At 40.4% G+C, this 47642-nt stretch carries 42 protein-coding genes; 17 read left to right on the top strand and 25 right to left on the bottom strand.

Translation table 11 applies throughout. From position 1 onward, the window contains the following. The 6 genes from RI557_RS05710 to RI557_RS05735 all read right to left on the bottom strand — a co-directional run. Nucleotides 1–442: hypothetical protein (locus RI557_RS05710; protein ID WP_310682667.1), on the bottom strand; the 442-nt coding region annotated here is incomplete at its 3' end. A 14-nt stretch (nt 443–456) separates the two neighbouring features. Beyond that, nucleotides 457–2184, bottom strand: a complete 1728-nt coding sequence (locus tag RI557_RS05715; RefSeq protein ID WP_310667537.1) for a lamin tail domain-containing protein — start codon at nt 2182–2184, stop codon at nt 457–459. Nucleotides 2185–2320: 136 nt separating this feature from the next. Further along, nucleotides 2321–4876, bottom strand: coding sequence for a gliding motility-associated C-terminal domain-containing protein (locus RI557_RS05720; protein ID WP_310682669.1), 2556 nt, complete (start codon nt 4874–4876; stop codon nt 2321–2323). Between the two features lie 151 nt (nt 4877–5027). Next, a complete protein-coding gene (locus tag RI557_RS05725; RefSeq protein ID WP_310667535.1) occupies nt 5028–5795 on the bottom strand; it encodes a succinate dehydrogenase/fumarate reductase iron-sulfur subunit in 768 nt (255 codons plus the stop codon). 40 nt (nt 5796–5835) lie between these two features. Beyond that, complete coding sequence (locus tag RI557_RS05730) at nt 5836–7836, bottom strand: fumarate reductase/succinate dehydrogenase flavoprotein subunit (RefSeq protein WP_310682671.1); 2001 nt, start codon at nt 7834–7836, stop codon at nt 5836–5838. Nucleotides 7837–7854: 18 nt separating this feature from the next. Continuing rightward, entirely contained in the window at nt 7855–8622 is a 768-nt protein-coding gene (locus RI557_RS05735) for a succinate dehydrogenase cytochrome b subunit (protein WP_310667533.1), read from the bottom strand. Between the two features lie 168 nt (nt 8623–8790). Here RI557_RS05735 and RI557_RS05740 point away from each other — a divergent pair, with 168 nt between their 5' ends. Next, nucleotides 8791–10083 carry an aminopeptidase P N-terminal domain-containing protein gene (locus tag RI557_RS05740; RefSeq protein ID WP_310682673.1) on the top strand — a complete coding sequence of 431 codons (1293 nt, stop codon included), beginning with the start codon at nt 8791–8793 and terminating at the stop codon, nt 10081–10083. Next, a complete protein-coding gene (locus RI557_RS05745; protein WP_310682675.1) occupies nt 10083–10880 on the top strand; it encodes an alpha/beta hydrolase in 798 nt (265 codons plus the stop codon). The genes RI557_RS05740 and RI557_RS05745 overlap by 1 nt, the downstream gene beginning before the upstream one ends. On the opposite strand, the gene RI557_RS05750 is transcribed toward RI557_RS05745, so the two are convergent. After that, the gene (locus RI557_RS05750; RefSeq protein ID WP_310667530.1) at nt 10861–11067 is read right to left on the bottom strand and encodes a hypothetical protein; all 207 of its coding nucleotides are present in this window, start codon (nt 11065–11067) and stop codon (nt 10861–10863) included. The two genes, RI557_RS05745 and RI557_RS05750, sit on opposite strands and share 20 nt — an antisense overlap. A 94-nt stretch (nt 11068–11161) precedes the next feature. Between RI557_RS05750 and RI557_RS05755 the strand changes: the two genes are divergently transcribed. Continuing rightward, nucleotides 11162–13300 (top strand): tetratricopeptide repeat-containing sensor histidine kinase, encoded by a 2139-nt coding sequence (locus RI557_RS05755; RefSeq protein ID WP_310667529.1) that lies wholly within the window; start codon nt 11162–11164, stop codon nt 13298–13300. Here the strand turns inward: RI557_RS05755 and lysS are convergent. Further along, nucleotides 13297–15027 carry a lysine--tRNA ligase gene (gene lysS / locus RI557_RS05760; RefSeq protein ID WP_310667528.1) on the bottom strand — a complete coding sequence of 577 codons (1731 nt, stop codon included), beginning with the start codon at nt 15025–15027 and terminating at the stop codon, nt 13297–13299. The two genes, RI557_RS05755 and lysS, sit on opposite strands and share 4 nt — an antisense overlap. A 208-nt stretch (nt 15028–15235) precedes the next feature. On the opposite strand from lysS, the gene RI557_RS05765 reads away from it, so the two are divergent. The 4 genes from RI557_RS05765 (at nt 15236) to RI557_RS05780 (ending at nt 20317) form a co-directional block, all read left to right on the top strand. Continuing rightward, nucleotides 15236–17206, top strand: coding sequence for a TonB-dependent receptor domain-containing protein (locus RI557_RS05765; RefSeq protein ID WP_310682677.1), 1971 nt, complete (start codon nt 15236–15238; stop codon nt 17204–17206). 198 nt (nt 17207–17404) lie between these two features. Further along, entirely contained in the window at nt 17405–18388 is a 984-nt protein-coding gene (locus RI557_RS05770; RefSeq protein WP_310667526.1) for a bifunctional phosphoglucose/phosphomannose isomerase, read from the top strand. Next, nucleotides 18388–19095 (top strand): lipoyl(octanoyl) transferase LipB, encoded by a 708-nt coding sequence (lipB, locus tag RI557_RS05775; RefSeq protein WP_310682679.1) that lies wholly within the window; start codon nt 18388–18390, stop codon nt 19093–19095. Before RI557_RS05770 ends, lipB begins: the two co-directional genes overlap by 1 nt. Nucleotides 19096–19150: 55 nt before the next feature. Beyond that, entirely contained in the window at nt 19151–20317 is a 1167-nt protein-coding gene (locus RI557_RS05780) for a serine hydrolase (protein ID WP_310682681.1), read from the top strand. Here RI557_RS05780 and RI557_RS05785 read toward each other — a convergent pair. Next, complete coding sequence (locus tag RI557_RS05785; RefSeq protein ID WP_310667523.1) at nt 20305–21585, bottom strand: glycosyltransferase family 39 protein; 1281 nt, start codon at nt 21583–21585, stop codon at nt 20305–20307. The two genes, RI557_RS05780 and RI557_RS05785, sit on opposite strands and share 13 nt — an antisense overlap. A gap of 271 nt (nt 21586–21856) precedes the next feature. Here RI557_RS05785 and RI557_RS05790 point away from each other — a divergent pair, with 271 nt between their 5' ends. Genes RI557_RS05790 through RI557_RS05800 form a run of 3 tightly spaced genes read left to right on the top strand, consistent with a single transcriptional unit; the run spans nt 21857 to nt 24434 of the window. Next, a complete protein-coding gene (locus RI557_RS05790; RefSeq protein WP_310667522.1) occupies nt 21857–23302 on the top strand; it encodes a family 16 glycosylhydrolase in 1446 nt (481 codons plus the stop codon). 7 nt (nt 23303–23309) lie between these two features. After that, a complete protein-coding gene (locus tag RI557_RS05795) occupies nt 23310–23711 on the top strand; it encodes a hypothetical protein (protein ID WP_310682684.1) in 402 nt (133 codons plus the stop codon). A 6-nt stretch (nt 23712–23717) separates the two neighbouring features. After that, complete coding sequence (locus RI557_RS05800) at nt 23718–24434, top strand: 3'-5' exonuclease (RefSeq protein ID WP_310667520.1); 717 nt, start codon at nt 23718–23720, stop codon at nt 24432–24434. On the opposite strand, the gene RI557_RS05805 is transcribed toward RI557_RS05800, so the two are convergent. The 9 genes from RI557_RS05805 to RI557_RS05845 form a co-directional block, all read right to left on the bottom strand. Beyond that, nucleotides 24431–25810, bottom strand: a complete 1380-nt coding sequence (locus RI557_RS05805; protein WP_310667519.1) for a hypothetical protein — start codon at nt 25808–25810, stop codon at nt 24431–24433. The two genes, RI557_RS05800 and RI557_RS05805, sit on opposite strands and share 4 nt — an antisense overlap. Then, nucleotides 25782–26513, bottom strand: coding sequence for a glycosyltransferase family 2 protein (locus RI557_RS05810; RefSeq protein ID WP_310667518.1), 732 nt, complete (start codon nt 26511–26513; stop codon nt 25782–25784). Before RI557_RS05810 ends, RI557_RS05805 begins: the two co-directional genes overlap by 29 nt. 205 nt (nt 26514–26718) lie before the next feature. After that, nucleotides 26719–27375, bottom strand: a complete 657-nt coding sequence (locus RI557_RS05815; RefSeq protein WP_310667517.1) for a 3-oxoacid CoA-transferase subunit B — start codon at nt 27373–27375, stop codon at nt 26719–26721. 46 nt (nt 27376–27421) lie between these two features. Further along, nucleotides 27422–29245: a hypothetical protein gene (locus RI557_RS05820; protein WP_310682686.1), complete on the bottom strand. Its 1824-nt coding sequence runs from the start codon at nt 29243–29245 to the stop codon at nt 27422–27424. Nucleotides 29246–29254: 9 nt separating this feature from the next. Next, on the bottom strand, nt 29255–29953 hold the full coding sequence (locus RI557_RS05825; RefSeq protein WP_310667515.1) for a CoA transferase subunit A: 699 nt from the start codon (nt 29951–29953) through the stop codon (nt 29255–29257). 3 nt (nt 29954–29956) lie between these two features. Then, a complete protein-coding gene (locus tag RI557_RS05830; RefSeq protein ID WP_310667514.1) occupies nt 29957–32284 on the bottom strand; it encodes a transglycosylase domain-containing protein in 2328 nt (775 codons plus the stop codon). Next, the gene (locus tag RI557_RS05835; RefSeq protein WP_310667513.1) at nt 32281–32760 is read right to left on the bottom strand and encodes a gliding motility lipoprotein GldH; all 480 of its coding nucleotides are present in this window, start codon (nt 32758–32760) and stop codon (nt 32281–32283) included. Before RI557_RS05835 ends, RI557_RS05830 begins: the two co-directional genes overlap by 4 nt. Next, a complete protein-coding gene (locus tag RI557_RS05840; protein ID WP_310667512.1) occupies nt 32741–34051 on the bottom strand; it encodes a regulatory iron-sulfur-containing complex subunit RicT in 1311 nt (436 codons plus the stop codon). Before RI557_RS05840 ends, RI557_RS05835 begins: the two co-directional genes overlap by 20 nt. A 60-nt stretch (nt 34052–34111) precedes the next feature. Next, the gene (locus RI557_RS05845) at nt 34112–35230 is read right to left on the bottom strand and encodes a DNA polymerase III subunit delta' (RefSeq protein WP_310682697.1); all 1119 of its coding nucleotides are present in this window, start codon (nt 35228–35230) and stop codon (nt 34112–34114) included. Between the two features lie 294 nt (nt 35231–35524). Between RI557_RS05845 and RI557_RS05850 the strand changes: the two genes are divergently transcribed. Continuing rightward, nucleotides 35525–36709: a phosphoglycerate kinase gene (locus tag RI557_RS05850; protein WP_310667510.1), complete on the top strand. Its 1185-nt coding sequence runs from the start codon at nt 35525–35527 to the stop codon at nt 36707–36709. Here RI557_RS05850 and RI557_RS05855 read toward each other — a convergent pair. Continuing rightward, nucleotides 36699–37250, bottom strand: a complete 552-nt coding sequence (locus RI557_RS05855) for a CvpA family protein (RefSeq protein ID WP_310682699.1) — start codon at nt 37248–37250, stop codon at nt 36699–36701. The two genes, RI557_RS05850 and RI557_RS05855, sit on opposite strands and share 11 nt — an antisense overlap. 75 nt (nt 37251–37325) lie before the next feature. On the opposite strand from RI557_RS05855, the gene RI557_RS05860 reads away from it, so the two are divergent. Beyond that, entirely contained in the window at nt 37326–37685 is a 360-nt protein-coding gene (locus RI557_RS05860; RefSeq protein ID WP_310667508.1) for a hypothetical protein, read from the top strand. On the opposite strand, the gene RI557_RS05865 is transcribed toward RI557_RS05860, so the two are convergent. Beyond that, on the bottom strand, nt 37633–38076 hold the full coding sequence (locus tag RI557_RS05865; protein ID WP_310667507.1) for a hypothetical protein: 444 nt from the start codon (nt 38074–38076) through the stop codon (nt 37633–37635). The genes RI557_RS05860 and RI557_RS05865 overlap by 53 nt on opposite strands. Before the next feature lie 25 nt (nt 38077–38101). On the opposite strand from RI557_RS05865, the gene RI557_RS05870 reads away from it, so the two are divergent. From RI557_RS05870 to RI557_RS05880, 3 genes are all read left to right on the top strand, one after another. Then, nucleotides 38102–38923 (top strand): peptidylprolyl isomerase, encoded by an 822-nt coding sequence (locus RI557_RS05870; RefSeq protein ID WP_310682701.1) that lies wholly within the window; start codon nt 38102–38104, stop codon nt 38921–38923. A gap of 35 nt (nt 38924–38958) precedes the next feature. After that, nucleotides 38959–39984: a phenylalanine--tRNA ligase subunit alpha gene (gene pheS / locus RI557_RS05875; RefSeq protein ID WP_310667505.1), complete on the top strand. Its 1026-nt coding sequence runs from the start codon at nt 38959–38961 to the stop codon at nt 39982–39984. A gap of 180 nt (nt 39985–40164) precedes the next feature. Then, a complete protein-coding gene (locus RI557_RS05880; RefSeq protein ID WP_310667504.1) occupies nt 40165–40290 on the top strand; it encodes a hypothetical protein in 126 nt (41 codons plus the stop codon). Here the strand turns inward: RI557_RS05880 and RI557_RS05885 are convergent. Together RI557_RS05885 and RI557_RS05890 are read right to left on the bottom strand one after the other, a co-directional pair. Then, nucleotides 40287–41375: a redoxin domain-containing protein gene (locus RI557_RS05885; protein ID WP_310682703.1), complete on the bottom strand. Its 1089-nt coding sequence runs from the start codon at nt 41373–41375 to the stop codon at nt 40287–40289. The genes RI557_RS05880 and RI557_RS05885 overlap by 4 nt on opposite strands. A 60-nt stretch (nt 41376–41435) precedes the next feature. Beyond that, complete coding sequence (locus RI557_RS05890) at nt 41436–42293, bottom strand: UDP-2,3-diacylglucosamine diphosphatase (protein ID WP_310667502.1); 858 nt, start codon at nt 42291–42293, stop codon at nt 41436–41438. Between the two features lie 210 nt (nt 42294–42503). Between RI557_RS05890 and RI557_RS05895 the strand changes: the two genes are divergently transcribed. Continuing rightward, nucleotides 42504–43568 carry an XRE family transcriptional regulator gene (locus RI557_RS05895; RefSeq protein WP_310667501.1) on the top strand — a complete coding sequence of 355 codons (1065 nt, stop codon included), beginning with the start codon at nt 42504–42506 and terminating at the stop codon, nt 43566–43568. Beyond that, a complete protein-coding gene (locus tag RI557_RS05900) occupies nt 43565–44077 on the top strand; it encodes a hypothetical protein (RefSeq protein ID WP_310682705.1) in 513 nt (170 codons plus the stop codon). Before RI557_RS05895 ends, RI557_RS05900 begins: the two co-directional genes overlap by 4 nt. Here RI557_RS05900 and RI557_RS05905 read toward each other — a convergent pair. The 3 genes from RI557_RS05905 to RI557_RS05915 form a co-directional block, all read right to left on the bottom strand. After that, on the bottom strand, nt 44074–45510 hold the full coding sequence (locus tag RI557_RS05905; protein ID WP_310682707.1) for a TlpA disulfide reductase family protein: 1437 nt from the start codon (nt 45508–45510) through the stop codon (nt 44074–44076). The genes RI557_RS05900 and RI557_RS05905 overlap by 4 nt on opposite strands. A gap of 28 nt (nt 45511–45538) precedes the next feature. Continuing rightward, complete coding sequence (gene aspS, locus RI557_RS05910) at nt 45539–47296, bottom strand: aspartate--tRNA ligase (RefSeq protein WP_310682709.1); 1758 nt, start codon at nt 47294–47296, stop codon at nt 45539–45541. A gap of 75 nt (nt 47297–47371) precedes the next feature. Then, nucleotides 47372–47642, bottom strand: a 271-nt coding sequence (locus RI557_RS05915) for a hypothetical protein (protein ID WP_310682711.1), incomplete at its 5' end; no start/stop codon positions are given.

Genomic DNA, 47642 nt, shown 5'->3' on the forward strand with positions numbered 1-47642 from the left:
CTCCGGTAGCACCTGTTGTGCTGTAAGTGATGTTAGTGATCGCTGAGTTTTCACATACTGTTTGGTTGTCAGTTCCCGCTGCCGATGTAAGCGAGATTGTGTTTGCAGGTTGAATTTCAACATCGAGGAAAACGGAATCGCCCACACAGCTTCCTGCTGAGTCTTCGATTACAAATAGTTCGTAAGTGCCCACCGGTGTAGTAGCCCAGTCGAGGCTGATTTCACTCCCCGATGCATTCGTGGTGGTAATAGTTCCGGTAAAACCAGCAGTCGTAACACCCCAGGTATAGTTTGAACCTGTGGTACCTGTTGTATCAACACGGTAAGGCTCTACTGATCCTGCACAAATTTGATGAGGATTAGCATTGCTCGATTGCGCTTTAGCACTGATTGATGCTACTAACACGAAAAGGAAAAACGTAATTGTTGCGATTAATTTCATGATTCAGTTTAAATTTAGTTGTGAAGTATGTTTGTTGTTATTGGACCCGGTTGAACTTTTAGCTGAACAGCAACTGAGTAAACTTCGCAGCTGCCGTTTGTGATTTTACAGTAGAACTGGTAGTTATTTTGGCTGTATGGAATATTGGTAAGTGACAATGTGTTTGTTGAAGCTCCTGATGTGTTTACTCCATTTGAAACAGTGCTCCAGTTTGTTCCGCTGTTTGGATGAACATACCATTGGAATGCATTTCCGGACGTAGCTGTGCTAACCGAGAATGTTGCGGATTCTCCCTCGCAAATTGTTTCGTCTGTTGGTTGTTGTGTGATGCTAATAGATGGACCAAAAGAAGTGGTGTGACTACCGATGTCGGTATAGGTTTCCAGGCTAAAAGCCTGCCATTCTGAAAGTGTGAATGTTGTATTGGGGCCTGATACTGTTCCTTTTCTGCGATACGTATATCCGGCATTTCCTCCAACTACCCAGTTAGATCCTGAGCAATCCCCCCAAACATCAATAATAGAGCTGTTTTTAAGGAGCTTTATACAGTCGTTGGTGTTGACTCCTCCGCAAGTATTGAAATAAGCATCGGCTAACCCGCCATTTGAACCTATGCTGATAACATAAACATCATTATTGGCCAGAGTTCCGCTGAGTGTTATGTTACAGGTTGGCGAACTATTTCCGTTGTTGTATTGAGCGATAAAATAATTGCTGAGATTTACCGCAGACCCTGTTCCGTTAAAGATTTCAATATAAGAAAGGCTTCCGCTCGAAGCGTCAGTTACTTCACTGATAAAGAGTTCTGTAGGTGTTCCGCTTCCTGCTCCGCAACCTGTAGTTTCAGTAAGCGTGAAACTTGAATACGTCTCCGGGCAATTATCCGTTGTAATTTCAATTGTGTTTCCAGCTCCTGAGGGAACATAGGCTTCAATTTGCGTGTTTGAGAGCACATTGAACGAGTCTGCAGCTACGGAGCCAAAATCGACAGCTGATGTTCCGGTTCCGACTGTAAACCCACTCCCCTGAATCAATACACGAGTTCCAACGGGGCCGTTATTTGGCTGAATTGAGCTGATGGTTGGTGGAGTGCACGAACTTGTTGCGTAAATTTCAATATGGTCAATCGCGATGTCTTCATCTCCTGAGTTGAGGTTGAACTCTACCTGAATATCGAGTGAGCTGCCGGTTCCTGAAATGGGAGCTGTGAATTGTGTAAAGGCATCTGTGATAATTGCTCCATCACCGGTTCCATCAAAATCTGTGTCGATTTGTGGAGCTGTATTGTATGTGCTTCCGTCATTCTCAAGCCACAAAAGATTGTTGTATCCGGTATTATCAACTTGGTAGTTGAAGTGAACATAGTCAGAGTTATCCCAGTCTTCATTAGAGCCGTCATCATCTTCAGCGAGAAAAACTCTCAATTCGAGATTTGTATAACCCGAAATATTGATTCCGGTTATTGTTAGGGTTTGGTTTGAGGAGGCTCCTTCTCCATCGATGTCTTGCGCTCCAAAGTAGTAAGCTCCCTGGGTATTTGTGTAGTTTACTCCGGCAGAGATGTTTCCTCCATTTGTACGGATAAAGTAATCTCCAGAACTATCAGTGAATTCTGGGATTGAAGTTGAGTAACCTCCTGCTGACTCAAAGTCCTGGAGATAAACCTGCGTTTGACCAACTGCTGATGCAATAGCAAGAAAAAAAATGAATGTTACCTGTAAGGTAATAAGGTGTGGTTTCAATTTTTTTTTGACCTCACTAATATTCAGGCATAACTTCAAAACAAGAATTTGCATTGTTAGCAAACTTATTGTTTGGATGTTAACAGGAGCTTATGAGCTTGTTATTTGCTTATTGAATAAATATTAAGCAATGCCGTTATCTAGTAAATAACTGAACTGTTTCAATGAAAGACTGATTATTGTAAGAGACTTTTAGAACATAAACACCGTCAGCGCAAACCTTACCTCTATACTTACCATCCCAGCTATCCTGAATATCTGTCCAGCGAGCTATTTCTTCTCCCCAACGGTTAAATACAATTGCTTCAAAGAACTGTGGTGTTTCGCCTTCAATTTTCAATCTATCATTAATGCCGTCACCATTTGGTGTAAAGGCATTTGGAATGAAAACATTATCAATATTTTGTAATTCAATCAATACCGTATCTGAAGCCAGGCAACTGTTTCTGGTCTTAGTTTCTACTACTATCTCGTGTTCACCTGGGTCAGAAAAAAGATACCTAAAATCAGGATAAGTTTCAACGAGAACATCATCGATGAACCAGCTGTACTCATCATAATTTGAAGGAATAGCTTCAAAGTCGTATTCTTTTAGTTTTACTGAATTATGCTTAATTTTAACTTCTGGTGATTCAACTTGTAAGACGGTTTGTTTGCTCATTGATCCACACTCGTTTGTAACTGTTGCAGTGTACTTGCCAGGTTGATTAACGATTATTTGATTCCCGGTAACACCATTAGACCAATTTACATCATTGATATTTGAGCTTGCGTTGATAACTGCTTCTTCACCTTTACAGATTGTAATTAAATTTTCATCAAGTGAGAGCTGAGGGTCTTCATAAAAACTGAATGAAATTTCCTCTCTGTCAGAACCACAATAATTATTTCGCTCAGCCCAGTAAGTTCCGGATGTTGAAGCTGTGATTGAACCTGAATTAGATCCGTTGTTCCAGATAAGTCTGCCATTTCCTGCTGCTGTCAATTGAGCCGGGTTGCTGTTACAACGAATAGTGTCTCCTGAAAACTGAATGTTTACTGATGGATTATCCTCAATGTAAACGATTTGTGTGTCACTCGCAAAACAATTGGTTGAGGCCAAACTGTAGGCTAGGGTGTATGTGCTATCCACATTCAGGTTACTAACATCAATAGAGTCATCAGCAAGTTGACTACCATTTAGAAAATAATCACCACCTTGCGGAGTTGCTCCACCAATGAATGTCCGGTTCTGACCGTAGCAGATTGTATCAGGAAGTGTCCAGTTGATTTGAGGATTGTTGATCACAGAAATTGTTTGGTAAGTTGTGTCAGAACAGTTTCCGTTGCTCACTGCATAACCTATAGAGTGATTTCCGATTCCCGCTGCTGATGGATTAAAAGTATTGTTAGCTACTCCATTCCCGAAAAATGTTCCTCCGCCAGAGTTGTTCAGGTTAACGGGACTTGAATTTGCGCAAATGGTCGATGACTGGAGAGAAAACTGAGCGTTTGGGCTGTTTTGAACCGTTATTGATACCTGGTCAGATCCGCCACATGCACCGCTAACAGTATAGGTCAAATTGTGAGTACCTACACCGGCAGATTGCGGATCAAATGTATTGGAAGAAACACCATTTCCGCTCCAGGAGCCACCCGCAGGTGTGCCGCCCGGTAGCGCGAAAGGCTGTTGGTTTGTACAAACTGAGTTGAGAGATGGAGCTGTTACTGATCCTCCTCCCGTGATTGAGATTGGAATTGTTCTTTGAATAGAACATCCTGCTGGCGTTCCTATTGTTAACACAGCATTGTAGCTTCCTGTTGTGGTGTAAGTGTGACTGGTAGTTGAGCCATTTCCAGAGTTGTTATCACCAAAATCCCAGGAATATGTATAGCCTGGAATATTTGAGTTTGTTGTAAAGTTAACATTTAAAGGAGCACAGCCTTGTGTAGTGTCAGCATCTACGGTCAGAGCCATGCTGGCCAACCAGTTAGCATTAGCTGTATTGTTAGGGCTTCCCGGACTATCGTTTGAAGAAGCATTTCCTGAGGTCCAATTAGCTTGTAGGCTCCATTGATCATTTGTGGTATTAACAAAACTGAAGTTTGTCCCACTTCCTGATCCGTTGAAGTAAATAGCAGGGTTCGGTCCATTGATTCCACCATAGCCAACCGCATGATGTGCTGTTGAAGTATTAGACGGATCGATTACCTGAGCTGCATCAGCTCCATTTCCCAGAGCAATGATACTCCAGCTGCCGGGAGTTGAATAAGGACCGGTAAATGAATTACAACTCGAACTTGAAGGAGTACTGCTGTTTCCTTCGAGGTAAGTTCCAGTTGTTATGGGCAAAACATAAACGCCATCATTATTGCTGTCAGTAGGATCATTTGCGATAGAAATTGATGTGTTCACATCAGCTGGGTTGTAGAGCAGGATAATACTACCTGCCGGTACACATTGCCAGTTTTGATGATTGGCGAATTTGAGGTGTCCGCTAGCTATTCCGTTACCGCTGCCACAACCATAAAATCCACTGTGATCATCAACGATCCAGTTTCTTATATCCTGAAAAGAGCCAGGGCTTCCCTCAACAACTAATTCAAAAAACTCTTTAGAGCCTGATGTTCCGTTGCTGAACTCATTGATGATAAGTTGGGAGTAGCTGTTTAATGACAACAAAACTGAGCAGATAAAAACGATGATTCGCATGTGATGAAGTGATATCAAATTTTGGTGCAAAAATCGTTCTTCTAAGTTTCGTCTATATCCCTAAATAATTAAGGTTCTGTTATGAGAAAGTAAAAACCCCGCTATCTATTGACAGCAGGGTTCTGAAAGTTATTGTAATAATCTGAATATTTTACTCAGTTGTAAAGCTTGCTTTCATATATTCCTGGTTCATTCTCGCAATGTTCTTGAGAGAAATCCCTTTAGGACATTCAACTTCACAAGCTCCGGTATTGGTACAGTTACCAAACCCTTCTTCATCCATTTGATTTACCATGTTTTTCACGCGCCTTTTACGCTCAACATCACCTTGAGGCAGGAGCGAAAGCTGTGTTACCTTGGCTGATACAAATAACATGGCTGATGAGTTCTTACAAGAAGCTACACACGCTCCACAACCAATGCAGGTTGCAGCATCAAATGCCCAGTCTGCATTTTCTTTTGGAATTGGGATAGCATTACCATCCTGTGTGTTGCCTGAAGTGTTAACGCTTACGTAACCACCTGCCTGCATGATTCTATCAAATGAAGATCTGTCTGTAACGAGGTCTTTCACAATTGGGAAAGCTTTAGATCTCCATGGCTCAATATAAATTGTTTCACCATCGTTGAATTCACGCATGTGCAATTGGCAGGTTGTAACACCTCTACCCGGTCCGTGCGCTTCACCGTTGATGTACATCGAGCACATCCCGCAAATTCCTTCGCGGCAATCGTGATCAAATGCAACCGGACCATAATTTCCTTTATCATCAATGGAGCCACCAATGATTCCTTCATTGAGAACATCGATCATTTCGAGAAACGACATATCTTCACTGATGTCGCTCACTTGATAATCAACCATTTCACCCTTTTCTTCAGGGCCGTTTTGTCTCCAAATTTTAAGCGTTAGTTTCATATCGCTCTGTTTTTATTCACGTTCAGATTCAAATTGAATCTTACTTATAACTTCTTGTTTTAAGTTCAATATTATCGAATATGAGCTCTTCTTTATGAAGCTTAGCTTCAGAAGGCTCGCCTGTGTATTCCCATGCAGCTACATACCTGTAGTTGTCATCATCACGTTTAGCTTCACCCTCTTCAGTTTGATACTCTTCTCTAAAGTGACCTCCTGCAGATTCTTCTCTGTTTAGAGCATCTACACACATCAATTCACCGAGTTCTAAGAAATCAGCCACACGTCCTGCTTTGTCGAGTTCAGGATTGTACTGATCAGCTTTACCCGGAACTTTTACGTCTTTCCAGAATTCTTCGCGTAGTTCGCGTATTTCTTTGATCGCTTCTTTAAGCCCTTCAGCATTACGAGCCATTCCGCATTTGTTCCACATGATTTTGCCTAATCGCTTGTGGAATTGATCAACAGAAAACTTACCGTTATTGTTGATCAATTTGTCAATACGATCTTTTACTTCTTTCTCAGCTTCTTCAAACTCTTTCGTGTTTGTATCAATAGCACCGGTTCTAATATCATCAGCCAGGTAATCACCTATTGTATAAGGTAGAACGAAGTAACCATCAGCTAATCCTTGCATCAATGCAGATGCACCGAGTCTGTTAGCACCGTGATCTGAGAAGTTGGCTTCACCGGCAGCATACAGTCCGGGAACTGAAGTCATCAGGTTGTAATCAACCCAAATACCACCCATTGTGTAGTGAACAGCCGGATAAATTTTCATTGGAGTGTAGTATGGATTGTCCCCGGTAATCTTTTCATACATCTGGAAAAGGTTCCCATATTTAGACTCCACTACTTTTTCACCAAGATCTTTGATTTTGGCTTTGCTCGGGTTGTCGATACCCTTGACGTTTGCTTCTTCTTTACCGTAACGTTCAATTGCAGATGAGAAATCGAGGAAAACAGCTTCACCTGTTTTATTCACTCCAAATCCAGCATCGCAACGTTCTTTGGCTGCACGTGAAGCAACATCACGAGGAACCAGGTTTCCAAATGACGGATATCTTCTCTCTAAATAATAATCGCGATTTTCTTCAGCGATTTCTGTTGGTTTGAGCGATCCTTTGCGGACTGCTTCAGCGTCTTCTTTCTTTTTCGGAACCCAGATTCGGCCGTCATTACGTAGCGACTCAGACATGAGCGTCAACTTAGACTGGTAATCACCTGAAACCGGTATGCATGTCGGGTGGATCTGAGTGTAACATGGATTTGCAAAGTGTGCACCTTTACGGTGAGCTTTCCAGGCAGCAGATCCGTTAGATCCCATCGCATTAGTTGACAGGAAGAAAACATTTCCATAACCACCCGATGCGAGAACAACCGCGTGTGCTCCGTGACGTTCAATTTCTCCGGTAACTAAGTTTTTAGCTATGATTCCGCGAGCTTTTCCGTCAACTTTTACAACTTCCATCATTTCATGGCGGTTGTACAGCTTCACTTTTCCTTTGGAAATTTGACGCGAAAGTGCAGAGTAGGCACCTAACAACAACTGCTGACCAGTTTGTCCTTTAGCGTAAAAAGTACGGCTAACCTGAACACCACCAAATGAGCGGTTGTCGAGTAATCCACCGTAATCTCTCGCAAAAGGAACACCTTGTGCTACGCACTGGTCAATAATATTAGTAGAAACTTCTGCCAGGCGGTAAACATTCGCTTCTCTCGAGCGGTAGTCTCCACCCTTTACAGTATCGTAGAATAGGCGATAAACTGAATCGCCATCATTTTGATAGTTTTTAGCTGCGTTGATACCACCTTGAGCTGCAATTGAGTGCGCTCTACGAGGCGAATCCTGAAAACAAAATGATTTTACATTATATCCCATCTCAGCAAGGGAAGCTGCTGCCGAAGCACCTGCAAGCCCTGTACCCACTACAATAACATCAATATTGCGTTTGTTGGCCGGGTTTACCAGGTTGATGTTATTTTTATGATTTTGCCATTTTTTATCTAATGGACCTTCTGGAATTCTTGAATTTAAACTCATAACTCTTTCGTTTTCCAATTACTTCAAATAAATAATCACAGGAATGATGGCAAATAACAATGGAATCACAATTGCGAAGGCATATCCTGCTTTTTTAATGATTGGTGTGTACTTGTCATGATTGATTCCTATCGACTGGAATGCACTTGAGAATCCATGCCACAAGTGAAATGCTATTGCGATCATGCTGATCACATAAACAATTACAATCCATGGAATTTGAAATGCTTCCATAACTTCTTCGTGCAGATCTTTCATTGCAAGTCCTGCAACTTCTCCGTTTTTCATCACTTTGGCAGATTCAGAGTTGATAACACCATCAACAACTACATCACCTGACTTGGTTATTGGGTGACCTTGTTCAGACACCATGAAAGGAGTTTCGCCAAACTTGTACTCATACCAAAAATCCTGCATGTGGAATACGATGAACACAAGAATGATTGTTCCTAAAATTCCCATGTTGCGTGATGACCAAATGCTGTTGCGCTGAGGTTTATTGTAAACATATCCCTGAGGACGAGCTTTTTTGTTAGCTCTTGTCAACATAATGCCATCAATGACATGGAATAGAATTGAAAAGTAAGTGAGATAAGAAAGAATCTTAACAGCCGGGTTCGTAGTCATAAAAACAGCGTACTCGTTAAACTGCAGCTTTCCTTCATAACCGGGAATTAACAATTGTAAGTTACCAGTTACGTGGCCCACTAAAAATAAACACAAAAACAGCCCTGTTGCTGCCATCCAATACTTCTTGACTAGTGAACGATTTAAAAATCCACTCATTTTATTTTGGTTTTGAATTGTTTCGAATAACAAATGTAAAACACCCTACTAAACACGTACAACAATTACATTAATTAGATTAATTCTTAATAACATTTTACACGTGTTTTGATATGAGAACAAGTAATTTTTGTTTTAGTTTGAAAAAAATCAATTTGAATTGAAAATATGAGATACGAACAAATTCCAAACGAACTGTTCATCCACAATAGAAAACGTTTCATGGAAAAGATGGAAGCTAGATCTATTGCGGTTTTTAACTCCAATGATATTTTTCCATTGAGTGCAGATAGCACGATGCCTTTCAAGCAGCACACTGATATTTTTCACCTCAGCGGGGCTGATCAGGAAGAGTCGATTTTGCTTCTTTTTCCCGATGCTCCGGATCCAAAATATCGTGAAGTTTTATTCGTGATTGAAACAAATCCTGAAATTGCTGTTTGGGAAGGAGCTAAACTGACGAAGGAAAAAGCTACTGAAGTAAGTGGGATCAAAACTGTTTACTGGCTAAAAGATTTTCATAAGATTTTCAATCAGTTAATGGCAGATGCTAATAACGTGTACCTCAATACAAATGAGCACCTCAGAGCCAATACTGAAGTTGAAACTCGTGAAGATCGGTTTATTAAGTGGTGTAAGGAAAACTTCCCTGCTCATTCTTACAAACGTTCCTCTCCAATCATGCATGAGATAAGAGCTGTCAAGCACCCGGTAGAATTGGACCTGATGCAAAAAGCTTGCAAAATTACTGAGAAAGGATTCCGCAGGCTGCTCAACTTCATTAAGCCTGGAGTTTGGGAGCACGAAATTGAAGCAGAGCTTTGGCATGAATTTATTCGGAACCGTAGCTACGGATTTGCTTACACGCCAATTGTAGCCTCTGGCGGTAATGCTTGTGTGCTTCACTACACTGAAAATGATCAGGAAGTGAATGATGGAGACCTTATCTTAATGGACTTTGGAGCCGAGTACGCAAATTATTCAAGTGATATGACGCGTACGATTCCGGCTAACGGGAAATATACAGCTCGTCAAAAAGAAGTTTACAGTTCGGTTCTGAAAGTGAAAAAAATGGCCAATGATATTCTCAAGCCCGGTATCACTTTGAACGAGTATCACAAAGAAGTGGGTAAAATGATGGAGAGCGAGTTGATCGACCTCAAGCTTCTTGACAAAACTGATGTCAAGAATCAGAACCCAGATTGGCCGGCTTACAAGAAGTTCTTTATGCACGGAACTTCGCATTATATAGGACTAGACACACACGATTATGGTTCATGGTCTAAGCCGATTCCGGAAAATAGTGTGTTCACCATTGAACCCGGAATTTATATCCCTGATGAGAAGATCGGTATTCGTCTTGAAGATGACTACGTTCTTAAATCTGACGAGGAGAATTTCAATTTAATGGGAGACATCCCAATCGAAATTGATGAAATTGAGGATTTAATGAACAGCTAATGCCTTTTGCTGATTTCAAAAAAGGAAAAATCCATTACACTGATGATGGAAGTGGCCGTGCAGTAGTTTTACTGCACGGCTTTTTAGAATCGTCAAAAATGTGGGAGAATTACCTGCCGCATTTTGTCGGTAAAACGAGACGTGTTGTTTGTATCGACTTACCCGGTCATGGCGAGAGTGATACATTTGGTTATGTCCACGATATGGAATTGATGGCGGGAGCCATTAAAGCGGTTCTGAAAGAGTTGAATTTACGCAGGGTCATCCTTGTAGGACATTCCATGGGAGGTTACGCAGCGATGGCTTTCGCTGAAACATTTCCCGATAATGTGAAGGGTATTTGCCTGTTTTGTTCAACAGCTCGCAATGACTCAGATGTGAGGAAAATAGCTCGCGAAGAAGCTATCAAATTGGTTAAGCAGGATCACGAATCATTCATTCGAAAAAGTATTCCGCTTTTATTCAGACCCGAAAACCGCAAAATCTTTAAGCCGGAAATCGAAGCGATGAAAAAAGAGGCATTGAAAATGTCGCCTCGTGCAATTGTGGCAGCATTAAAAGGGATGAAGATGCGAAAAGATCGCGAAATAATCCTCAGGTTTAATCCTTACCCCGTTCATTTTATAATTGGAAAAGAGGATGGAGTCCTTTTATGGACAGATCTCATCGCTCAAACGAAGCACAGTGAAAACGTTACCTATTCATTATTTAAAGAAAGCGGGCATATGGGCTTTTTAGAAGATGAACGAGCCTGTAGAGAAGATTTAATCCGATTTTTCAATCTTGTGAGTCGATAACCTTAATTTCTGTTGCCATTTTATCGTTTGTGTATGCGATGTGAACAGGTTCAAACTCTACTGTATCGCTTGTTTTTATTGACTTGTTTGATGGTTCGTCAAGATCAAACCCATAGGTGAACCCGGCCTCATTTTCAATGTACCCAATACCTGAATTACGGTCTATTTTAATGCATTTTCCTATCATATTTACACGTATTTTGCGAATACTGCTACTTAAGGTTAATCTTCTTCAAAGAAATAGTTTATTTTGTGAGTACTCTTTGCGCACATTCAAATTTATGATCAAAAGAATATTCGCCCTATCGGTTCTTTGTGTTTTAATGCTTTCCGTCTTTGGTCAGGAGGGGGTGGATAGTTTGTATCAAAAACTTGAAAACTCAAAAACTGATTCAGGAAAAGTAAAAGCTCTAAGTGAAATAACGATTTACCTCTATCGCCACAATCAGTTTCAAAAAACGATTAATTATGCTGATAGTGCTATTGAAATTGGCAATAAATTGGGGAACACTAAATATACTGTAATCCCTTTATCTTTTAAGTCCTCAGCTTACTACGACCTTGGGCAACGCGAAAAGGCGGTTAAAGCTGCCAGGCAAGCCATGTCAGTTGCTGAAGAATGCGATTGCCCTGACGAAAAAGGGCGAAGTTTTATTACGTATGCCGATATATTGAATAAAGATACTCGCTTTGATTCATCAATCATCTACTACGAAAAAGCACTTGAAGCATTGGAGGAGGGTTCAACCGATAAGGCTCATGCCTACAATAACATTTCAATAGCCTATTCTGAGAAGGGGTTTTATTACAAATCACTGGATTACTTATTGAAAGCGCTCGAATTTTATCGTGAAAACGATATGGAGTATGCAGAGGCAACAGCTCTCAATAATCTCGGAGAAAAATACAGGCAAAATGATGATCACGCTAATGCTATCAAATACCTGAAAATGTCAATTGATATTTCCAGCAAGGTTGGAGATACTGTTCAAATAGGACGGGCGATGGGTAACCTTGGTCTGGCATATAATGAAATTCTCAAAACCGATAGTGCCAAAAAATATTTGATAAAAGCGCTTGATATCAACAATAGTGTGAATAGGATGTACGGCAAAACTGTGGCACATAGCAACCTGGCTTCCTTTTACTCTGATATTGACCAACCCGATAAAGCTTTTCAACATTTAGAAAAAGTTCTCGAGTACTCACAAAAATTAGGAATCAAAAGAGGTTTGTACTATGGGAATCTAGGTTTAGGAAGAGCTTTTTACATGAAAGAACAATATGATTCTGCTCTTAAGCATATTAAAGAAGCTCACATGTTGGTGAAAGATTTTGATGATGAAAGGCTTAAAGTGGGTGTATATGAAGGGTATCATGATGTTTATAAAGAGCTTGGGCTGTATGATAGTTCTCTGTTTTATTATGAAAAGTTTGTCGCTATTGATGATAGTTTAGAAGATGCTATTAGGAAAAGTCGTATTGATGAACTTTCGTTGAAATTTGAAGCTGAGCAAAAAGAAAAGGAGAATGCTGTTTTAAAGACTGAAAACCTCAAAGCTCAAAAAGAGTCTGATAAAAAGACAATGATAATTTGGGTATCAGTAGCAATAGTTTTTATACTCACGATTTTGGTGATTTTACAGTACCGCTTTAATAAGTCAAAAAGCGAGCTTAATGAAAGGCTGCTGAACACAAACAAAAAAATCGCTCAAAAGAATGAAGAGCTAAAGAAGCTGAACGAAGTAAAAAACAGAATGTTATCAATTGTTGGCCACGATGTTAAAGGGCCGCTAGGGTCAATATCGTCTCTGTTGAAACTCATTAACTCCGGAGAATTAACTACTGATCAGGAAAAAGAATTTTTGCAGGACCTGGAGTCTGAAACTTCAAAAACATCAATGCTTCTCGAAAATTTGCTACACTGGACCAAGTCGCAGTTTGATGGTTTAGAGGTTCACCTCGATGAAAGGGAGTTAAAAGTTGCGGTTGATCATATCGTTTCGCTTTACGAAAACCCAATAAGGAAAAAGAAGATTATAGTTGAAAATGCTGTTGACGCTAAAGACACGGCAATTGTGGACAAACAATTGCTCGACCTTATCTTGAGAAACCTGATTTCTAATGCTATCAAGTATGTATATGAAGGTGGTAAAATAAGATTTGAAAGCCACAGGAAAGAGGGGATGGTTCAGTTGAAGGTGATTGATAATGGAATGGGAATGGCACGTGAAAAAATTGATACGCTTTTCGCTAAAAGTTCGTCAACCCTGGGAGCCAACGATGAAAAAGGAACCGGGCTCGGATTGGTTCTGACCAAAGACGCTGTGGAAGAGTGCGGAGGTAGTCTTAAAGTTGAAAGTGAAAAAGGCAAAGGAAGCACGTTTATACTCGAACTTCCCCTGCCTTCAAATCATTAGTCTTTTCCTTCAAACCATTTCTTCACATCTTCTAACTGAAGAGCCGGGATGTCGAGTTTGTTTTTCTTTCTAAAGCCATTCAGTTTTTGATGAACCTGAGTTGACTTCATTTCCAGGAGTTCCTCAACTTTTTTGAATCCGGCACTCACAATTGTCTCAGCCCATTCTTTTGTAATATCCAGCTTTTCCTGAAACTCTTCAGGAGTGGCTTGTACGGGCTTTTTCTCAGGGCGCATTTGGGGGAAGAACAACACTTCCTGAATGCTTTCCTGATTGGTGAGAAGCATGATCAACCTGTCCATTCCAATTCCCATTCCTGATGTTGGCGGCATTCCGTATTCCAGTGCACGAAGGAAATCCTGATCGATGAACATCGCCTCATCATCACCTTTTTCGCTCAGGCGAAGTTGTTCTTCAAAACGCTCGCGTTGATCGATGGGGTCGTTGAGCTCTGAGTAGGCATTTGCTATTTCTTTTCCGTTTACAATAAGTTCAAATCTTTCGGTCAGATCAGGGTTTTCGCGGTGTTTTTTACAAAGTGGCGACATCTCTACCGGGTAATCTGTGATGAAAGTTGGCTGAACGTAATTGGCTTCGCATTTTTCGCCAAATATTTCATCGATGAGCTTTCCTTTTCCAAAAGACTCGTCAACTTCAATATCGAGTTTTTTGCACACTTCTCTCAATTCAGCAGCATCCATTCCGCGAACATCAATGCCTGTGTGCTCATGAATGGCCTCGAGAATAGGAACACGCTTAAACGGAGCTGTAAAGTCGATTTCTTTATCACCAACTTTTACTTTTGAAGAGCCCTTCACTTTGTTCACAACAAACTCCAGCATTTTTTCAGTGAAGTCCATCATCCAGATGTAGTCTTTGTAAGCTACATAGATTTCCATTACTGTAAATTCTGGGTTGTGTGTGCGATCCATCCCCTCGTTACGAAAGTCTTTGGCAAATTCATAAACACCGTCAAATCCACCAACGATAAGGCGCTTTAGGTAAAGCTCATTAGCTATTCTCAAGTATAGCGGAATATCGAGTGCATTGTGATGAGTGACAAATGGTCGTGCTGCAGCGCCACCCGGAATAGGTTGAAGAATAGGCGTTTCAACCTCCATGTATCCTTTGCCATTGAAGAATTCACGCATTGCAGCAAAAGTTTGCGTGCGTTTCACGAAAGTATCTTTTACCTCACGGTTCACTACCAGATCAACATAACGCTGGCGGTGGCGCAATTCAGGATCTACAAAAGCATCGTGAGTGTTTCCTTCAGCATCTGTCTTAACGATTGGTAGCGGACGAAGCGATTTTGATAGTATCGTTAGTTCATTGACGTGAACTGTTGTCTCGCCCATTTTTGTTTTGAACACTTTACCGCGAATGCCTATAAAGTCACCAATATCGAGCAGGCGCTTAAATACTTCGTTGTAAAAAGTTGTGTCTTCACCTTCGCAAATATCGTCACGAGTGATGTAGAGTTGTATGCGGCCACTGCTGTCCTGTAGCTCGGCAAAAGAAGCTTTTCCCATGATGCGCTTGCTCATGATTCGGCCTGCTATTACCACATCATCCAGTTCCTCTCCATCTTCAAACTTCTTCTTGATCTCGCTGGATGTGGTGTTTACATAAAACTGCTCAGCCGGATAGGGATCAATCCCTAACTCGCGCATTCTTTTTAAACCTTCTCTTCTTACCTGTTCCTGCTCAGATAGTTGTTGACTCATTATCTGTTTTTTTATCTGTGAAATTTCGAGCGGCAAAGGTAGTGAAAGCTATGATTTTACGTCTCTCATACATCGATTAGTGAACGATGAGTCATTAGGCTCTGATCATGATGCTAACAAGTTGAGCTATTTTCCTGATCTTTTAAAGAATTGAACTTTTTCATTACAACTTGCCAAAATAGCCTATAATTGCACGCAAAAATTTGCTATGAAAACCCCCGTTATAGCTTCTATTGGTTTGTTAATTAGTTCTTTTAGTCTTGGGCAAACTAATGATACCACTCAGCTAAAAGAGTTTACAATAACCGAAAAACGTTCAGCAAAACAGTTTGATCAATCTGCACGGGTTGTCACGACAATTGATAAAATGGAGATAGAGCAGGCACCTGTTCAAACGGTTGAGGAGTTGCTGGAATTTGCATTAAACGTAGATGTCAAGCAACGCGGGCCTTACAATGTTCAAAACGACATAAGTTTGAGGGGGGCAACATTTGAGCAGACGCTTATTTTGCTCAATGGAGTGAAATTGTCAGATCCGCAAACAGGGCATCACAACATGAATTTGCCGGTTCGGTTAGAGGATGTTTCGCGTATTGAAATCCTGCACGGTGGAGCGAGCCGAATTTACGGGACTTCAGCTTTTGCGGGGGCGATCAATATTATCACTGAAAATGCAGATCAAAATACCGTTTCAGGATCTGTAACTGGTGGGGAATACAACTTTTACCAGGCCGGGGTTACGGCAACAACAGCTTTTGAAAATCACTCTCACAGGATTTCGGCAAGTAAATCCGGATCTGACGGTTACATTGAGAATACGGATTTCGAGCGAACCAATCTTTTTTGGCAGAGTGAAGCTGATTTGAATCGACTCAGCTTAATGGTGAATGCGGGCTTTATGGATAAAGGATTTGGAGCTCAAAACTTTTATACATCAACTTTTCCTCGCCAGTTTGAGAAAACAAGGACTTATTTTTCTTCGCTCACAGCAGAATACGATTTTGATAAAACGCATATCCGTTTGAGATCTTACTACCGCCAACATCACGATCGTTTTGAGCTTTACCGTGAAGGACTTGATTATTACCAAAGAACTGGAAACGGAAGGTTTGTGATGGGAAACGACACTGTTCCCTCGTGGTACACGGGGCATAATTACCACCAAACTGTTGCTTATGGATCTGACCTAAACGTAGCACATACCTGGAAGCTGGGTGAAACAAGTGTAGGGGTTGAATACCGCAAAGAAGAAATTTACAGCAATGTGTTGGGGCATGATTTGGCTGAACCAAAAGCTGTCCCGCGCGAACCATCTTATGCCCAATTTACCCAATTTGACGAGCGTGAAAACTACAGTGCTTATATCGAGCACAATTTTAAGTGGAAACAGCTTTTCGTGTCGATGGGAACAATGTACAACATCAATTCACAGTTTGATGACGAGTGGTTTCCGGGCGTTGATGTGAGTTATAAGATCAACAAAAACTTTCAGCCTTATGCCTCATGGAGCCGGAGTTTGCGGTTTCCGTCATTTACTAACCTCTACTATGAAGGAGGAAACTCGGTAGGTAGTCTCACACTTGAGCCTGAGAAAAGTATGAATTATGAGCTTGGGACCAAGTTTGTGTCATCGTGGTTTCGCGGCCACGTTGCTGCATTCCGCAGAGAGGGGAAAAACCTGATCGATTGGATTCGCTACAACAATTCTGACACAGCGTATGCGGCAAACATAACCGAGGTTAATATCAACGGTGCAGAGCTCAATGGGTTTTTCAATATTCACAAGCTACTGGGAGAGAATTTCCCTGTTTTTTCGGTCAGAGCCGGTTACACATACCTCATGGCTGATACCACCAGTCGTGATTTTGAGTCGAGTTACGTGCTCGACTTCCTCCAACACAAAGCCGATATTGCTTTGACATCTAAAGAGTATGCCGGGTTTCAACTGACTGTTAATGGCAGCTATCAGGATCGAGTTGGCGGATACCGAAACGCTGAAGAAATGAGAGAAACGCCATTTGATCCTGTATTTTTAATGAACATGAGGTTGCGCTATCGCTATAAGCAAGTTTCGTTTTATGGAGAGGTTTCAAATCTTTTTGATCAGGATTATGTAGATATCGGTAACGTTCAGTTGCCCGGGAGATGGGTGAAAATAGGCTTCAGGTTTAGTATTTGATGATTGTTAAAATACAACTTTATAGCACATAGTTTAAATGAAGTTATTTCATACTTAATTTAAATGATTGCTTAAACCTCTTTAATAAAACATTAGAAATATGCTATCTATGAGTACAGATGCATGATTTTGTCGATATATTTTTCGGTTCTGACCGTAAAAACATTTTCTTTGCTTTAATCATAAAACAAAATCAAGATGGAATCCTTAATAGCCGGCTTCAACAATCAATTGAAAGAGGCTTTAACAATTGGACAAAAAGCGAACTTAAAACCTTCTCAAAAACCTATAGAAAACGTACTAATCACTGGTCTTGGCGGTTCGGGAATTGGCGGAACAATCATTAAAGACTGGTTGAGTGATGCCTGTCAGGCTCCAATAGTAGTGAATAAAGGCTATGGAGTTCCAGGCTTTGTGAATGAAAACACACTGGTTATTGCGTCCTCCTACTCAGGAAATACTGAAGAAACACTTTCGGCAACGGAAAAAGCAATTGCGAAAGGTGCTCAAATTGCTGCCATAACAAGTGGCGGCAAGCTCGAAGAAATTGTTGAAAATGTCGATGGAAATATTATAAAGGTACCTGGGGGAAATCCGCCACGTGCTATGCTGGCTTATTCACTGGTTCAGCAACTTTTCCTTTTCAATCATTACGGCCTTGCCAATGTTGATATCGAAAAAGAGATCAATACAACACGCGATATTCTTGAATTCAACGAAAAAGAAATTATGCGTGAAGCAAAAGATGTTGCTAACGGACTAAAGAATACCTTACCTTACATCTATTCACTCGATGGTTATGCCGGAATTGGTGTAAGAATGCGCCAACAACTCAACGAAAACAGCAAAATGTTGTGCAATAGCCAGGTTATTCCAGAGATGAACCACAACGAACTCGTAGGCTGGGCCGGAGCAAAAGGTGATATCTCAGTGGTTTTCCTTCGTAACGAAGATGAACTCGATCGCAACAGAACCAGGCTTGATATCAATGAAGGAATCATACAAAAATACACCTCAAATATTCATCACATTTGGAGTAAAGGTGATACGCGAATTCAGCGCTCACTTTATCACATCCATCTCGAAGACTGGTGTTCCCTTTATTTGTCTAAACTAAACGGTGTTGATCCTGTTGAAATTGAAGTGATCAACCATCTTAAAGGTGAACTCTCTAAGCTGTAATGACAAAAAAGGTCTTATTTAAAAACCTGGGTCAAATCGATTTTAAAGATGCCTGGGATTTTCAGGAAAGCCTTTTCAAAAAGGCAATCGATTTGAAAATGTATAACCGTAAACACGAAAGTGATTCTGCTGGTCAGTTACCTGAGAATCACTTTTTGTTTTGCGAACACCCTCATGTTTACACGCTCGGCAAAAGCGGTTCGGCAGATAATTTGCTTATTGATGATGAAGGCTTAAAACAAAAAAAGGCCACATATTATAAAATCAATAGAGGTGGAGATATCACGTATCACGGTCCGGGGCAAATTGTTGGCTACCCTATTCTAGATCTCGACCAGTTTTTCACAGATATTCATCGCTATTTACGCACTTTGGAAGAAGTGATCATCAAAACCATGGCAGACTACGGCCTCAAAGGAGATCGTTACCCCGGCTATACGGGTGTTTGGTTAGATCCCGAATCAGATAAAGCTCGTAAAATTTGCGCATTGGGTGTACGTACATCACGTTGGGTAACAATGCATGGTTTTGCGTTTAATGTGAATACAGATTTGAATTACTTCAACAATATTGTACCGTGCGGAATTGACGACAAAGACGTTACCTCAATGGAGCGCGAACTCGGTGAAAAACTCCCAGTTCAAGAAGTACAACACAAAATCAAAAAACACTTTTCAAATTTATTTGAGGTTGAGTTTGTAGAATAGTCAAAATCAACCAAATCCTTTTTTACCTTTACCCCAAACCAGTCGTTTTAAGAAAATGAAAAAGCTCATTATTATCGTTTTGGTGTTGGTTGCAGCACATTTCACGTTGGTGCTAACAAATAATACCTACATCTATACCGTTCTCAAAATGACGGTTTTTAAAGGACAAATGAGTCCGTCAATTGATGAATACCCTGAGTTTGTCAACGATACCGTTCGCAATACTACCGGTCAGATCCAAAAGTGGCCGCTGGCCCGCGACTACAATTCCCACGAATTAGGAGAAGAATATGTTGAAGCACACAAAAGACTTGGAAGCGTTGCCTATCTCGTTATCCGAAACGACTCAATTTGTCACGAACAGTATTGGGATAATTTTGGCCCCACATCTCATTCTAACTCTTTTAGTATGGCGAAGTCCATAGTGGGAGCTCTCACAGGAATAGCAATTGAAGAAGGCTATATAGAGGGAGTAGATCAAAAAGTGTGCGATTTTTTTCCGCAGTATTGTGAAGGGAAAGCTGCGGATCTGACCATTGAGCATTTATTGACAATGAGTGCCGGAATCAATTTTGATGAGAGCTATATCAACCCGTTTTCTTATCCGGGTAGAGCCAATTACGGTCAGGATCTTTGGGAGCTCAATAAAAAGTACGAAGTAACTCAAAACCCCGGAGAGGTATTTAGCTATCAAAGTGGTGTTTCGCAACTTTTGGCTTTTGTTGTAGAGGAAGCCGTAGGGAAAAGCCTCAGTGAATACGCTGAAGAAAAACTCTGGACACCGATGGGCGCCAAAAACTTTGCTTTGTGGAGTAAAGATCATGAAGGCGGACATGTAAAAGCTTTTTGTTGCTTTAACTCAAATGCACGCGACTTTGCCCGCTTTGGTAAACTTTATGAACACAATGGAGTTTGGAATGGTGACACTCTCATCCCGCCTCAATATGTTTCAAAATCAGTAAAGCCGGCAGATTGGCTCAACGAAACGAATGGCGAACCAAATTACCGGTACGGTTATCAGTGGTGGACCCACCTCAACTACAAAGAGAGCTTTGACTTCTTCTACATGCGCGGACTCAAAGGTCAATATGTTATCGTGATTCCGGACAAAGATTTAATGGTTGTCAGATTAGGAAGAAACCGTCAAAAGCGAGGCAAGTTTGAACTGCCAAAAGATGTAGAATACTGGTTAGACTTTGCTTTGGAGAACTACAGCTCTTGAGGTTCCAGCAAGTCGTAAACCTCAAAATGTTCTCCGTTATATGCCTTTTTGAAAGGATAATTCATTGTTGAAGTTTTTTTATCAATGATAAGTTTTTGGGCTCCAAGTGATTTTAGAGAGTCGATTTTAGTGGGATCTTCCAGAAATTTATTAGAAACAGACCACCCTTTTTTGTTTATAAAATAAATTAACTGTGGAGACTTACCACCATTTATGACAATCAGTTCTTTATCGTCAATTGTATTTTGACCAATTTTTTCCAATTTCAATTTGTATCTATTTTCATCTTTAATAAAAAAGTCATGCTGTTGATTGGCAATAGCTTCAACGAATATTAAAGTGCAAACTACAGCTGCCCATTTATTTGAGATTTTGCTAACTGAATAACCAGCAGTAAAAGCCATGAAAGGGACAAATGGAATAATATAGTAATTGTGAGTTGGAAAAACAGCACCGGTTTTAATAATGAACACACCAAAAATGATAAAAGCGGCTAACAATCCAGATAAAGCATAATACATTTTGTCTTTTACAAGGAAGATAGCGCCAATAATAAATGAAACAAATGCTATGTAAGATAGGAATGCACTAAAATAGAATCGTTTAAATAGATCGGGTATATGATTCTTTAATTCTAGAAAGCCATCAGCTAAAGTTTTTGGGAAGTATAATTCATATTGATATGTGCTTGTTAAATGTGGTACCCAATAAAAGTACCAAAGCGCGGTAATGAAAGCGACTATTAAAACAGCAAATGAAATAAAAGTTCTTTTTTTTCTGTTAATTGATGGAATGAAAAAAATAATAATTAAAGGTGAGAGTAAAGAAATTGCTGGAATTTTACTCAAGCAACCAAGACTCCCTAGAATAATAAAATAAACAAGATTAGATATAGAGCTTTCTCTAATGTACTGTATCAAAGAGGATAAGCTAATAATTACAAGTGAAACACTAAATGTGTCTGGCATTATTTTTCTTGAGAATGAGAACCAAATAGAACACAGTAGAATAATTGTTGAATAATATGCGATTCTTGAAGTGAATAACTCCTTCAGAACTTTGAAAAAGAAATAAATACCAATTGAAGAAATGATTAGATTAATTAGTCTGCCATACCAATGCTCGAAACCAAATATTTCAAAACATAAATAGATTAGAGCATTAAATAATGGAAATTCAGATCCGATAATACCAGAAAGTGCTCCAGCCATGTCTATCTTAGGGTAAAGTAAGGAAAACTCACCTTGATAAAAATTTCTGGCAATCATGTTTGTAAGCGCTTGTCTCCAGTTATGGCCGGTTTCAAGTGGAGGGTTTGTTATATTGAACAGCCTAAGAATGAAAAAGATCAATATTAGGCCCCTGATAGACATTAGTTTGTTTAACTTGTTTTTCAGCATCTTAAACTGGGTAAAATCCAGGCAGTTCTTTCTTTACATAAGGATAGCAAATGTAGTAATTCAGTTTTATGTTTAGATTAGTCATATTATTTACAATGAATTAAAATGTTTCTAAGACGAACTACAAGAAGTATAAAAGATGAAATATTTTAACTCATACATATTAGTATGTATTTGTTTCTTAACTATTAATCATTGCTTTTCACAGTTATGTAATGGTGATGTTGTTAGTTTGATCAATAATCCAGAATGCTCTAATAATGAATATCTTTTGGTATTTGAAGATAATTTTGACTCTACTATAGTTGACGAAAATACATGGCAATTTGAATATCCCTGGGGGAGGTCTTTAGTTGAGAACCCTGAACAGCAATATTATAAGAGTCAGAATGTTGAGGTTAATAATGGAGTTTTAAGCCTAATAGCTAAGAGGGAAAGAGTAGTCAGAAGAGCAATTCCTTATGACCCAGATAATAAAATAATAGATGACGGATATAGGAATAAAAGAACTTTTGACTTTACCTCTGGAATGATTTTTTCCAAATTTAACTTCGGTTATGGGAAATATGAAATTAGGTGTAAAATACCTAAAGCAAAAGGCATGTGGCCTGCTTTTTGGCTTTTTGAAGGACCAGGTAAAAATGAGATAGATATTTTTGAGTTTTGGAACGAACATGACCTTTTTGGGAATGTTGATTTTGACAAGTTAGCAAGGGTGCCAAACTTCAATTTACATCACGAGTATTCGAAAGGTAATGTATATAACTGTATTTCCGATTGGAATAGTGACATAGACTTTTCAAAAAAATTCCATACATTCACTTTGATATGGAAACCTACTTACATTGAGTGGTATATTGATGGTCAATTAAAGAGAAGAACGACAAAGTATACTTCTTTGTCTACTCAACCAATTTACTGTGATAATTTAAAAGATTTCGAACCCTATTTGTTAAATAAAGCTTTCCCAAAAAAGGAATACCTTCACGTAATAATGAATTTGGCTGTTCAATCTAATAGCAATGAGCCAAAGAGTAATTCACTTCCCAAAAGCTTTGATGTTGATTACTTTAAATTTTACAAGCAAGTTGATTGTCAATTTGTTAATAATGTGAATAAAGTAAACGAATTGCTAGAAAGTATAGAACCAAATGCTTTTAATGTAGCCTATACTGATAGTGTTGAGCTTTTTGAAAATTTAAAGATTGAAAATACTAAGCTTTTAGTTGTATCCAGCAAAAGACTTCCAGAAGGTTTTACGAATTCTGACACAGATATTAACTTTAAGCATTATCCTGAAATATGCAACACTAAACCAAAATTAAGCTTAGAAGATAGGGTTTCGGTTTTTCCTAATCCCTCAAATGGAAAGATCACAATTCAGGTTGATAGACAATTATGTAACTCAGGGAAAATTTATATAATTAATCCCAATGGTTATTCAATGAACACTATAGAAATTGATGAAAAATCTTGTGAAGTAAAACTAGACCTATCATATTTGAATCAGGGAGTATATAACGTGCTTTACATTCAGGAAAGTACAGGTATACCGATATCTAAACCATTAGTCATAATTAAGTAATTTAACCATGAAAAAAGACATTCATTTTCCCAAAGATGATGAAGTACACATGGCAATTGTCAGGGAAAAAGACGAAGGTGAAAATGTGTGGAATGCCTATATCATCAATACAAGAGAATCCAAAATTGACACATTACTTCTAACATCAAAAGGATATAGTACCCGCCAGGATGAAGATGTGAAAACCTCAGTGCTCCGCAGGCAGCTTTTAAACATGGAACCTCACACAGCCCAAAAAGCAGAGCAAATTCCTGAAGAACTCCACAAACTCACCAATGAATTTTGGTTGAGCTTTTATGACGGGAACACACTTTACGATAAAAAATTCACCTTTTCCAGCCATGCATTTGAAAGCGATGAGCACATAACAATTCCAGTTCTGGAAAAAGGAGGAATACTCATAAAATAACCATTTATGTTAGAACAAATCGATACAACAAACATTCTGTTTCTCGATATTGAAACAGTCCCACAAGAAAAAACATTCGATTCACTGTCAGATCCGGCAAAAGCACTGTGGACCAAAAAAGCAAACAGACTCAAAACCGATGAAGAAACACCTGATGAGCTTTACGATAGAGCCGGAATTTACGCAGAGTTCGGGAAAATCGTTTGCATCTCAGTTGGTTTTATGCGCAACACAACAAACGGAAAACGTTTGAGAATAACTTCATTCTCTGGCGATTCAGAGACAGATTTTCTCCAAAACTTTGCCGATTTATTAAACAGTCACTTCAACGAGCCACAACATTTACTCTGCGCCCACAACGGTAAAGAATTCGATTTTCCTTACATCGCCAGGAGGATGCTCGTCAATGGTATAAAACTTCCCAATCTACTCGATATTGCAGGGAAAAAGCCCTGGGAAGTTCGCCATCTCGATACTATGGAACTCTGGAAGTTTGGCGATTGGAAAAGCTATACTTCACTGGAATTGTTGGCACACATTTTCAACATCCCAACTCCAAAAGACGATATTGACGGAAGCGAAGTGAGAGGCGTTTACTACGAAGAAAATAACCTCGAAAGAATTGTAGAATACTGCCAAAAAGATGTGGTAACAACCGTTCAGTTGTTCCTTAAATTCAAAAGAGAAAACCTCATTGACGAAGAAAACATCGATTTTGTTTAGCGATCTCCGCGTTTTGCAGCGTCATAATCTGGCCGCTGAATGTATGAATCGTAATTTGGTGGGTAATTGTCGTGCCAAAAAACTGCCTTGTACGCCTCTTTTGTCATGCCATCCCAGTGAATAATTCCTTTCCTGTATTGATATGTTTGCCACTGGTTGAGGCCAATTCCAAGAGCAATTAGAGCGTAAAAGTTCACGGTCAGAACCGTTTTCCTCTGGCTCAATACCCAGTGGACACATGCTGCCAGCCCGAAAGCTAAAAACGGATACATATCAATCATTGCCCGCATTCCAAAAGAGCCGCCATACCACCAACACCACCAGCTGAAAATCACATACATGTAAATCGGTAAAATCACGATAGTTGGAACAGCTAACGCTTTGTGTCTTTTATAGAGCGGTATCAAACCGATTAAACCCAACATCATCAATGGAGTGTAAATGAGCCATCCTTTTCTAAAGCTGAATAGTCCTTTCCAAAATTCGGGATCTGAAAAGAAAAAACCTTCTTCATTGTACGAATAATAGATCCAATCTCCGGTCGCTACTTTCCAGTAAATGAGTTGTGGCAGTATGCCTAAAAATCCTCCAAAAAATGCGGGAAAAAGCACTTTTGAATCGAGGAGTGAGTCAATTCCGTCTTTTATGCTTCCGGATCTGACCAGGAAATAGATAATCGGGAAAAGCACCACGAGACCATTTATGGGTCTGACCAAAACTGCCAGGCCGCAAAGCAAGCCGGTGAAAAAGGTGCGTTTGATGTTTATAGAGTCGCCCCATTTTAGGGTTGAGTAGATGATAAGTGTAATGATGAAAACGCTGTAGTTGTGGCTCATTGCGCTTTCATTCATGATGTAATAAAAGAGGTTTGTTCCTGCATAGAGAATTGCTATGGTTGTTGCTGAGGTTGTGTCGCTAAAGAATCTCATCAAAATAGCCCGCATGACGAACATGCTTACGATTGCGTAAAAAACAGAGGATAAGGTTAGTGCGAGTTGGTAAGGAGGAGAATATCCATTTGGGTCGTAACCAAGTGACTCTGCGGTTGAATTTGCTATAAAAAAGAAAGGTGAGTACAGTAGCGCTAACCCGCTCGACATTTTTTGTACCGGCTCACCATCAGGTGTTTCGAGATACCAGAGGTTGTTTTTTACAACATCGGGTGTGTTTTCATCAAACTTGTATTGAAACGAGATGTCATCGTAAATAAAAATTGCCGGGAGGTAAGAGTAGTAAGATTGAATATCAGAAACTATGACACCGCCACGCTTCCAGTGCCCGATGTTGAGCACTGTGAACACAAGAAGAATACTCATGATCAGAACCACTGAAAATGAGCGGGGAGCTTTACTGATGTTTGAAAACTTTCTTGTCAAATATGTTGTATTTTAAGATGCAGTAGATTGCTCTAAAGCCGTCTTTCCAGCCTATTTTTTTTCCTTCCTCGTAAGTCCTGCCGTAATAGGAGATTCCCACTTCATAAATTCTGATTTTTGGGACTCTCGATATTTTAGCTGTCACTTCAGGTTCAAAGCCAAAACGCTTTTCTGTGAGGTTTAATTGCTTGATGGTTGAAGCTTTGAAAACCTTGTAACACGTTTCCATATCTGTGAGGTTGAGATTGGTAAACATGTTCGAGAGGAAAGTGAGAAATTGGTTTCCTAAAGAGTGCCAAAAGAATAAAATACGATGGGGTTGTCCGCCCATAAACCTGGACCCGTAAACCACATCAGCAAAGCCGCTGAGTATAGGCTTGAGTAAAATGTTGTATTCTTCAGGGTCGTATTCTAAATCAGCATCCTGAACCACAACATAGTCGCCCTGTGCTTCTTCGATGGCTCTGTGAATAGCAGCACCTTTTCCCATGTTGTAAGGCTGATTGTAGAGCTTGATGTCAAAATCTGTATGTTTTTCGATGTAAGCCTCTACAACATCAGATGTGTTGTCACTAGAGGCGTCATTGACAATAACGATTTCTTTTTCAACGTCTCCTTTCAGTTTCACTTCTCTAACCTTGTCGAGAATGACGTGAATCGTTGCAGCCTCGTTATATGCTGGGATTAAAACGCTTAATTTCACAGGGTAATTTTAAAGGTTAAACGGCAAAGAAAATAAAAGGGAATGTATCAAAACCGAAAAATCTCACATTTTTCGGTTTTAAAAAGCTTTTGATGAAGTTGAAATAGCTGAAAAGAGTATATTTATATCTTACAAACACCTACTTTTTTTATCTCATAGGCGCTTTTTGATACACCCCCTGTCAAATTCAATGTTTTGTGAGAATCTATATGTTCATTTCAGGGATATCGCCATCTACGATTAACTTGCCTTCAGTAGCTTCCTGAATTTCTTCAACAGAAACTCCCGGAGCTCTTTCTACAAGCTTAAAGCCACCCTCAACAATATCGATTACAGCTAAGTTGGTAACAATTCTGTTTACACAAGCAACACCTGTAATTGGTAGCGTACAGGCTTTGAGTAGTTTTGAGTCGCCTCGTTTATTGGTGTGCATCATCGCAACAATGATGTTTTTAGCAGAAGCAACTAAGTCCATAGCTCCGCCCATACCCTTGACCATTTTGCCGGGAATTTTCCAGTTTGAGATGTCTCCGTTTTCGGCAACTTCCATAGCACCCAAAACAGTTAGGTTCACGTGCTGACCTCTAATCATGGCAAAACTGGTTGCTGAATCAAAAAACACAGCTCCGGGTTTCGTAGTAATGGTTTGTTTACCGGCATTGATCAAATCAGCATCAACCTCTTCTTCAGTGGGGAAACGCCCCATTCCTAAAACACCATTTTCTGATTGAAATTCCACATTGATTTCATCGGGTACGTAATTGGCAACCAGGGTAGGAATACCTATCCCCAGGTTAACATACATCCCGTTTTCGAGTTCCTGTGAAATTCGTTTTGCTATACCGTGTTTATCTAAAGACATAAGTTTTTGCTTTTCTGTTGCGAACTACGAATTTACGCAATTTCGCCTATTGAGCATGAATATTTTGAGTTTCGTTTAAGGTGTATAGGGAAGCATTGAGGTCTATTATTTCAAAAGTTCTTTTCTCTTTGTTGAGAATGTAAAAACCACTTTTGGTCGGATCCATAATTCGCGGAATGTACATACTCAAGCGAACTGTTTTGCCATTCTGCATTTCACCAGCTGTTAGGTCAAAAGGAAGTCCTTCAAAGTAGGTGATTTCACCGCTCGGTTTTTGGGCGCTTGCAATGACCTGTAAATCTGTAGTAAATGTGTTTGTTTTTAGGGTGATTTCAGCTTCGAGTAAAACCGCTTTCCCAATAGTAGAGCTATCAATACCCTTGAAAATATCAGTATAGATTTGTTCGCGTTTTATATTGGTGTATGTGGTATCCTCTACAAATGTTTTCTCGAGTTTTTGATTGCGTTTGAGCAATGAAAGGCTTGATAAGGAGTCGTGATCAATTACGGTGTAGTGCCTCAGTATTGATGGGTACTCACTCGTATCTGCTAACTGGAATGTAGCAACTGAGTCTGGATAAAAACCCATATTCCCTGATTGCAAATCAGTGACATAAGTAGTGTTTTGGGGTTTTGAAACAGACCAAACCGTAGCTAAAATTGATTTGCCACCAATTGGTGGAGGAAACTCGTTATTTTCAATGTAGGAGTCAATTTTTTGATGAAATGCGGGTTTTATTCTTTCCTGGTTCCAAAACAATGAGTGAGTTGTATTCATATCCAGAGCTAATGAAACCGGAAACAAAATCATTATTGCAAGAAGTGGAATACTCACAACCTTGAGGTTCAGCTTTTGCACAATGAAGTACAAACTACCTGTGAATAGCGGGAAAAAATAAAGCAATCCCCGATCTGAAGGAAATCTGACATCGAGAATTAGGTTAGCCAGTAAAATTGCACAGATTGATCCGCCAAACAACACCGGAAATGCAACTGTGGGTCGGCTTTTCAGGTTCTGACCGATGTTGCCTTTTAACAGATAAACAATGGCAAACACAAATATTGCGAGAAACACGATGGTCAGAGCCCACAAAATAGCCGGCTCTTTCGTGAAAAGAAGAAGTTCACTCAGCGAGCCCAAACTTTTTTGTACGAAACTATCAACATAGCCGTAGTAGAGCTTATTGATGCTTTTCAGTTGAAGGCTGTACCAAACAGCCCATCCGGTTGTGATTCCAAAAAGGACAAATTGAAGAAGTAGCTGTGAGTGGCGCTCTTTTTTAGTGGCAAACCATTGAAAAGCGATGAGGCTAAATGCAATGATGGCAATGAAAATGAGGGTGAGGTTTGAGTAAAGTGCCAGTGTTAAAAACAGTAGTGACAGATAGGATTGGTGAATTTGATAATGGCGTAAAAACCGGAGCAGGTAAAAAACACCAGCTATGAGAAATGCCATTGATAATCCGTACCCTCTACCAAGAGCAAAGAATTCAATGAAATAAGGTGCCGTGGCTAGCGGAATAATGAATAACCATCGGTTAAAAAGTGATGTACCGAAGCACTTGGCAATTTTCCACGAATAGATTGCCAGGACAGGGAAAGCGAGCAATGAAGGAACTCGCGGAGTAAGCGGCAAATGATGTCCTACAATTGAGGAAAACAGGTTTCCCAATGCTGAAAAGAGCAAATGATTGTTAGCATCCACGTAGTTTTTAAACGGCCACCAGTTTCCATGGTGCATGTAAATGAAATAGGTCACCACTTCATCGTGAACCAGTTGAACATTCACAGCCCTAACAATCAGATAAACGAAAACCGATGCAAAAAGAGCAAATGCTAAATATTGCTCAATCTTAGATGTGCTTTGCATTTGCTGAGGTTATTTATCTCTTACCGTCCTTTGCTCAATACGTTTTTCATAATTAGTTCCTTCAAAAATGCGCTGCACAAAAATACCCGGAGTGTGTATTTCATTTGGATCGAGTTCTCCCGGCTCAACGAGTTCTTCAACTTCAGCAACAGTGATTTTACCTGCCATAGCCATAATAGGGTTGAAGTTACGGGCAGTCGCCTTGAAAACAAGGTTGCCGGCTTTGTCGCCTTTCCATGCTTTCACAAAGGCAAAATCTGCGGTGAGAGCCGATTCCAGAATATGCGGTTTACCGTTGAACCAGCGAACTTCTTTGCCTTCAGCTATCTCTGTTCCGTAGCCGGTTGGAGTGAAGAAAGCCGGGATTCCAGCACCTCCTGCTCTCGTGCGTTCAGCTAAAGAGCCTTGCGGAACAAGGTCAACTTCAAGTTCGCCACTCAACATTTGTTTTTCAAATAAGTCATTTTCACCCACGTAAGAAGAAACCATTTTTTTGATTTGCTTGCTCTGCAGTAAAAGACCGAGGCCAAAATCGTCAACACCCGCATTATTGGAAATACAGGTCAAATCCTTCACCCCTTCCTTTTTGAGTGCAGTAATTGCATTTTCAGGAATACCACAAAGCCCAAAACCTCCAAGCATAAGCGTCATTCCGTCTTTGATTCCTTTTACTCCTTCGTCAGCGTCTTTAACAACTTTATTGATCATACACTATTTATTGAAACCTTGATTATCTGAATCACCAAATATATCGACATTTGATTGATTGTACTTATCACAATCCAAAATCATGTTATAATTCTCGGGTTTTTTGAAATCTCCCGTGCTTATCCCAAGTGCAGAATCGGCCCAAACCTTATTCATGTAGTAACCCCAAATTGGAAGAGCCGTGTTGGCTCCCTGACCTTTTGAGGTGTACCTAAAGTGAACACTTCTGTCTTCAGCACCTACCCAAACACCTGTAACTAAATCAGGAGTTGAGCCCATGAACCAACCATCAGAGTTGTTTTGAGTAGTACCTGTTTTACCGGCTATTGGTCTGTCCCACGGGATATTTGCATAAGGTCTGTCGAAATGGAGCCTGATTCCTGTTCCTCTTCTTCGCCCGTCAGGGGCTTCTGCGCCCATTGTTACACCTTTCATCAATTCGAGCATTGTGTAAGCGTTTTGTTCGCTCATCGCTTCTCGTGTTTTGGGCATGAACTCTTTGATTACTGCTCCGCTCTTATTCTCAATTCGCGTGATGTAAAGCGGCTTTTGCCAAATTCCCTCATTCACGAATGTGGCGTGGGCTCCGACCATTTCATAAAGGGAAATATCCGCAACCCCTAGTGCAAGTGAAGGAACTGTATCGAGCGGACTCGTAATGCCGAGTCTTCTACAGTATTCAATTACTGCTACAGGGCCGTATTGTTTCATTACCCAGGCCGTGATGTTGTTCATGGAGTTTGCCAATCCGAATTTGAGCGTTACCATTTCTCCTTTGTAAGTTGTATCAGAGTTGGAAGGTGTCCAATCACTGAGCATATTCCAGGTTCCCTTTTTGAAAGTTACGGGAATATCGGGAACCTTTTTGCAGGGGCTCAACCCATTTTCAATCGCCAGTGCGTAAACGAATGGTTTAAATGTTGAACCAACCTGGCGCCTTCCCTGAACCACGTGATCGTAAGCGAAATAGTTGTGATTGATTCCGCCAACCCAGGCTCTCACCTCACCAGACTTAGGGTCGAGACTCATGAGTCCGGCATGGAGGAAACTTTTGTGATAACGGATTGAGTCCATTGGTGTCATGACGGTGTCAATTGGTCCATCCCAACTGAAAACTGTCATGTCAACGGGTTGATTGAAGTACCATTCAATGGAGTCTTTTTCAACACCACGTTGATTTAAATGATAGTAACGATCGCTCCAGCGCACTCCCTGCTGAAGGATTCTGTTGATTTGATTTTCGCTAACATTATTGGCAAACGGAGCTCTCTTCACTCGTTCCAAATCATTCCAAAAATCGGGTTGTAGCTCTCCGCTCAAATGTTTTTTCACAGCCCACTCGGCATATTCCTGTAGCCTGCTGTGAAGAGTTGTGTAAATTTTTAAACCATCGCTGTAAATGCTGTATGGATCTCCGTTCGGTTTGGCTATTTTGTAGTTGCCATCTTCATTTTTTTCGTTGAAGAGTTCTTTGAGTTTCATCCTCAGAACCTCTCTAAAGTAAGGCGCCATACCCTCTGAGTGATCAACCCGTTTGAATTTTAATCCGAGAGGGAGCTGAGCCAGTGAATCGAATTGTTGTTGGGTAATAGCATTATTGCGGAGCATTTGGCCAAAAACAACATTTCTTCTAAATAGAGTTGTGTCTGGCCTGCGGTTTGGGTTGAAAAGAGATGGGTTTTTTGCCATTCCCACGAGTGTAGCTGCCTCGGGTAGTGAAAGTGAGTCTGCTGATGTGTTGAAATAAACATCCGCTGCTGACTCAACGCCAACTGCGTTATTAACGAAGTCGAATTTATTGAGGTACATCGTGATGATTTCCTCTTTGGTGTACTGACGTTCGAGCTGAGTTGCAATAACCCACTCCATCGTTTTTTGTTTGAGTCTCTCAATGATTGTTGCTGCCGGCTCATGGTAGAGTTGTTTCGCCAATTGTTGCGAAATGGTAGATGCTCCACCCCTGGTTCCGAGGAATGCTACGGCTCTGACCGTGCCTCGTACATCAATTCCTGAATGTTGGTAAAAGCGCTCATCTTCAGTTGAAATTAATGCCTCAACCATGTGGTCAGGAATGTTTTCAAAATCGATGCGCGTTCTGTTCTCGCTAAAGTATTTCCCTATGAGTTCGCCATCAGTGGAGATGATTTCACTTGCGAGGTTTGTTTGGGGATTTTCGAGCTCTTCAAATGAGGGAAGTTCCCAAATCATATCTCGGCTTAGGGCGAGGAAATAACCGGCTGTTACAGCAAAGCCTGTAAAATAGATCAGCCAAAAAGCCAGGATGTATTTCCCGTAACTACTTTTCCTTTTTTCTTTCTTTTTCTCTGTCATAACGCGCGTTGAACTCGTAACCCAATACTGTGAACTGCTTTTAGATCATCATTTCTCATCCCGTGCCGGATTGAAACTTTGTAGTTACCAGCCCTGGGGAAGCGAACATCTTGTTTAAACATCACGAGATTATCCACAACATCACCAATTCCAGATCCTATCCATTCGCCATTTGAATAAGCGAGCGGACATTCAACAGTATCAGTGAGGATGGAGTCGTTAGGATATTCGTAAGTGACAAAAAGCCACATATTGTTGTAAGCGTAATCTGTTCCGTTTCTGATGTTCACCAACATGTCATAGTGGTTGATGGAGTCTTTCATAGAAAACTCAAATTCTGCAGGTTCATTGTAGTGCCAAACGGTTTTTTTCATTTCAACACTATCCTGAAAAACAGCATTGTCGTTGCAGCTCGTAATGGTCAGAGCCAAAACAACACTCAGCAAGCTGATTACCTTATTTCTTGTTCTCGCCATTTGGTTTGTTGTTGGGGCTTTTTCCTTTTGGGTTATTGCCTCTGCCTTTTTTGTTGTAGGGCTTTTTACCGCCTTTTTTACGATTTTCAGGTGGCTTATTTCCGCCTTTATTTTGTTTTGGGTTTCCCTTAGCTTTTTGTTGAGGCTTACCTCCTTTTCGGTTACCTTTTCTCCGTCTGTTCTTGCCACCGCGCTTTTTGTTTTTATCGAAGCGAGTGAGACTGTCCTGCCCAACAACATTCGCGTAATCAACTTCTGAAGTTTTTTCCTCAACTACTAATTCAAAGTCGGTTAAATCAGCAGGTTTTTCGCCTTTTTTGTTGAGTTGAATGATCTCTTTAACGCGATCTTTCGTGAGGCAGTAAAACTTACCCGGGTCATCAGGGTAGTTGTACCACATGATGCCTTTGAAAATATCGCTTTTTTGATGTTCAGCGAGCCCTTTTTGCGTTTCGAGTTTTGTCTCGGTAGCAGGAAAATCTTTGAGCGCATCGAGATAGGAGTCTAACTCGTAATTGAGACAGCACTTGAGCTTTCCACACTGCCCGGCAAGCTTCATGGGGTTGATGGATAACTGCTGGTAACGCGCTGCATTTGTTGAGACACTCCTAAAATCAGTAAGCCACGTAGAGCAACAAAGTTCGCGACCGCATGATCCAATTCCGCCCAATCGGCCGGCTTCCTGCCTGGCTCCGATTTGGCGCATTTCTATGCGGAGTTTGAATTGATCAGCCAGAATTTTGATCAACTCACGAAAATCGACACGATCGTCAGCGGTATAAAAGAAAGTTGCTTTTGAACGATCAGCCTGATACTCGACATCGCTGATTTTCATCTGTAACTTGAGCTCTTTGGCAATTGACCGTGACCTGAGCATTGTTGGACGTTCCTCTTTTTGGGCTTCTGTCCATTTGTCTAAATCGGCCTGGCTGGGCTTTCTTATCACGTTTTTCACATCGCGCGAATCAGGCTTTATGCCTTTTTTCTGCATTTGAATGCGAACGAGTTCGCCAGTCAAGGTAACTGTGCCTATATCGTATCCTGATGCAGCTTCCACCACAACAGGCTCTCCGTAATTTAGTTCTAACTGCTTCGAGTTCCTGATGAACTCTTTGCGTGTGTTTTTGAATTTTACTTCAATTATATCGAATTGGTTCTGACCATTAGGCAACTCCATTCCTGAGAGCCAGTCAAAAACCTCTAATTTTCCGCAACTTCCGGTAACACACGAACCATTGCTTCCACAACCTGCCGGAGTTCCTCCGCCAGATGAACAACTTCCACATCCCATAATGAGTTCGTATTTTATTAATCGTAATCAAAGGTAAGGCATTCGGGTTTTACACCAAATCTAAGCCTTGACTCTTATTAGTTTCATCGACTTTAACGACAAGTCGGTGAAAACTATTTTGGCATTCACATTACGTTCAATGTGATATATAGCCTCTTCAAATTCAGATGCAAACGATAATGCATTTCCTGCATGAATAAAGGGAGAGAACTTCTCAACAAAGTTGGCTTCATCTCCTGATGTGCGAACAAGGTCTTTTGTGGCATAGTTGGCCATTAAGCTCTCTCGAAAAATGTGTAATCCGTATGTTAAAAAATGTTTTTGCCTTTCGCGACCCACGCGGGCAATTTGCTCCACAAAATCCATCACCTCGTAAATATCCTTTGTGTAGAGGGAGCGCATCCAGTTTTGGAAGGTCGATTTAAACGACATTTCTTCATTGCTACTGTTGAGGATTCGCAATGCTTCCAGGTAATTGCCCTCAGAGAGAAAAGCAGCACTTTGAGCACTTGCTTCATCCATGTTATGGCGCTTAATGAGTGCATCTTTTAGTTCTTCAGAACTGAGTCTGGGAATTCGCGTAATCTGTGTTCGAGAAATAATTGTTGGTAAAAGCAGTTCGGCATTTTCACTTACCAGGATGAAAAGCGTTTTTTGTGGCGGCTCTTCAATAATTTTGAGCAGTTTATTTGACGCTTTTTCGTGGAGCTTTTCCGGCATCCACAAAATCATAATTTTATAACTCGCTTCAAAAGCTTTGAGGGCCAAATCCTGCTGAATTTCTTCGGCTTGCCTCACGGCAATAATTCCCTGTTTATTTTCAATGCCCAATTTGTTGAGCCATTGATACAGGTTGAGGTATGGATTGGTTAGCAAAGCTTCTCGCCATTCTTTCAAAAAATGACTCGACCTGGGATCTTTTTTAACACTTTTAGTCGTGTTTACAGGAAAGCAAAAATGTAAATCGGGGTGGGTGAGCTTTTCGCATTTTTTGCTTGTTGCTTCAGGGTTTTGACTGTTTTCGGTCAGAACCTGACAGGCATATGCGACAGCCATCGGTAATGCTCCGCTTCCTTCAGGCCCAACAAAAAGTTGAGCGTGACTGATTCGGTTTTCACGTACTGATTTTTGAAGGCGTTCCTTCAACTCACTTTGCCCGATTACAGCATCGTATTGCATGGGGTCAAAAGTAATATTTTAGAACAGCAAATGATACAAGTGTTTACGAGTTTAAAGTTTATGGTTTATTGAGTTCTGAAAATTAAACTTGTCACTTTTTGTTAGACAAAATGTGATGAATAACATCAGTTTGTTTAACTCTTGCATTAAACCTCGCTAAACGTTAAACATTAAGCTTTTTCATATTTCGTTTAAAGATTCAAGCTCGTATAAACGATTCGATTTTAAAGAATAATCTAAACTCACCTTAAATCAAAGATTTTTGCAATTTTTGCCTCCACAATTTTGTACGCTATGCAAACAATGGACTCTTTCAACTTTTCAGGTAAAAAGGCACTCACTCGTGTCGATTTTAATGTTCCGCTCAACGAGCAGTTTGAGATTACTGATGATACACGAATTCAGGCTGCTTTGCCAACTGTCAAAAAGATTTTGAGCGATGGCGGATCGGCCATTTTGATGTCGCACCTCGGCAGACCAAAAGGCCGGGAAGAGAAATTCTCGCTAAAACATTTAGTCAGTCACCTCGAAGGGTTATTGAAAACCAACGTCCATTTTGCCAGTGATTGTCTCGGTTCTGAAGCTGAGGAAAAAGCAGGTCAACTGAAATCGGGTGAGGTTTTGTTACTCGAAAATTTGCGTTTTCACGAGGGTGAGAAAAAAGGATCTGACCAAATGGCTGAGCAACTTTCAAAGCTCGGTGATGTTTACGTGAATGATGCTTTTGGAACGGCTCATCGCGCTCACGCTTCTACAGCAATTATCGCAAAGTATTTTGACGACAAGCTCTTTGGTTATCTGATGGACAGGGAGCTCAAGAGTGTGGCGAAAGTCATGAAAGAGCCGAAAAAACCATTTACCGCTGTTATTGGAGGAGCTAAAGTTTCTTCAAAAATCGGGATAATCGAGAACCTCATGAATCGTGTCGATAACCTGATTATCGGTGGTGGAATGGCATACACTTTTGCTGTTGCTCAGGGTGGAAATGTCGGGAACTCACTCGTTGAAAAAGACTACGTTAACACTGCTAAAAAGATTTTGGATTTAGCTGATGAAAAAGGTGTGAGAATTATCATTCCTGAAGATACGGTTGCTGGAGATGATTTCTCAAATGACGCCAACAAGAAAACGGTTCCGACAAGCAATATTCCTGATGGTTTTATGGGGCTGGATATTGGTCCTGAGGCAATTGAGGATTGCAAACTCTGTCTTGAGGAATCGAAAACTATCCTCTGGAACGGCCCTATGGGCGTTTTCGAGTTTGAAAACTTTAGCGAAGGAACAAAGCAGGTTGCTTACGCGATCGTTACCGCCAGTGAACGCGGAGCTTTTTCCCTCGTGGGCGGAGGCGATTCAGTTGCAGCAGTGAATAAATTCAAATTGAAGGAACACGTGAGTTACGTTTCTACCGGAGGTGGAGCATTGCTCGAACTCATCGAAGGAAAAGAATTACCTGGAGTAAAAGCAATTAAAGGTTAGTTTCTTCCTCAACTTTTTCCTTTGCATCATCGAATTCACCGGTCAGATCCAGATCTCTGTACCAGGAGCTTTTTGTGATGATGGGCATTATTGTTGGACCAACAGAAGCAACAGGGCCGTATAAATACGATTCAGATTTGGTTTCTTTGGGTAACCCCCCCAGCAAAGATGAATTGAGGAATACAAGGATGAAACTCATGATGATGGTCGCTTTCAATAATCCGAAAACAGCTCCTGCAATTCGGTTTATGAGACCGAGTGCAGCCATTTTCAAAACTCCCTGAATCACTCTGGCCAAAAGATGAATCCCGACAACAATCCCCAGGAAAGTCACTGCAAATGCAGCGAGAGGTAAGTAGCTCTCGTCTAAATTCGTTTGATCCTTCAGTAATCCCTCAACGTAAAAAGAAAACTCAATAGCTCCGTAAATTCCAAGTATAAGAGCGAGGATAGAGGCCATTTCAATGATCAATCCGCGTTTGAAACCCTTGAATCCCATAAATGCTAAAATGATGAGAATAATGATGTCGAGAAAATTCATGTTTCAAAAATAGACTTATTGCGAGGTGGTTTTTATTTTGAGCGTTAGTTTTGTGAACGCAAAAATGTGAATTAGATGAGTGACTTAATGAAAGAATGGCAAGGTGTTATTGAGTTTTTTGAAAAGCGATTTGGTGGCGGACTCGATATCGATGCCATTATTTTTTTAATCGGGATGCAGGAGCTGGGAATGGGACACCGCAAACTCTCAAAAGATGAAAAGGTAGATGTTATGCATATTTCTGTGTGCACGCTCCTCGAGCCTTATGGCTACTACGAGTTTATGGGAAGAGACGAAGATGGCTGGCCTCATTTTGAGCGCAAAAAAAAGCTCCCCCACTTGAAAGCGGGAGAGCAAAATAAGTTAATGCGTGAGGCTATTGTTAATTACATTCGTAAAGAACAATTGACTGACGACTCTTTTCGTTGGCGATAATTGAAATATAAGCTTCACCACAAATAGAATCGTAAGTTACCGTAATATTCGTATCAGGAAATACACCCGTTACCTGAGTATCTGAAAGAACCTTGTAAGCATTTACTTTCAACACTTTGGGTAATTCAAACTCTCTGGTGTAAACACCATTTTGATTCGTTTTTCCTTCAATTTCAATATCACACGGACGGTTTACAGAACTCTCACAAGTAAGTAAAACTGTTGCATCAGCTACAGCTTCACCGTCAGTATCGAGTGTGCGGATTTCAGCTATTGTAGGAGCATCATCCTCATCGTCATCATTTTCGCAAGCTACAAATCCAATCAAAAGCGCCATTGCAAAGATTGAAGCTAGCCAGTTTTTTGCTATTTTCACTGCCATTCTTTTCATAATTAGAAATCCAAATTTATAAATAATGCGCACAATTAATCTAAAATATTTTTATCTGCTCATTTTTTTAGCTGTTTCGGTCAGATCCATTGGCCAGGAACAGCGATTGGTTCTGATCGAAACTCCCATGGGTAACATGAAAGTCGCTTTGTACAATGAAACGCCAAAACACCGTGATAATTTTGTTGCGCTCGTTAAAGACGGATTCTATGACAGTACGTTGTTCCATCGTGTCATCGATGATTTTATGATACAGGGCGGAGATCCTGAAAGTATTAATGCAAAGCCGGGTAAAAAATTAGGTGATGGCGGACCGGGCTACAAGATTGAGGCTGAATTTGTGGACACGATTTACCATAAAAAAGGTGTGCTGGCTGCCGCCAGAGAAATGGACAGGATCAATCCGGCACGTAAGAGTTCAGGGTCCCAATTTTATCTCGTTGAGGGAAAGGTTTTCACGAAAGAAGAACTCAAAAAAATGGAGCAGATGCGTATGAAAAAGGCATTCAACAATGCCATTACGAATTATTTAGCAAAACCTGAGAACGATAGCCTGCGAACGAAGTACAAAACTGTACAGCGATCGCAAAACAGAGAAATGATGGAATCTTTTTACGATACGCTCAAGTTAAAAGTTGAAGATAAAGTTGAACATTATCGCTTTAGCGAGGAGCAAATTGAAACTTACACAACAATTGGAGGAACTCCACACCTCGATGATATGTACACGGTTTACGGAGAAATTATAGAAGGAATAGAAGTACTTGAAAAAATTGCATCTGTAGAGGTTGACGGAAATAATCGACCTAAAAAAGACATTTGGATGCGCATGAAAATGCTGAATTAAAAGGGGAATATTAATTTCGCGCAAAGTTTTTGTCCATGATCGAGAAAATTGACGAGTATTTAGAAGAAATAAATTCGTTTGAAACCCAAAGCGCAGAGGAGCTGGAAAAGTTCCGCATCAGGTTTTTGGGATCAAAAGGCCTTATCAAAGAGTTGTTTGGCGAATTTAAAAATGTACCAAACGATCAAAAAAAGGCTTTTGGACAAAAGCTCAACGGACTCAAGCAAGCCGCTCAGGAAAAGTTTGATTCGCTAAAGGGTGATTTAGCTTCCGGTGGCTCTGACCGTAAAGCGAAAGAGGATTACACCAGGCCGGGATATCCTTTTGAGTTGGGAGCGAGACATCCAATTTCGGTTATTCGGAATGAGATTGTCGATATTTTCTCGAGAATCGGTTTTACAGTAGCTGAAGGGCCTGAGGTTGAAGATGACTGGCACAATTTCACCGCTTTGAATTTCCCTGAAGAACATCCGGCTCGTGATATGCAGGATACTTTTTTCGTGGAAAATGAAGGTGACGAAAAGTTGGCGCTTCGTACGCACACTTCATCTGTTCAGGTGAGAGTGATGGAAAATCAAAAGCCGCCCATCAGAATCATCGCTCCGGGTAGAGTTTTTAGAAATGAAGCTATCTCATCTCGGGCGCATTGCATTTTTCACCAGATTGAAGGGTTGTACATTGATGAGAATGTATCCTTTGCTGACATGAAGCAAACACTCCAGTATTTTACTGAGGAGTTTTTTGGCAAAACAAAAATCAGGTTGCGACCTTCTTATTTCCCGTTTACTGAGCCAAGTGCTGAGATGGACGTTTACTGGGGACTTGAAACGGAAGCTGATTACCGCATGACAAAAGGAACCGGATGGCTCGAAATTATGGGCTGTGGAATGGTTGATCCAAATGTTCTTGAAAACTGCGGAATCGATTCTAAGAAATATTCCGGTTTTGCCTTTGGAATGGGTATCGAGCGAATTGCAGCTCAACGCTACGGAATTGGTGACTTGCGCTATTTCTTTGAAAATGATGTGCGTTTTTTGAAGCAGTTTAAGGCGGCTTATTAGAGGCTGCTTTTTTTTGTCTGTACAACAGTTTCTTGAGTATTTACGTTGAGTTTTGTACTTTTACAGTAAATCACTCTGATTATGAGTCTGGTATTTTCAAATAAATCAATAGACAAATATTTTAGGTTTTTGACTCATCTAGACAATGTTTCAAAGAAGCGATTAATTGAAATGTTGAAGATGTCTTTAAAGAGCGAACAAAACGATCCTAAAGATGTGAACTTATTTGGAGCCTGGGATGATGACAGGAGCTCAGATGAGATTATTGCTGAGATAAAACGCTCAAGAGTTGAAAAAATAAACTAAAACTCTATCAACCCCTCAAGCCTCTTTTTTAAATCCGGACCAAAAAGATTTTTGTCGATGATTATTCCGTTCTCATCGATGAGGAAATTAGCCGGAATACTCGAGATATTGTAATCTTTTGCTGTTTTCGATTTATATCCTTTTAAGTCAGATAGTTGAGTCCAGTCTAAATCGTCTTGTTTGATGGCGCTAATCCAAAGGTTCTTGCGTGTGTTAAGTGACACAGAAACAATGTTTAAACCTTCGTTTTTATAGGTGTTGAAGATCTCGACTAATTCCGGATTAAATCGCCTGCACGGTCCGCACCAACTCGCCCAAAATTCAATTAATGTGTAATCTCCTTTTAGCTCATTGAGCGTGTGAATTTTTCCATTTTGATCGGGTAATTCAATAGATGGTGCTTTTTGACCAATTGCAACGCGCTCAAAATTTTTGATGCGTTCATCGAGTGTTTCTATTGCCGGATTTTTTGAGTACCGACTTTCAAGTTTATCGAGCAGTTTTTTGATGTTTTTCAACTCTTCGTCTCCTTTCCATCTCAATGCAGCATAATAAATGGCAGTTGAGCTGTCCAATTCATTGAGCGCAAACTGAATGAGTTTCTTTTTATGGTTGTCATAAGCGTTTTGCTCATTCACGGTCAGAGCCACAGCCAGCGAGTCGTTACCGTTTTTGAAAGCCTTTGCCGCCCGCTTGCGAAGAGGTTTTACATGCTGCTCAAAATCGTTTTCCCTATACGATTCATAAGCCTGCATTTTACTTGTTCCTTCACTTCCTGAAACTGTTACTTTTTCATTTTTTGCTGTTATTATCAATGAATCTCCATGGTCAATCGCCACCTGTAATTCTGTATTCCCACTAATTTTAACCTGATAGATGAAAGGAGTGAGTTCAAGGGTCTTTACAGCTTGTCCTTCAGAATTGAGTGAGAAAGTGGCTTCTGTTTTTTTGGTTTGATTGAGAACGTCCCAGCGTTGGATCTCGACTTTTGCATTTGGTTGTGACTGAAAGTCGGCTTTGAAGTGGATCTGACCGAAAACTAAATGTGAAATAAAAACTGTGAGAAAAGTCAATGTTGCTTTCATGCTTCAAAATTGACAAAAGCAGAGCAAAGCAAATGTTAAGGAGTTGACAAATGTTTCACTTTAGCTAATCTTCATGAGGTTGAATTCTTCTACAAGTTTTTCGAATAAGTGATCGGTTTCGAGGACGAGATCTTCTTCTGGATCGGGTTTGACTTGCGGCAGATTATCGAATAACTCTTCGTGTGTTACGAGCTTCCATGTTTTATTGTGGTACTCTAGCGCTGATAGATTTTCGATCCAATCACCGCTGTTTAGGTAATTTACAGCACCTTTTTCGTTTTCGATTATCCGGTGCTGGGGTTGGTGTATGTGTCCGCAAATGACGTATTCGTAGTCATTGTCGATAGCGATATCTGCAGCTGTTTGCTCAAAGTCATCAATAAATTTGATGGCACCCTTCACGCTGTTCTTGATCTTTTTAGAGAGTGAAATGCGATCTTTACCCAGCCTTTTAGAACACCAGTTAACGAAGATGTTGATCATGATTAATGTGTCATAACCGACAGCTCCCAGTTTTGCGAGCCACTTTGAGTACTTCATTGTTACATCAAAAACATCTCCGTGAAAAATCCAGGCTTTACCATCTGGGAGGTTGAGCATTACTTTGTTGCAAATTTTGAATGAACCCAACTCAAAACCATTGAATTTGCGGAGCATCTCATCGTGGTTTCCTGTGATGTAATCTACCTGAACGCCATCAGCAATCCAGCTCATCAATTGCTTGACAACTTTCATGTGTGTTTTTGGGAAGTAGCTTTTCTTGAACTGCCAAATGTCGATAATGTCTCCGTTCAGAATGACGCGTTTCGGTTTTACGCTTTTCATGTACTGGAGTAATTCCTGAGCTCTGCATCCGTAAGTGCCCAGGTGGAGATCTGAAAGAACGATTAGGTCAATTTCTCTTTTGTGTATAGGCATATCATCTTGGTTTGCACGAAGATGATAACCTGCTTTTAGTGCATTATTAGAGAACTTTTAAGTTGGTGTGAATTCATGAGGAGCAATGTGAAGGTTTGATTAATTGTGTTAACATATTGTTGCGGAGTTTATAAAAAAATGAGTGAATTTTGTATGGTTGACAAATAGTTGTTATTTTGCATTATTGTCAACTTACAATAACATTTATAAATGCTCAACAATCAATTTTCTATCAGGTTAAAACTCGCAAGATCATTAGCTGGGTTGTCACAGGATGAACTGGTTCAAAAGATGAATGGGCTTGTTAGTAAAAACGCAATCAGTAAATACGAAAAGGGTCTAATGATGCCTGGTAGTTCAGTTTTAGTTGAATTATCAAAGGCTTTGGAAGTCAAAACCGATTTTTTCTTTAGAAATGAGACAATAGAATTACCTGAGGTGAAATTCAGGAAACATTCCCGTTTAAAGAAAAGTGAAATAAAAAAAATAATTGCTCAGAGTACTGATTTACTAGAAAGATATTTAGAGGTTGAATCTATATTGGTTTTAGGAGGTAAATTCCATAACCCCATAAAAAATATCAATTGCAAAAACATTGATGACGCAAAGAATGCTGCAATTAAGTTGCGTGAATATTGGGAACTAGGACTAAATCCAATACCAAATGTAATTGAAATGCTTGAGTATCATGAGGTGAAAGTATTTGAGTTTACTACTTCTGATGGATTTGATGGATTGTCAACCTGGGTTGGAGATATACCACTGGTAGTGTTAAATAAATCTTTTAATGTACTGAGAAAAAGATTTACTGCTTTACATGAACTCGGACATGTTTTATTGAATATTGACCGTAAAAAAATAGATGAAAAAGTTGAAGAGAAGCTTTGCAATGCATTTGCAAATGAGTTATTAATTCCATCAGAAAAATTAGTTGAGAACATTGGTAAACACAGGAAGAGCATCAGTTTAAATGAGTTGATTGATCTTAAAGAATACTATGGAATCTCTATAGCAGCTTTAATGTATAAGGTTAGAGAGTTGAAAATAGTTAATGAATCAATGATTAAACGCTTTTGGTTACTGAGAAATAGAGATATTGAATTAAAGCTAGAGAGTGAGCCAAAGTATGGTGTTTATGAAGGCAAAGAGGAATCTGACCGCTTTAACCAGTTAATTTACAGGGCAGCATCAGAAGAAGTGGTTTCTATGAGTAAAGCTGCATCATTGGCTAATATGAAACTCGCTGATTTTAGGGATGAATTTTTGACTGTATGAAGGTTGTAGTCAATGATGCTAATATTTTAATAGATGTTGTAAAACTCCAGATTGAGTCCTACTTTTTTGAGCTAGAGTTTGACTTCTATACAACAGACTTAGTATTTGAAGAATTAAACGCAAATCAGGTAACAAGGCTCAAGTCATTTATTGAAGCCAATAAACTTTATGTTGAATCTCTGGAGCCGGTTGACCTTATTGAACTTTACGATTTGAGGAAGGGTGTTAGTGGGTTGAGCGATAATGATTTATCAGCATTTCTATTATCTAAAAACAAAGATGGAGTGCTAATCACGAGTGATTTACAGTTAAGGAAATTTGCAAAAGAGAAAAAAGTAAGTGTTCATGGACATTTGTGGGTTTTTGACCAATTAGTAGAAACAGGAATACTGCATCCTGAATTAGCATGTGAAAAACTCAATGAGTTAATAAATGAGATTAATAAAAAACTGGGGTTGCCTAAAACTGAGTGTGAGAAAAGGCTAAAATACTGGATGGGTTTATATTAATTATTCAAACTCTCTTCGATTAAATCCTCAGCTTTTCCACTTGGCCTGGGGGCATTTGCATCAATGATGTTGCCTTTTGCATCTACCATGATAAACCGCGGAATTCCTCTTATTTTATATTCTTTCACGAATGCTGATTTCCACGCTTTTTCGTTATGGATCTGAATACCTTGCAGGTTTTCGGTTTCAACGTAGTTCAGCCATTGGTTTTTATTTTCGTCAATTGAGATGCTTACAAAATGAATGTCATCTCCGTATTTGCGTTCGAGTTTTTTGAGCGAAGGGATTTCTTCTTTGCAGGGACCACACCAGGTTGCCCACACATCAATGTAAACGGGTTTTCCGCTGAGGTCTGATAGAGAAATGTCTTTACCTGATGTGTCAACACCTTTTATGTTTGGCGCCACATTTCCTTTAGTGAGTTGTTGCCATTCAGAGTGAGTTTCTTGAAATGCATTCGCATAAGCTTCATCTGTTATGTTTTTGCGAATGATAGCAAGTGTTGAATCGTTTATGTCAGGACCGATGAACATAAAAGCCTGGCGGCCCATAGCATAGCTCATGTAACTTTTTGTTTCCGGAGCATCCAGCGTTTTCTCGATCACGTAAAACTGTACAGGGACAATTTGCTCGGGCTGAACTTTTCCTTCAATATTTTGGAGGCTGTCGTTTGCTTTAAGGCTCACTGCAGATTGAACAAACTCAAGGTATTCTTTATTGTTAGCCGCTCTGTCATTGTTGATGTCAATTTTATCGAGCATCTTTTTGGTTGATGGTTTTAGCTCGTCAGCAGTTTTGCGGTATTCGTGAAAGCGGATGTAATCCAAGAGCAAGTTAGACGCAAAATAGTAAGCCGTGAATTGTTCATCGGTTAAGAATGTCTTATCAAAAGACGGTTTATTCGTGATGAACTGTACAACATTTGTGTCGAGCGATTTCCTTGCGCTGTCTAAAAAGCCTAAAAACAAGCTGTCAGGAGCTCCCAAAAGCGAGTTGGCCTCTTGCTGAATTTTACTCTGCAGGTTTCTTCGCTCTTTTAAAAAGGCGTTTGGTTTTTTAGAAGAACCAGAAAACTTGAGTGTTTCACGGGGCGATTGTGCATTGAAGTTGATGTTCAGTGTTTTGCCTTCTTGCATGTAAATCGGCACCTCAAAATCGTTGTATTCGAAAACATACATCCCGCTATCGAAAACAGCGTCAGATAGGAAAAGGCCTTTTTGATCAAAGTGAACGGTGTCGAAAGGCGTCTGGCTCTGACCGAGAATCGCTTCTTTTGGAGTGGGCCGTTTCCAAACAATGGCAAATGAATCGCGCGCATTGAAGATTTGTCCGCCAAGCTGAATCTTGTGATCAATTCCGGTATCGATACAGCTCGTAATGGTCAGAGCCATAAAAAGCCCGGCCAGTAAGTTCAAAAGAAATTTCGTTTTCATAGCAGAACTTTTGTTCAAAGTTAGCAGATTATTCTTCTTTTTTCTCTTCAATTTTGAGGTGCAATTCTTCGAGCTGATCTTTTGAAACAGTTGACGGGGAATCGATCATCAAATCGCGGCCGGCATTGTTTTTAGGGAAGGCGATGAACTCGCGAATATTGTCACGACCACCGGCAAGTGCTGCCAGTCGATCAAATCCAAATGCGATTCCACCGTGCGGAGGCGCACCGTATTTGAATGCATCGAGCAGGAATCCAAATTGTTTTTGTGCTTCTTCTTTTGTGAAGCCGAGAGCATCGAACATTTTTTGCTGGAGCTCATTGTCGTGAATACGAATTGATCCGCCTCCAATTTCAACCCCGTTGATGACCATGTCGTAAGCGTTTGCGCGGACTTTCTCAGGAGCTGATGTGATCATTTCCATATCCTCATCGATTGGAGAGGTGAACGGGTGATGCATGGCATGGTAGCGCTCAGTTTCTTCGTCCCATTCGAGAAGCGGGAAATCCACAACCCAAAGTGGCACAAATTTTTTAGGATCGCGAAGTCCTAAGCGATTTCCCATTTCCAGTCTCAACTCGTTCATCGCTTTGCGCGTGTGATTGGTTTCGCCACTCAAGATTAGAAGTAAATCGCCCGGTTGGGCATCTGCTTTTTCCAGCATAGTCTTGAGGTCCTCCTCGCTGTAAAATTTATCAACTGCCGATTTTACTGAGCCGTCTTCATTGTACTTGACCCAAACCATTCCTTTGGCGCCAATTTGTGGACGCTTCACAAAATCAGTGAGTTTGTCGAGGTCTTTGCGCGAATAATTGGCGCATCCTTTTGCGCAAATCCCTACAACCAACTCGGCAGAGTCGAATACCTTAAATCCTTTGTTTTGCGAGAGGTCGTTGAGCTCGATGAATTGCATCCCAAAGCGCAAGTCGGGCTTGTCAGATCCGTAAAGGCGCATAGCATCATCATAGGTCATGCGTTTGAAATCTGGGAGTTGTACGTCAATTGTGTTCTGAAAGAGACTTTTTGTCAATCCTTCAAATGTGTTGAGCACATCCTCACGATCGACAAAGGTCATTTCGCAGTCTATTTGGGTAAACTCCGGCTGTCTGTCTGCTCGCAAATCTTCATCCCTAAAACACCTTACGATTTGGAAATACTTATCGTATCCCGAAACCATCAAAAGCTGCTTAAAAGTTTGTGGAGACTGGGGAAGCGCATAGAATTGACCTTCGTGCATTCTCGATGGAACTACAAAATCCCTTGCTCCTTCAGGAGTAGACTTGATGAGGTAAGGCGTTTCTATTTCTAAAAAACCCTGTCCATCGAGATACTTGCGAGTTTCAATTGCCAGTTTATGACGGAGCATCATGTTGTTTTTGAGCGGGTTTCTCCTCAGATCCAAATAGCGATACTTCATGCGGAGCTCTTCTCCGCCATCAGTGTCGTCTTCAATCGTGAAAGGAGGCACTTCGCTTTTACTCAAAACGTTAAGGGAATAAACGCTAATTTCCACAGCACCGGTTGGTATGTTGTCGTTTTTGCTACTGCGCTCAATGACTTTTCCTTCGATCTGGATCACAAACTCCCGACCCATTTTACGTGCTTTTTCGCATAAGTCAGCATTTTGTTCCATGCTAAACGCGAGTTGGGTAACCCCGTAACGATCGCGTAGATCGATGAATGTCATTCCGCCCAGGTTACGAGTGCGCTGTACCCAGCCGGCCAGTTTTACTGTTTGGTCAATGTGTTCGCTTCTAAGTTCTCCGCAAGTATGAGATCTGTACATTTTCGTGCTTTTTTCAGAGCCGCGAAGTTATGGTTTTTTGAAGGTATTTATTGAATGCGGAAAGATTGTAATTTGCTATTTAACCACCCTCCCTTCAAAGTAGTCATGGACATATTCACCTATATCAGGCGGAATGTACGAAAAATCGACAAAAACAGAGTCTCCCTCAGCATAGCCATACGCTTGAAGACCATGGCAATTATCATCTCCAGTGCTTACTCTGGCACTAGTTAAGAAAAAGTGTTTATACCCATAAGAATCAACAGCATTTGGTTCAAACTCACAATATGGATGTATTCCAACCAGCATTTTAGTTCTTGTCATGTATAAAGTAACTGTATCATTG

Source organism: Salibacter sp., assembly GCF_031581065.1.
Lineage (GTDB): Bacteria > Bacteroidota > Bacteroidia > Flavobacteriales_G > Salibacteraceae > Salibacter.

Coding starts and splice junctions, on each gene's coding strand:
- RI557_RS05790 (WP_310667522.1), top strand. CDS start 21,857: ATGAAATATTTTAACTCATACATATTAGTATGTATTTGTTTCTTAACT.
- pheS (WP_310667505.1), top strand. CDS start 38,959: ATGATCGAGAAAATTGACGAGTATTTAGAAGAAATAAATTCGTTTGAA.
- RI557_RS05800 (WP_310667520.1), top strand. CDS start 23,718: ATGTTAGAACAAATCGATACAACAAACATTCTGTTTCTCGATATTGAA.
- RI557_RS05865 (WP_310667507.1), bottom strand. CDS start 38,076: ATGAAAAGAATGGCAGTGAAAATAGCAAAAAACTGGCTAGCTTCAATC.
- RI557_RS05895 (WP_310667501.1), top strand. CDS start 42,504: ATGCTCAACAATCAATTTTCTATCAGGTTAAAACTCGCAAGATCATTA.
- RI557_RS05750 (WP_310667530.1), bottom strand. CDS start 11,067: ATGATAGGAAAATGCATTAAAATAGACCGTAATTCAGGTATTGGGTAC.
- RI557_RS05860 (WP_310667508.1), top strand. CDS start 37,326: ATGAGTGACTTAATGAAAGAATGGCAAGGTGTTATTGAGTTTTTTGAA.
- RI557_RS05735 (WP_310667533.1), bottom strand. CDS start 8,622: ATGAGTGGATTTTTAAATCGTTCACTAGTCAAGAAGTATTGGATGGCA.
- RI557_RS05890 (WP_310667502.1), bottom strand. CDS start 42,293: ATGCCTATACACAAAAGAGAAATTGACCTAATCGTTCTTTCAGATCTC.
- lysS (WP_310667528.1), bottom strand. CDS start 15,027: ATGAGTCAACAACTATCTGAGCAGGAACAGGTAAGAAGAGAAGGTTTA.
- RI557_RS05725 (WP_310667535.1), bottom strand. CDS start 5,795: ATGAAACTAACGCTTAAAATTTGGAGACAAAACGGCCCTGAAGAAAAG.
- RI557_RS05900 (WP_310682705.1), top strand. CDS start 43,565: ATGAAGGTTGTAGTCAATGATGCTAATATTTTAATAGATGTTGTAAAA.
- aspS (WP_310682709.1), bottom strand. CDS start 47,296: ATGTACAGATCTCATACTTGCGGAGAACTTAGAAGCGAACACATTGAC.
- RI557_RS05745 (WP_310682675.1), top strand. CDS start 10,083: ATGCCTTTTGCTGATTTCAAAAAAGGAAAAATCCATTACACTGATGAT.
- RI557_RS05845 (WP_310682697.1), bottom strand. CDS start 35,230: ATGCAATACGATGCTGTAATCGGGCAAAGTGAGTTGAAGGAACGCCTT.
- RI557_RS05720 (WP_310682669.1), bottom strand. CDS start 4,876: ATGCGAATCATCGTTTTTATCTGCTCAGTTTTGTTGTCATTAAACAGC.
- RI557_RS05830 (WP_310667514.1), bottom strand. CDS start 32,284: ATGACAGAGAAAAAGAAAGAAAAAAGGAAAAGTAGTTACGGGAAATAC.
- RI557_RS05825 (WP_310667515.1), bottom strand. CDS start 29,953: ATGATCAATAAAGTTGTTAAAGACGCTGACGAAGGAGTAAAAGGAATC.
- lipB (WP_310682679.1), top strand. CDS start 18,388: ATGACAAAAAAGGTCTTATTTAAAAACCTGGGTCAAATCGATTTTAAA.
- RI557_RS05870 (WP_310682701.1), top strand. CDS start 38,102: ATGCGCACAATTAATCTAAAATATTTTTATCTGCTCATTTTTTTAGCT.
- RI557_RS05780 (WP_310682681.1), top strand. CDS start 19,151: ATGAAAAAGCTCATTATTATCGTTTTGGTGTTGGTTGCAGCACATTTC.
- RI557_RS05795 (WP_310682684.1), top strand. CDS start 23,310: ATGAAAAAAGACATTCATTTTCCCAAAGATGATGAAGTACACATGGCA.
- RI557_RS05835 (WP_310667513.1), bottom strand. CDS start 32,760: ATGGCGAGAACAAGAAATAAGGTAATCAGCTTGCTGAGTGTTGTTTTG.
- RI557_RS05770 (WP_310667526.1), top strand. CDS start 17,405: ATGGAATCCTTAATAGCCGGCTTCAACAATCAATTGAAAGAGGCTTTA.
- RI557_RS05880 (WP_310667504.1), top strand. CDS start 40,165: ATGTCTTTAAAGAGCGAACAAAACGATCCTAAAGATGTGAACTTATTT.
- RI557_RS05820 (WP_310682686.1), bottom strand. CDS start 29,245: ATGCAAAGCACATCTAAGATTGAGCAATATTTAGCATTTGCTCTTTTT.
- RI557_RS05755 (WP_310667529.1), top strand. CDS start 11,162: ATGATCAAAAGAATATTCGCCCTATCGGTTCTTTGTGTTTTAATGCTT.
- RI557_RS05885 (WP_310682703.1), bottom strand. CDS start 41,375: ATGAAAGCAACATTGACTTTTCTCACAGTTTTTATTTCACATTTAGTT.
- RI557_RS05740 (WP_310682673.1), top strand. CDS start 8,791: ATGAGATACGAACAAATTCCAAACGAACTGTTCATCCACAATAGAAAA.
- RI557_RS05855 (WP_310682699.1), bottom strand. CDS start 37,250: ATGAATTTTCTCGACATCATTATTCTCATCATTTTAGCATTTATGGGA.
- RI557_RS05850 (WP_310667510.1), top strand. CDS start 35,525: ATGCAAACAATGGACTCTTTCAACTTTTCAGGTAAAAAGGCACTCACT.
- RI557_RS05730 (WP_310682671.1), bottom strand. CDS start 7,836: ATGAGTTTAAATTCAAGAATTCCAGAAGGTCCATTAGATAAAAAATGG.
- RI557_RS05905 (WP_310682707.1), bottom strand. CDS start 45,510: ATGAAAACGAAATTTCTTTTGAACTTACTGGCCGGGCTTTTTATGGCT.
- RI557_RS05765 (WP_310682677.1), top strand. CDS start 15,236: ATGAAAACCCCCGTTATAGCTTCTATTGGTTTGTTAATTAGTTCTTTT.
- RI557_RS05840 (WP_310667512.1), bottom strand. CDS start 34,051: ATGGGATGTGGAAGTTGTTCATCTGGCGGAGGAACTCCGGCAGGTTGT.
- RI557_RS05815 (WP_310667517.1), bottom strand. CDS start 27,375: ATGTCTTTAGATAAACACGGTATAGCAAAACGAATTTCACAGGAACTC.
- RI557_RS05785 (WP_310667523.1), bottom strand. CDS start 21,585: ATGATTGCCAGAAATTTTTATCAAGGTGAGTTTTCCTTACTTTACCCT.